The 57,671-nt window shown below is 66.5% G+C and carries 55 protein-coding genes (2 of these 55 running past the window's edge); 46 read left to right on the top strand and 9 right to left on the bottom strand.

What is annotated here, in order from left to right; genetic code table 11:
* Both M878_RS94695 and M878_RS73790 read right to left on the bottom strand, forming a co-directional pair.
* Window positions 1-150, bottom strand: the 5' portion of a protein-coding gene (locus M878_RS94695) for a GNAT family N-acetyltransferase (protein WP_158692758.1). 846 nt of this gene lie to the left of the window's left edge; 150 of the gene's 996 nt are visible here — the first part of the coding sequence; the start codon lies at window positions 148-150; its stop codon lies off the left edge, out of view.
* Between the two features lie 356 nt (window positions 151-506).
* A complete protein-coding gene (locus M878_RS73790) occupies window positions 507-1,235 on the bottom strand; it encodes an HAD family hydrolase (RefSeq protein WP_023549736.1) in 729 nt (242 codons plus the stop codon).
* A gap of 541 nt (window positions 1,236-1,776) precedes the next feature.
* Between M878_RS73790 and M878_RS73785 the strand changes: the two genes are divergently transcribed.
* The 16 genes from M878_RS73785 (at window position 1,777) to M878_RS000000101455 (ending at window position 17,336) form a co-directional block, all read left to right on the top strand.
* Complete coding sequence (locus M878_RS73785; protein WP_425347907.1) at window positions 1,777-1,935, top strand: hypothetical protein; 159 nt, start codon at window positions 1,777-1,779, stop codon at window positions 1,933-1,935.
* A gap of 735 nt (window positions 1,936-2,670) precedes the next feature.
* Complete coding sequence (locus M878_RS000000100130) at window positions 2,671-3,171, top strand: hypothetical protein (RefSeq protein ID WP_245238187.1); 501 nt, start codon at window positions 2,671-2,673, stop codon at window positions 3,169-3,171.
* A 77-nt stretch (window positions 3,172-3,248) separates the two neighbouring features.
* The gene (locus tag M878_RS73775; RefSeq protein ID WP_023549732.1) at window positions 3,249-4,775 is read left to right on the top strand and encodes an amino acid permease; all 1,527 of its coding nucleotides are present in this window, start codon (window positions 3,249-3,251) and stop codon (window positions 4,773-4,775) included.
* Window positions 4,776-4,834: 59 nt separating this feature from the next.
* The gene (locus tag M878_RS73770) at window positions 4,835-5,074 is read left to right on the top strand and encodes a hypothetical protein (protein ID WP_158692757.1); all 240 of its coding nucleotides are present in this window, start codon (window positions 4,835-4,837) and stop codon (window positions 5,072-5,074) included.
* The gene (locus M878_RS73765; protein ID WP_023549730.1) at window positions 5,065-6,117 is read left to right on the top strand and encodes a phosphotransferase enzyme family protein; all 1,053 of its coding nucleotides are present in this window, start codon (window positions 5,065-5,067) and stop codon (window positions 6,115-6,117) included. The genes M878_RS73770 and M878_RS73765 overlap by 10 nt, the downstream gene beginning before the upstream one ends.
* A 178-nt stretch (window positions 6,118-6,295) precedes the next feature.
* Window positions 6,296-8,248, top strand: coding sequence for an ABC transporter ATP-binding protein (locus M878_RS73760; RefSeq protein WP_023549729.1), 1,953 nt, complete (start codon window positions 6,296-6,298; stop codon window positions 8,246-8,248).
* A 128-nt stretch (window positions 8,249-8,376) separates the two neighbouring features.
* Window positions 8,377-9,192 carry a hypothetical protein gene (locus M878_RS73750; protein ID WP_158692756.1) on the top strand — a complete coding sequence of 272 codons (816 nt, stop codon included), beginning with the start codon at window positions 8,377-8,379 and terminating at the stop codon, window positions 9,190-9,192.
* Window positions 9,193-9,353: 161 nt separating this feature from the next.
* Complete coding sequence (locus M878_RS73745; protein WP_023549726.1) at window positions 9,354-9,863, top strand: DUF6082 family protein; 510 nt, start codon at window positions 9,354-9,356, stop codon at window positions 9,861-9,863.
* A 99-nt stretch (window positions 9,864-9,962) separates the two neighbouring features.
* Complete coding sequence (locus tag M878_RS73740) at window positions 9,963-10,796, top strand: endonuclease/exonuclease/phosphatase family protein (protein WP_158692755.1); 834 nt, start codon at window positions 9,963-9,965, stop codon at window positions 10,794-10,796.
* Between the two features lie 145 nt (window positions 10,797-10,941).
* A complete protein-coding gene (locus M878_RS73735) occupies window positions 10,942-11,766 on the top strand; it encodes a tetratricopeptide repeat protein (RefSeq protein WP_023549724.1) in 825 nt (274 codons plus the stop codon).
* On the top strand, window positions 11,763-12,512 hold the full coding sequence (locus tag M878_RS73730) for a 7-carboxy-7-deazaguanine synthase QueE (RefSeq protein ID WP_023549723.1): 750 nt from the start codon (window positions 11,763-11,765) through the stop codon (window positions 12,510-12,512). Before M878_RS73735 ends, M878_RS73730 begins: the two co-directional genes overlap by 4 nt.
* Before the next feature lie 125 nt (window positions 12,513-12,637).
* Window positions 12,638-13,306, top strand: a complete 669-nt coding sequence (locus M878_RS73725) for a 2'-5' RNA ligase family protein (RefSeq protein ID WP_023549722.1) — start codon at window positions 12,638-12,640, stop codon at window positions 13,304-13,306.
* 144 nt (window positions 13,307-13,450) lie between these two features.
* On the top strand, window positions 13,451-14,029 hold the full coding sequence (locus M878_RS73720; RefSeq protein ID WP_023549721.1) for a hypothetical protein: 579 nt from the start codon (window positions 13,451-13,453) through the stop codon (window positions 14,027-14,029).
* A gap of 298 nt (window positions 14,030-14,327) precedes the next feature.
* A complete protein-coding gene (locus tag M878_RS73715) occupies window positions 14,328-14,765 on the top strand; it encodes a hypothetical protein (RefSeq protein WP_023549720.1) in 438 nt (145 codons plus the stop codon).
* A complete protein-coding gene (locus tag M878_RS73710) occupies window positions 14,762-17,128 on the top strand; it encodes a tetratricopeptide repeat protein (RefSeq protein WP_063750626.1) in 2,367 nt (788 codons plus the stop codon). Before M878_RS73715 ends, M878_RS73710 begins: the two co-directional genes overlap by 4 nt.
* Before the next feature lie 19 nt (window positions 17,129-17,147).
* Window positions 17,148-17,336 carry a DUF397 domain-containing protein gene (locus M878_RS000000101455; protein WP_342452726.1) on the top strand — a complete coding sequence of 63 codons (189 nt, stop codon included), beginning with the start codon at window positions 17,148-17,150 and terminating at the stop codon, window positions 17,334-17,336.
* Between the two features lie 18 nt (window positions 17,337-17,354).
* Here M878_RS000000101455 and M878_RS73705 read toward each other — a convergent pair whose 3' ends face one another.
* Window positions 17,355-19,037 carry a hypothetical protein gene (locus M878_RS73705; RefSeq protein ID WP_023549717.1) on the bottom strand — a complete coding sequence of 561 codons (1,683 nt, stop codon included), beginning with the start codon at window positions 19,035-19,037 and terminating at the stop codon, window positions 17,355-17,357.
* Between the two features lie 1,008 nt (window positions 19,038-20,045).
* On the opposite strand from M878_RS73705, the gene M878_RS73700 reads away from it, so the two are divergent.
* Complete coding sequence (locus M878_RS73700; protein WP_023549716.1) at window positions 20,046-20,267, top strand: hypothetical protein; 222 nt, start codon at window positions 20,046-20,048, stop codon at window positions 20,265-20,267.
* A 781-nt stretch (window positions 20,268-21,048) separates the two neighbouring features.
* On the opposite strand, the gene M878_RS73695 is transcribed toward M878_RS73700, so the two are convergent.
* Complete coding sequence (locus M878_RS73695) at window positions 21,049-21,717, bottom strand: hypothetical protein (protein ID WP_158692753.1); 669 nt, start codon at window positions 21,715-21,717, stop codon at window positions 21,049-21,051.
* Between the two features lie 155 nt (window positions 21,718-21,872).
* On the opposite strand from M878_RS73695, the gene M878_RS73690 reads away from it, so the two are divergent.
* Window positions 21,873-22,454: a hypothetical protein gene (locus M878_RS73690; RefSeq protein ID WP_023549713.1), complete on the top strand. Its 582-nt coding sequence runs from the start codon at window positions 21,873-21,875 to the stop codon at window positions 22,452-22,454.
* A gap of 119 nt (window positions 22,455-22,573) precedes the next feature.
* The gene (locus tag M878_RS73685; protein ID WP_023549712.1) at window positions 22,574-22,963 is read left to right on the top strand and encodes a TIR domain-containing protein; all 390 of its coding nucleotides are present in this window, start codon (window positions 22,574-22,576) and stop codon (window positions 22,961-22,963) included.
* Between the two features lie 115 nt (window positions 22,964-23,078).
* On the opposite strand, the gene M878_RS73680 is transcribed toward M878_RS73685, so the two are convergent.
* Window positions 23,079-23,771: a hypothetical protein gene (locus M878_RS73680; RefSeq protein WP_158692752.1), complete on the bottom strand. Its 693-nt coding sequence runs from the start codon at window positions 23,769-23,771 to the stop codon at window positions 23,079-23,081.
* A gap of 770 nt (window positions 23,772-24,541) precedes the next feature.
* On the opposite strand from M878_RS73680, the gene M878_RS73675 reads away from it, so the two are divergent.
* The 7 genes from M878_RS73675 (at window position 24,542) to M878_RS73650 (ending at window position 29,285) form a co-directional block, all read left to right on the top strand.
* Window positions 24,542-26,593, top strand: coding sequence for a PrsW family glutamic-type intramembrane protease (locus tag M878_RS73675; protein WP_245238411.1), 2,052 nt, complete (start codon window positions 24,542-24,544; stop codon window positions 26,591-26,593).
* A gap of 6 nt (window positions 26,594-26,599) precedes the next feature.
* Window positions 26,600-27,205 (top strand): hypothetical protein, encoded by a 606-nt coding sequence (locus M878_RS97675; RefSeq protein WP_158692751.1) that lies wholly within the window; start codon window positions 26,600-26,602, stop codon window positions 27,203-27,205.
* 231 nt (window positions 27,206-27,436) lie between these two features.
* A complete protein-coding gene (locus M878_RS73670) occupies window positions 27,437-27,808 on the top strand; it encodes a hypothetical protein (protein ID WP_031225621.1) in 372 nt (123 codons plus the stop codon).
* Window positions 27,801-28,223 (top strand): DUF6093 family protein, encoded by a 423-nt coding sequence (locus M878_RS73665; RefSeq protein WP_023549708.1) that lies wholly within the window; start codon window positions 27,801-27,803, stop codon window positions 28,221-28,223. Before M878_RS73670 ends, M878_RS73665 begins: the two co-directional genes overlap by 8 nt.
* Window positions 28,184-28,621, top strand: coding sequence for an HK97 gp10 family phage protein (locus tag M878_RS000000101920; protein WP_425347906.1), 438 nt, complete (start codon window positions 28,184-28,186; stop codon window positions 28,619-28,621). The genes M878_RS73665 and M878_RS000000101920 overlap by 40 nt, the downstream gene beginning before the upstream one ends.
* Window positions 28,618-28,857, top strand: coding sequence for a hypothetical protein (locus M878_RS73655; protein WP_023549706.1), 240 nt, complete (start codon window positions 28,618-28,620; stop codon window positions 28,855-28,857). Before M878_RS000000101920 ends, M878_RS73655 begins: the two co-directional genes overlap by 4 nt.
* Window positions 28,854-29,285, top strand: coding sequence for a hypothetical protein (locus M878_RS73650; protein WP_023549705.1), 432 nt, complete (start codon window positions 28,854-28,856; stop codon window positions 29,283-29,285). Before M878_RS73655 ends, M878_RS73650 begins: the two co-directional genes overlap by 4 nt.
* Before the next feature lie 211 nt (window positions 29,286-29,496).
* Here M878_RS73650 and M878_RS73645 read toward each other — a convergent pair whose 3' ends face one another.
* Window positions 29,497-30,453: a S66 peptidase family protein gene (locus M878_RS73645; protein WP_031225620.1), complete on the bottom strand. Its 957-nt coding sequence runs from the start codon at window positions 30,451-30,453 to the stop codon at window positions 29,497-29,499.
* Window positions 30,454-30,657: 204 nt separating this feature from the next.
* On the opposite strand from M878_RS73645, the gene M878_RS48695 reads away from it, so the two are divergent.
* From M878_RS48695 to M878_RS73610, 9 genes are all read left to right on the top strand, one after another.
* Window positions 30,658-31,239 carry a phage tail tube protein gene (locus M878_RS48695; protein ID WP_483414717.1) on the top strand — a complete coding sequence of 194 codons (582 nt, stop codon included), beginning with the start codon at window positions 30,658-30,660 and terminating at the stop codon, window positions 31,237-31,239.
* A 155-nt stretch (window positions 31,240-31,394) separates the two neighbouring features.
* Window positions 31,395-31,982: a hypothetical protein gene (locus M878_RS73640; protein WP_023549701.1), complete on the top strand. Its 588-nt coding sequence runs from the start codon at window positions 31,395-31,397 to the stop codon at window positions 31,980-31,982.
* 107 nt (window positions 31,983-32,089) lie between these two features.
* Entirely contained in the window at window positions 32,090-32,308 is a 219-nt protein-coding gene (locus M878_RS000000100110; RefSeq protein WP_023549700.1) for a hypothetical protein, read from the top strand.
* Between the two features lie 67 nt (window positions 32,309-32,375).
* Window positions 32,376-37,367 (top strand): phage tail tape measure protein, encoded by a 4,992-nt coding sequence (locus M878_RS73635; RefSeq protein ID WP_023549699.1) that lies wholly within the window; start codon window positions 32,376-32,378, stop codon window positions 37,365-37,367.
* A complete protein-coding gene (locus tag M878_RS73630; protein WP_023549698.1) occupies window positions 37,364-38,251 on the top strand; it encodes a phage tail family protein in 888 nt (295 codons plus the stop codon). The genes M878_RS73635 and M878_RS73630 overlap by 4 nt, the downstream gene beginning before the upstream one ends.
* A 16-nt stretch (window positions 38,252-38,267) precedes the next feature.
* Window positions 38,268-39,200, top strand: a complete 933-nt coding sequence (locus tag M878_RS73625) for a hypothetical protein (protein ID WP_023549697.1) — start codon at window positions 38,268-38,270, stop codon at window positions 39,198-39,200.
* The gene (locus tag M878_RS73620; protein ID WP_023549696.1) at window positions 39,197-40,288 is read left to right on the top strand and encodes a hypothetical protein; all 1,092 of its coding nucleotides are present in this window, start codon (window positions 39,197-39,199) and stop codon (window positions 40,286-40,288) included. The genes M878_RS73625 and M878_RS73620 overlap by 4 nt, the downstream gene beginning before the upstream one ends.
* Window positions 40,289-40,308: 20 nt before the next feature.
* Window positions 40,309-42,594, top strand: coding sequence for a hypothetical protein (locus M878_RS73615; protein ID WP_158692748.1), 2,286 nt, complete (start codon window positions 40,309-40,311; stop codon window positions 42,592-42,594).
* A gap of 14 nt (window positions 42,595-42,608) precedes the next feature.
* Complete coding sequence (locus tag M878_RS73610) at window positions 42,609-43,940, top strand: glycoside hydrolase family 6 protein (RefSeq protein WP_023549694.1); 1,332 nt, start codon at window positions 42,609-42,611, stop codon at window positions 43,938-43,940.
* A gap of 230 nt (window positions 43,941-44,170) precedes the next feature.
* Here the strand turns inward: M878_RS73610 and M878_RS73605 are convergent, their stop codons facing one another.
* Entirely contained in the window at window positions 44,171-44,512 is a 342-nt protein-coding gene (locus M878_RS73605; protein ID WP_023549693.1) for a histone-like nucleoid-structuring protein Lsr2, read from the bottom strand.
* A 292-nt stretch (window positions 44,513-44,804) separates the two neighbouring features.
* On the opposite strand from M878_RS73605, the gene M878_RS73600 reads away from it, so the two are divergent.
* From M878_RS73600 to M878_RS73570, 8 genes are all read left to right on the top strand, one after another.
* On the top strand, window positions 44,805-45,164 hold the full coding sequence (locus M878_RS73600) for a hypothetical protein (protein ID WP_023549692.1): 360 nt from the start codon (window positions 44,805-44,807) through the stop codon (window positions 45,162-45,164).
* Between the two features lie 60 nt (window positions 45,165-45,224).
* A complete protein-coding gene (locus M878_RS94675) occupies window positions 45,225-46,277 on the top strand; it encodes an N-acetylmuramoyl-L-alanine amidase (RefSeq protein ID WP_078630360.1) in 1,053 nt (350 codons plus the stop codon).
* Window positions 46,278-46,282: 5 nt separating this feature from the next.
* Window positions 46,283-46,498: a hypothetical protein gene (locus tag M878_RS73590; protein ID WP_023549690.1), complete on the top strand. Its 216-nt coding sequence runs from the start codon at window positions 46,283-46,285 to the stop codon at window positions 46,496-46,498.
* Between the two features lie 338 nt (window positions 46,499-46,836).
* Window positions 46,837-47,280 carry a DUF6507 family protein gene (locus M878_RS73585; RefSeq protein WP_023549688.1) on the top strand — a complete coding sequence of 148 codons (444 nt, stop codon included), beginning with the start codon at window positions 46,837-46,839 and terminating at the stop codon, window positions 47,278-47,280.
* Complete coding sequence (locus M878_RS48680; RefSeq protein WP_023549687.1) at window positions 47,243-49,456, top strand: hypothetical protein; 2,214 nt, start codon at window positions 47,243-47,245, stop codon at window positions 49,454-49,456. The genes M878_RS73585 and M878_RS48680 overlap by 38 nt, the downstream gene beginning before the upstream one ends.
* Window positions 49,457-49,483: 27 nt before the next feature.
* The gene (locus M878_RS73580; RefSeq protein WP_031225611.1) at window positions 49,484-49,936 is read left to right on the top strand and encodes a hypothetical protein; all 453 of its coding nucleotides are present in this window, start codon (window positions 49,484-49,486) and stop codon (window positions 49,934-49,936) included.
* Window positions 49,937-50,141: 205 nt separating this feature from the next.
* Window positions 50,142-50,879 carry an immunity 49 family protein gene (locus M878_RS73575; RefSeq protein ID WP_023549685.1) on the top strand — a complete coding sequence of 246 codons (738 nt, stop codon included), beginning with the start codon at window positions 50,142-50,144 and terminating at the stop codon, window positions 50,877-50,879.
* 99 nt (window positions 50,880-50,978) lie between these two features.
* A complete protein-coding gene (locus M878_RS73570; RefSeq protein ID WP_031225609.1) occupies window positions 50,979-52,385 on the top strand; it encodes a DUF6177 family protein in 1,407 nt (468 codons plus the stop codon).
* Window positions 52,386-52,878: 493 nt separating this feature from the next.
* Here M878_RS73570 and M878_RS73565 read toward each other — a convergent pair whose 3' ends face one another.
* Window positions 52,879-53,421, bottom strand: a complete 543-nt coding sequence (locus M878_RS73565) for a DinB family protein (RefSeq protein ID WP_023549683.1) — start codon at window positions 53,419-53,421, stop codon at window positions 52,879-52,881.
* Between the two features lie 646 nt (window positions 53,422-54,067).
* On the opposite strand from M878_RS73565, the gene M878_RS000000101915 reads away from it, so the two are divergent.
* Both M878_RS000000101915 and M878_RS97670 read left to right on the top strand, forming a co-directional pair.
* Window positions 54,068-54,706 (top strand): ATP-binding protein, encoded by a 639-nt coding sequence (locus M878_RS000000101915; protein ID WP_106962749.1) that lies wholly within the window; start codon window positions 54,068-54,070, stop codon window positions 54,704-54,706.
* A 173-nt stretch (window positions 54,707-54,879) separates the two neighbouring features.
* Window positions 54,880-55,110, top strand: a complete 231-nt coding sequence (locus M878_RS97670; protein WP_158692747.1) for a tumor necrosis factor receptor family protein — start codon at window positions 54,880-54,882, stop codon at window positions 55,108-55,110.
* 366 nt (window positions 55,111-55,476) lie between these two features.
* Here M878_RS97670 and M878_RS73560 read toward each other — a convergent pair whose 3' ends face one another.
* The gene (locus tag M878_RS73560; RefSeq protein WP_245238185.1) at window positions 55,477-57,183 is read right to left on the bottom strand and encodes an IS1182 family transposase; all 1,707 of its coding nucleotides are present in this window, start codon (window positions 57,181-57,183) and stop codon (window positions 55,477-55,479) included.
* Between the two features lie 153 nt (window positions 57,184-57,336).
* Between M878_RS73560 and M878_RS73550 the strand changes: the two genes are divergently transcribed.
* Window positions 57,337-57,671 (top strand): IS5 family transposase gene (locus M878_RS73550; RefSeq protein WP_245238410.1); it runs 465 nt beyond the window's last position. Within the gene, window positions 57,337-57,671 belong to an annotated coding region that runs on past the window's edge; the region does not span the whole gene.

Genomic DNA, 57,671 nt, shown 5'->3' with positions numbered 1-57,671 from the left:
CCTCGCAATTCGGTTCTCGCGGTCACGCTTCTCCGTACCACGCCATTGCATCTCAGCCCCCAAAGCAATACCTGCCGAGCCGGCGGTCACAACACTGACCATGACCCAAGCGCCGAACACCTCTTTCAGGCGCGCTTGTCGCCCAGTCAAGTACCTGCTTTTCTTTCGAGCGTGCAATGCGCCAAAGAGGGTTGCCCGTTACAAGCTGCGGGTACACCCCGAAGGGGTGACGCGGACCACGGCTCCGTCAGCGGGTACGACGTACACCGTGGTGGCGTGATCGTGCAGATTGGTCAGTGACTCATCTGGCAGCCCGATATCTCGGCATGCCTGGCGGGCAGCAGACAGGCTCGACCGGCATCCGCAGTCAGCGCATACGCGAGCGTGCTTTCGCATTGCACCCCCGTTCCTCGTGTGCGTCCGACAGCGTAGGCGGGGTACGCATGTTCTGGTATCACGCAGGTGATACGCCCAGGTGAGGCATTTTATTTGGCTGGCAGCCCTGATCAGTCGGGGTCACGGGTCGTTGTGGCGACCGCTTCCAGGAGCCGCGGAATGTCTTCGAGACTGTCGAGGACCACGTCGGCTCCGGCCGATGCAAGCTCGTTGGCGGTGGTCTTGCCGGAGGCGATGCCAATCACGAGAGCACCGCCTTCAAGTCCAGTACGGACGTCTTCGAGAGAGTCGCCGATGATGACGGTGTTAGAGCGGGTGAACGGTGCACCGTACTTGGCGCTGGCGCGTTCTTGTGCGACAGCGACGAGGGCTGGTCGGTGGTCGTCGTCCGAGGAGTATCCGCCGATCTCTGTGTCGAGGAACCCGTCGAGGTGGAACGCTTCGAGCTTGAGCATCGCGTTGCGCTTGAGGTTCCCAGTGACGACCGTCGGCACGAGGTCCGTGCGTGTGTGGACCGCCTTCAGGGCCGAGACGGCGCCGGGCATAAGCACACCCTGCTCGTGGAGGTCCGCCGCATGGGCAGCGAGGAGGTGTGGCAGGAGTTCCACCATGCGGGGCACCAGGTCGTGGACGTCCGGCTCCGGGACGCCGTTGTTCACCAGCAGTGATCGGATCGCGAGGGGCATGGTGACGCCGGTTCCGCGCGCCGGCAGGTACTTGGCCGGGCGGCCGACGAGTTCGGCGAATGCCTCACGGTACACCTGACGGTCGATGTCTCCGACGTAGAGCAGCGTACGGTCGATGTCCCACAGGATGAGGGTCTGCTCGGCCTCGGTCACGTTCAGTTCCTCGCTCCCGTCACGGCGGCGGCACGGTCCAGAGCCCTCGAGCGTACGCGTCATTCACGACCACTGAGAGATCGCTGAGCATCGCCTCGATGCTCAGCGCCGTGGGGACTGCGAAAGCACCTTTCCTCCCGCGGCCCGCAGCGGCGTCCCCGCTGAGCACGGGCTATGAGCTCAACTGCCCCACGATGAACTGACATCACTCCAGTGATATCACCTGGGGAATGTGTGCACGGGGCGTGTTCCCGTCACTCTGGGACTCCCGCAGCGCGCGGTGTCGACGAACCATGACGAACCGTCTGGAAGCTGATCATTCCGGCTTACACCTGCCCTCCGTGCTGCGGGATACACAGTTGTCCCTCACCTCGTCTACCGGAGTCCAAGGTGTCCTCGGCCTTACGCATATGGCCCGTACTGCCCCTGCCACTGGTCCGGTCATGGGAGAAGGCGTGGCGGCCCCTCTCGTGCTGCGGAAAGGTCTCCTCTTCGGGGGTGCCCCTTGGTCATTAGCTTTTCCGCTGTTGTGCTCCTGGGCGTGATCGTCTTCCTCCTCGTGAAGAAGGCCGGCCTGAACGTGGCCCACGCCCTCGTGTGTGTGCTGTTCGGCTTCTTCCTGGCCGGGAGCTCCGCAGCGCCGAGTATCAGGGACGGCGTGCAGGGCGCGTTTCAGCTGATCGCAAAGATCCACTTCTAGACCGGCCGCCGGTGCGCAGACGAGGTTCTGGCTCACCTCGCTTTGCCCTTGAGCCCAGACGGTCTTTCCACTCCCGGACGTAACCCGAGGACTGTTGATGACGCCGATACCAACTTTGTCCCAGAGCCCGACTGAGGGTACGGCCACCATCGCTTCGCCCCTGCTCTACCTGCGCACCATGCGGGCCACGTCGCACGATGAGCGTCACCTGCTTCTGCCGGAACTCGCCCTGTGTGTGGGGCATCACGGCCTCTTCTCGTATGAGCCTGTCCGCCTGGGACGGGGGCAGCCGTGAAGCGTCGAGACTCAGCTCTGGACAGACATCCGGCTCGTGACGATGCCCGATTGCGGGTGGTAGTTGAGGACTCGGCGATGGGCCGCTGGGAAGGCGCCCGGGAGCTCCTGGCTTCGACGGGGACGGACTGGGACCGGCGTGTCTTCCGTCTTCAGGTTCTCGCCCGAATTGGGGTGCGGCTCACGTTCGCGGACACTTGGGCGCAGGCCGAGCCGCGGTCTCCGCATGCTCTTGCGCTTTTGGCACACGTGCTGGCTCTGCGCTCGATGGCAGACGGTCGGGGGCGAGGCCGCAGTGAGGCGATGGAGCATGCCTGGGGGGCCTGTGTCGACGCTGCTGAAGCAATGCCCAGCGACCCATCCCCGCACATTGTCATGCTCGCGTTAATTCGTTTCCACTCGCCTCATCGTGATCGCGAGTGGCGTGCGACGGTGCGGCACGTGTGGGGGCAGGTATTGCAGCGCGACCCATGGAATCGGGAGGCGCACCACGAACTCCTCACCTATATGTTCCCCTCCTGGCACGGCACGGGCGGTGAAATGTTCCACTGGGCGCAGGAACGGTGCGCTCACGCTCCTCGTGGCCTGTCGATACACGTCCTGCCCCTGGTCGCCCTCGCCGAGATGCACCGGCAGCGGATGGAAGTGGAGGGGCATCGGTACGGACTGACCGTTCACCCCTGGACGGACAATCCGTCGACCGGGCAGGCCTGGGACAACTGGTGGGCTTACCGGGCCCCGAGCCGACCACACGCCGCCTTCCACGACGACGCCAACTACCTGGCGCATGCCCTGTCGTTCGCGAACCGGCACCGGGAAGCAGGGGAAGTCTTCGACGCCATCGGTCCGTACGCCACCGACGTGCCTTGGAGCTACTGCGGCGCCGCCCAGACGCTGTTCACCCGCCACCGCGCCTGGGCCGTCAAAGCCTCCGCACCGTAGTCCCGCCACGAACCCGAAACGTCAACCCCCGTGGCTGGGCAGCCGTTTCTCTGGATCAAGACGAAGGAAGCAGATACATGCCCCTGGATATACCGAGCGTTACGCCTTCGGAAGAAGAGCGGCTCGCCGAACTCGGCATCACCCAGACCCTGGACCGCTCCATGTCCGGGCGCCAGAACTTCGCCGTCTCCTTCACCATCATCAGCATCCTGTCCGGCTGCCTGACCATGTACGGGTTCGGCATGAACACGGGTGGGCCGGCGTTGATCATGTGGGGCTGGCTCATCGTTGGCCTGATGACCCTATTCGTCGGGCTGGCCATGGCGGAGGTCTGCTCGAGCTACCCGACAAGCGCCGGCTTGTACTTCTGGGCCCACAAGCTGGCTCCCCGTGGATCAGCTCCCGCCTGGGCCTGGTTCACCGGCTGGTTCAACACGCTCGGCCAGATCGCCGTCACCGCGGGCATTGACTTCGGCGCCGCGTCGTTCCTGAACGCCTACTTGAACTTGCAGTTCGGCTACGCCGCCACCCCCGGGCACACCATTGCGCTCTTCGGCATCATCCTGGTGCTGCACGCCGTCGTGAACACCTTCCGCGTGCGCATCGTGGGCTTCTTCAACACGGTCTCTGTTTGGTGGCACCTGATCGGCGTGGTGGTGATCGTCGGTGCCCTCCTGCTCGTCCCCGACCACCACCAGTCCCCCAGGTACGTGTTCACCGAGTTCGTCAACAACACCGGCTGGGGTTCGGCCGTCTACGTCGGCTTGGTCGGCTTGCTGATGGCCCAGTACACCTTCACCGGATATGACGCGTCCGCCCACATGACCGAGGAGACGAAGAACGCCTCGGTGGAAGGGCCGAAGGGGATTGTCCGCTCCATACTCGTCTCCTGGGCGGCCGGTTTCGTCCTGCTGTTCGGCCTCACTTTCGCTATCCAGTCCTACACCGGCGCCCTTGCGTCGAAGACCGGGGTGCCACCGGCGCAGATCTTCATGGACGCCCTCGGCGAGAGCACCGGCAAGGTGATGCTCCTCATCGTGATCGGTGCCCAACTGTTCTGCGGCATGGCTTCGGTGACAGCCAACTCGCGGATGATCTACGCGTTCTCCCGCGACGGCGCTCTCCCCTTCTCCAGGGTGTGGCACAAGTTGCATCCGGGGACTCGCACGCCGACCAACGCAGTCTGGCTCGCCGCCGGCGGTGCATTCGTCCTCGGCCTGCCGTACCTCTTCAACAGCACCGCGTACGCGGCCGTCACGTCCATCGCGACGATCGGCCTCTATATCGCTTACATCATTCCGACGCTGCTGCGGCTGCGCCAGGGCGATGCCTTCCAGCGCGGCCCGTGGCACCTTGGCCGCTGGTCCAAGCCCGTCGGGGTGCTGGCGGTTGCCTGGGTTGTGGTGATCACCCTGCTGTTCATGCTGCCCCAGGCCGCCCCGGTGACCATCGAGACATTCAACTATGCACCCATCGCAGTCGGCGTGGTGCTCGCTTTCTCGGGAACCTGGTGGGTTGGCTCAGCCCGGAAGTGGTTCCTCAACCCGGCCCACCCAAGGAACAGCACATCGCCGCTCCCCGTCTCACAGGGAGCGTCGCGGTAGCTGGCACGTGAGCTCACTCACACGCGGTCCGCCGAGCGGCGTACCGACGCCGCCCGGCCGTGACCAGCGTGGTCGCTCCTGTGCGCCGCGCATGGACGATCACTCAGGTCACCAGCTACCTGTACTCGACCTCGTTCGCGGCACCGCACCTGTTCGGCAACGACCGCCGCGCATTCGAGACGCGCCTCACCGAGGCCCTCGCCCCGCTCACGGACGACGGGCACCTCACGGAGGACAACGCCTTCACCGTGCTCACCGCACGTCGCCCTTCACCTTCCGAGGACTGGTCATGGACTTGAACGATTCCGACCGCAGCGCGGCGCTGGTGGTTGATGTGCTGGAGGACCGGTACGGACTCGTTGTCGATGTGGTCGAGCCGGTGCACATGGGCACGGACACGACCAACCGGCGGGTCCTGACCGAGGATGGGCTGCGGCTGTACGTCAAGGAGTACCGGCCCATCGCGGATGTGGCTGCGGCACGGAGCGCCTGGGACATGTCGGAATACTGCCGCGCCGCCAGGATCCCCGTCCCACGCGTATGGCCGGACGTAGACGGTGACCTCGTCACGATCGCTGAGGGCTGTGCCTGGGCGGTAACCGACGAGGTGCCCGGGCGAGTGACCAGTGCAGCGATGACAGTTGCCCTGGCTGAACACATCGGCACTGTGATGGGGCGCATGCACCGGGCGCTCGCCGCCTACCCGATGCCGCAGAAGGTGCAACAGTCCCGCTGGCGGACGGGCAGCGTTGAAGACGCCGCGACGAGGTGCGGCAGCGTGCTGGTCACGGCTCTCGGCCAGGAACACGATCACTTTGACCAACTTCGGCTGGACCTGGACCAGCGTCGAGAGGATCTGCACCAGCATGTGCACCAGTTGAGGGAGCAGCTGCCGGACGAGTTGGTGGAACAGGCCCTGCACGCGGACCTCTCCCGAACCAACATGATCGTCCTCGCCGATGCCGTCACCGGCGTCATCGACTTCCGCGGCGCACGCGCCATGCCGGCCTGGGAATTGGGCAGGGCCGCTTTCGACCCACGCACCGTCGCCAACAGTCCGGACTGGATCGCATGCGCGCTGGCGATGGTCGGCGCGTATCACGCCGAGAACCCGAGCCTCCCCGTCGGGGAGGCGCAGGCCTGTGTACGGATCGCCCTGCTCTACATGTTGTTCAGCTTCTACGGTGCCACGACCGCCGAATACGGACTTCCGCCGGCCGCCGAGGCTGATCTGAAGCAGCACTGGCGGGAGCGGCAAACGACGATCCGCCTGCTGCTGAACCACCTCGACGAACTCGAAGACGCTCTTGCCGACCTCTCAGCAGGCGGAGGCGACTCATGACGAACTCCCTCACCTCAGCCGCGTCAGCGTGCCCGTCGAAAGTCGCCTCAGCCCTACCTCGCTCTCAGGGAGACGCCTTGGATCACGCAGTGACCGGTCCACGCTTATTGCTCGCAGCAATCGGCGTGCCCGTCATGCCCATGCCCCGGAGCCCCGCGGTTCAGGAGGCACGGCGCTGATGACACAGTCGAAGAAGGGCGTGCCGTCTGCGACGCAGCCGGATGAGCACTTGAAGTTCTTCGCTCAAGGGGACCGTCGCCTCGAGGTCGCCAACGCGATCACGACACGTGCCATGGCACGCCGCATGCCACAACTGATGCGGCGAGCCTTGGGACTCGGCTGGCAGGTGGGTCGCAACTCCGTGATCGCCTTGCTTCTCTGTGAGGTGGCATCTGGGGTCCTGGAAGCCTTCGGACTGCTCGCCACTACTGGCGTGATCAAGCCTGTGATCACGTCCGGGCACCTGTCTGCGGACCAGCTTCTGGCTGCGGCTCCCTCCCTCGCAGTGGTGGTCGGAGCCATCGGGCTGCGTGCTCTGCTTGGCATCGCGAGCACGGCGTTCTCGGCACGGCTCGCCCCCAGGATCTCCCGCGAAGCCGAGCTGAAATTGCTGGACGCCGCAACGCATGCGGAACTGTCCGCGTACGACAACCCGGGCTACAACGATCGCTGGGACGCCGCTGACCGTGGTGTAGAGGTCTCTCGTGATCTGCTCACGCAGTGCCAGTACATCCTCGGAGCGGCTGCCTCGCTGATCGCGGCCTTCTGCGCCCTGACGGCTGTGCATCCGATCTTGCTGCCGTTGCTCATCCTCGCGGCGCTCCCCAAGGGCTTGGCGAGTGTGCGGGCGGCACGCGTCACGTACATCGCCTCGCGTACCACCGCGAAGGACCGCCGACTGCTGGGGATGCTGCGCTGGTATCTCGTCGACAAGCAGACTGCGGACCAGATCCGGTCCGGGACGATGGCCGATTTCCTGATCGGCAGATACCGCGCCACCGGACAAGAGATCGACAAGACCACGGACGAGGCCGCTCTGCGCAGCGCCAAGATTTCGCTGCTTGGCGGCGCCGCGGGCGGCTTCGCCAGCGCGGTGGTCTGGGCGGCCCTGGGCCTGCTCGTGCTCACTGGTCACATCTCCGTGGCCGCCCTGGGCACCGCGTTCCTCGCTTTGAGCCGCGTCAGCGCCAGCCTCGACGGGATCATCGGCTACGGCGCGCAACTCTTCCGCACCGGCATGTACCTGGACGATTGGGCGGACTTCATCGACGAAGCCGGCGGCCACCGCATCACCCGTGGCACCGAGACCCCCACCGGGCCCACGGTCGTACGCGCTGAGAACATCACCTTCCGGTACCCGGACACCGACCGGCCCGCCCTCGACGGAGTGTCCCTGGAAGTCCGGCGCGGCGAGATCCTGGCGCTGGTGGGCGAGAACGGATCAGGCAAGACCACCCTCAGCAAACTCCTGTCCGCGCTCTACCTTCCCGATCAGGGAATGATCGACTGGGACGGAGCCGATACCCGGACCATTGACGCACACGCCGCCTGGTCACGGGTTGCCGTAGTGCCGCAGAACTTCGCATGTTGGCCCCTCTCAGCACGAGAGAACATCACCCTCGGCCAGCCCACGATCGACGGAGACGACGCCGTCCTTGATGCCGCTCGGGCGGCAGGCGCCGACGAAGTGATTGATGATCTCCGCAGCGGCCTGAACACACTGCTCGCCAGAGAATGGTGGGGCGGGCAGGAACTATCCGGCGGGCAATGGCAACGCATCGCAATCGCCCGAGCCTTCCACCGCCCCGCTGGCCTACTCGTCCTGGATGAGCCGACCGCTGCACTGGATCCGAGAGCCGAGCACCGCATCTTCTCTGGCCTACGCCGTCACGCCGCCGACCGCGCTGTCGTCCTCGTCACCCATCGCCTGACCAACGTGGCTATCGCTGACCGCATCGTGGTCCTCAGCATGGGCCGAGTTGTCCAGCACGGCACGTTCGCTGAACTCCTGGCGAACCGCAGCGGCCTATTCCGGGAGTTGTGGGACCTGCAGAACGAGCGGTCGGGACAGATCCCTGCCCCTACGTCTCCGGAACACGACGTGGCACCCAACCAGCATGCCCTGTTTTGACCTTCTGGAAGAGTGAGATGACACCGACCGCCATACCGGCCGAGGCCGCTGACTGGGCCCGAGGCCACGTAGGAAGGCAGGCCGCTTGGGCGCTGCCGGCCGATCTCAGTTGCGCTCGGGCGTGGCGCATGTCCTCACCCCAAGGACTCATCGACCTCCGTATCACGCGCAACGATGACGACTTCCGCCGCGAGATCTACGCCCACCGCAACGCCATCCGTCATCTCAGCCCCAGCCACGGCCCGCGATTGCTTGCCAGCGAGCCGAGACTCCGGAGCCTGCTGACGGTCCAACCCAGGGGATGGCGCGTCGACAACGCAAATCTCCAGCTGCTGCTCCGAGTTCACGAGGAGGCCGGTCGCCTGCTACGAGTGCTGCACGACAGTGCTGGGCGCAATGACGAATCGCGGACACAAGCGACTCGGGCCACCGCTCTGTACGTGCAACGCATCCGGGCGCTCGTCCGCCAGGTCGGCGCACTAATGCCCATGACGCAGCAGGACGCCGTTGAGCGATCCGCTGCCATCGTGCTGGAGCACATACGAGATTTACCGGCCGCCTTCTGCCATGGCACGTTCGGCCCCGCAACTTGGGAATGGCAGAGCCAGTCTCAGGCCCTGTCCCTCACGGGGTTCGGCCGGTCCCAAATCATGGCTGCCGTCATTGACCTCGCGCGGCCAGCTCTGTTGTGGGCCAAGCAGCCGAGCCTGCGTGATTGGTTCTTCAAGGGCTTCGGCCGCGCACTCTCGGAATCCGAACTGCTCGTTCTGAAGCACATGTCGGTTCTGGCCACTGCCGAAGACTTGCTCCACGCGATCCATCTGCGCGACCGCGAGTCGATCTCAGCAGCAGCTGCTCTCCTCCGTGGGGCGATCGCCAGGCCCGGGAGCACGCTCGACAGCGGCTCGACGACCCCGGTTACCGCGAAGCAGACGAGATCGTGATGGGGCCCTTCTAGCCGTCGAGCACCCGACCGGGTGTGTCACCGCTGCTCTGCGTTCCACCGACTAAGCGGGATGCACTCACTAGTCCAGAAGCCCACAAATGCCTGCCCTCTGCCTGCTCTCGCACCATTGCGACGAACTGTTGGAAGAAGGAATCTCTCATGCGTAGCAACCATGTGACCGCTGCCGCGCTGCTCGCCCTCGCCGGGACCGGCATCGTCCATGTCGTTCTCAGTGAGCGCCGGCACCGTGATCGGACTCTTCTGGAGACGGCACGCATGCATCAGCAGCTACTCGCGGCTCAGGTGGAGCGTCCCAGTCTCCGCGCAATATGGGGAAGCCTGGCGCCGCTCGACTCGGCGGAACGGCGCCTGCACCTGCACCGCAACGCCTGGGTCGCTGCGTGGGAGGTGATGTACCGGGTCGGAGCCCTAAACCCTGCCGGGGTGGACGGTGCCGCCCGTGCTCTCTTCGCCACGCCCGAAGGCATGCAGTGGTGGACCCGTGTCCGTGAAGGGCGGGCCCGGGCTGCCGTCGACGAACGCGCCCGCCAGTTCCACTCCCTCATGGACACCGCCTTTCAGGACGAGACCGGAAAAGTCCTGCCGTCCATTCCCACGGCCACCGATCCCGGCGGCCTGGAGCACCCGCAGACTTCGCGTTCGCGCTGATGACGCGGTGTCGCCTCAGATCGACGACAGCGCGGCGCCGCCCTTGGGACGGACAACGCTCCCCGAGCTAACCATCCGACAGGCAAGGAGCAACTTCACGTGATATTGACAGTAATGAGCCAGAACGCCCAGATCGGCGCCCACCAGGATGGGCGATGGGAGGGGCTGGTAGGCGCCATCCGTGACGTGGACCCGGACCTGCTTCTGCTGCAGGAGGTCGAATGGCTCGCCGGGCCCGAACAGGCTAAGGCCGCTCGTGAGGAGCTCGGCATGAACCTTGTCGTCGCGCCATCCCGCCAGATGAACCCCGCGGTGGCCTGGAAACCCAGGGCTCTGGAATGGCTGGACACCGACACCAGGTACAGCGCCACGGACATGCACCACGGTTACTGCTCCCTCCAGCTTCGACCACTGGGCCTCGCGAAGGAGTGGCCGGTCCCGCTCGTAGCGATCAGTACTCATCTGACCCCCTACTCCGTGGAAGCCGCCGGCCAGGAGGCCCAGCTGCTCATCGCCCGCGCCTACCGATTCGGCGGCATCGGCCTCGTCGGCGGCGACATCAACCACATGCCGTTGGGGGACGAGGAGCCGGACTGGTCACTCATCCCTCCCTACAACCGGTCCTCCCGGTGCCATCGACGCAAGAGCTCTACCGACCCGTGGCGGGGCAACCGCCTCGTGGGCGAGGTCTTCCGCGACGGCGACATGACCGACGTCGCCGCCCACCTCGCCGACTCCCGCCCCGATCCCTCACTGCGTGCCCTGACTGGCAAGGGCGGACAGTTGCGCGTGGACCAGTTCCACGTCACCCCGGCACTCGTGCCCGCGATCGTGGACTACCGGCGGGTTAACACCAACGCCGATCACTACGGCATCGTTGCCACTTTCGACCTGGACCGGGTCGCCCTCCCTGCCGCCGGCGAATACGTCTGAAATCGCCTCGCTGCAGGTGCCTCCATAGCCGCAGAGACAGCCGGTAACGCTCCCCGTGTCCCACGTCCCCATTAGCCCCACGCGGCCCGCCCGGGCAGAGCAGCACACACCCATCTCATCACCGATCACGAAAGGGCCCCTAGAAATGACGACACGGTCCTTCAGCAACGCCCTGCAGAAAGCCGAAACTGCTTTCCAGCAAGGCGACTTCACCGAAGCCGTGAGCCTGTGCCAAGAGGTCCTGCCACACCTCGACGCAGAGTTCGGCCTCGACCACGACGTCCCGTGGCGGGCCCGCCTCACTCTCGGCCTGTCCCTGTACGGCCTGGGCCGCTTCTCCGAGGCGGAGCTGTATCACCGTCGTGCGGTTGAGGGCCGGTCTCGCATCCTCGGCCCGGACCATCCAGACACGCTCCAAGCTCGCGCCTGGCTGGCCGATGCAGTCGGAGAACAGGGCCGGATGGAAGAGGCCGAGGCGATCGCACGGGAAACGATCAAGCTCGGTGAGGTCAAGGCACTCCAGTCGCACGACGGAGTACTGATGGCTCGCCTGACCGTAGCGTGGATCAGATTCCACCAGGAACGATGGGGAGAAGCTACACAACTGGCTACCGCGGTCTGTGCCGACCTCGAGCGTTGCCTCGGCACTGAGCACCGGCTCACGTTCTCCGCGGGGAACCTACTGGCCAAGTGCCTGCAGGGCTTCGGGGATCTAGAGAGCGCCGCATCGCAGGCAAGGCAGGTGTACCAGGGGCGCATGGCGGTGCTGGGACCGGAACATCCGCACACGATCGCCGTCGTCCACGACCTGGCCGACATTCTGGTTTCAGCAGGCAGGGTGCAGGAGGCGGCTTCGCTGGCTGAGCAGGCCCTACCTGCAGCGGACAAGGTGCTGGGTGACGCACACCACCGGACGGCGGGGCTTCGTGAGATTGCCGGAATGACTCTCTTCGGACTGGAGGGGGCATGACTCACACCGCTTTGCCGCTGCCGGCAGCCGATGGCCGCAACCGGGAGACGCACCTGCCGATCAATGAGGTCTTCTGGGATGTGGTGCAGGGTGAAGGGCCCTACATGGGGCGCTCCTGCGGCTTCATTCGCCTGGGGTGGTGCAATCTGCACTGTCCTCCCTGCGACACGGCCCAGACCTGGGACACCTCGCGCTACGACTTGGCCGTCACCTGCCCGGAGACGGCAGTTGCGGCTGCGGTGGACCGGCTGCCCGCACGGGTTCGTATGGTGGTGCTCTCGGGCGGTGAACCTCTGCTGTGGCAGAGCGCACCGGCGTTCATCACCATGCTGGACCTGTTGGGACGCCGGGGCATTGAGGTGCATGTGGAGACGAATGGCACTATCGCGCCGCCCCCATCTATCAACCCCTTTATTGGGCACTACACCGTGTCGCCGAAGTTGACGGTCATGGGCGGCGGTGACCCGCTCAAGCGCCGGATCAAACCCGATGCGATCGCGGCGTTCGCTCGGCTTGCAGCGGCAGAACGAGCGGCGTTCAAGTTCGTCGTGGCCGACCAGGCCCATATCCGGGAAGTAGCGGACTTTGCGGCGGAGCACGATCTGGAGCCGTCGTGGGTCTGGGTGATGCCGGAAGCGCCCGACACGGCCACGCTGCTGGACCGCCAACCGGTCATCACGGCCGGCGCGGCCGCGTACGGATACAACGTCAGCACCCGCCTGCACATGATCGCGCAATGCCGGTGATCACGAGCCCGCGATAGCGGTCCGTGTCCCTCCAGGCCATGCGACCAGATGTCGTTGGCCAACATCTGGATGCACAGCCCTGCCCCAAGCAACCCCGTTTACGTGCAAAGGAAAGGAGATCGACTGTGCGGGACTTCTTTTCCACGGTTATCCACCGCTGGCCGGAAGGCCGCCGGGACTACCACTGGCATCTGCTCGCCTCGCCCGAGTGGGCGGAGGAGACTCTGTTCGAGCCCTACCGGGAGCTGACTCACCGACCGGGCCTCGCCCCTGTGCGACCGGAGAACTTTCACGTCACCGTCTTGCACGGGCCTCCCGTGGAGGAGATGTCCGAGCGGGAGATCGCTGACATGGTCGATGAGGTGCGGGCGGGTTGCGCCTGGATCGCGCCGTTGGAGCTCACTTTGGGTCGGGCCACTGTGGGCAGTGTCGCCATCGAGTGTGCGGGGCGGCCAGGGGCGGCATCGCGCCCGTTGTGGGAGCTGACCGTCGCTGCCACCGCGAAAGCGACTGGTGGCCGCTACGAGGCCCTGCCCGCAGCCCACTACCCTCACGCCAGCCTGGCCTACGGTGTGGGGGATGTCGAGCGGCTTCCGATGAAGGTATGGCTGAGCGACCACGGACCCCGCCCCGTCACGATGCGCGTGGAACAGATCAGTTTGGTCTCCCAGTGGCACGACCGGCGCGAGATCATGTTCGAGCGGATCCTCGACGTGCCGCTTGGCGGATCCCACTGGCCGCGCCTGCAGACTGCCCAGCACTGGTCGAGGACGCTGCAAACCCGCCAGCCGTGAAGGAGTTCACCACATGAACCAGGTCATCGGCGTCAAGAGCTGCCTGCCCGCAGCTCCTACTTGAACCATTGGTGGTCTTCACCAGACCGCCCGCTGACCTATTCGTCGAGCACAGCCGCTGTGGCGGCCGAAAGGGAGCGAACCATGAAGTCCGTACAGATCATTCCCGGCCTGGCGGTGGACGAGGAGATGTTCAACGCCGCCGTCACAGGTCTGGCAGAGCATCTTCCGGACGAGCACCTGACCTGGGACAGGTTTACGTCCGAAAGCAACTGGACGCTGATCCCTGACCTGGACGGGGTCGGATACAAGGCCGAGCTTCTTCTGCGGCGTGAGGCAGAATGCACCGCCAAGATCAATCTTTGGCTCGGTCCGGACCTTCGCGACGGTGCGGCGCCGAAGCCGCACAACCATCCGTGGGAGTTCACCGCGTTCATCCTGCTCGGCGGATATACCGAGCAGCGGTATGAAGTGGTGGACGGCCAGGTCACCAGCACGACCCAGGTTCACCAAGCAGGCGGGCAGAACCACTTGCCCCTCACGACCTTCCATGAGGTCACCGCAATCGCTGAGCCGGGGCGGACGTTGACCCTGATGGTCTGCGGTGCTGGCCGGAAGGGCGAATGGGGTTATATCGACCCGGAAAGCGGCGAGTTCGAGGCCAATCAGCCTGATCCAGGGTTCCGAGCTCGCCTCGTGGCGATAAACCCTCGCCTTCGGTGAGCTAGCCCGAGTTCAGCGGCCGGCAGGATAGGCTGGTCGGCCACGACGGGAACGAGATTCGGCTCGTCCCACAGCCAGGCACATAGGTTGATCACTCGACAGATGAACGTGATGGCCCCAGATCCCAGGCCGAGGCGCGCTGCCGACTAGGCACGAGCTCTGACCGACGAGTTCGGGGCTGAGCTGAGCGGTGGCACCCAGTGCGTTTCGGCCAAGATTCGTGCGCTGGCCGCACTGGTGGCAGGAATGTTGAGGGCCGTGGTGGCCGCCCCGTCTACTATCACCCGGAAGGAGCTGGGTGAGTCTGCTCTGGCAGGGGGCGCGCGTGGATGTTGTCGAGACGGCCGGTGCCACGCTGGTGGCGTTGATGGCCACGGATGCTTGGCAGCAGGCACGTGACGGTGTCGTGATGCTGTGGCGCCGCTTCCGGCCTATCCAAGCCGAGGAGATCACCCTGGCTCTGGACGAGACCCGCGAAGAGGTTCTCGCGGCCCGCCAGGACCAGAATGAGCAGGACGAGGCGGATCTGGTACGTGACTGGGACCGTCGGCTGCGCCGAATCCTGGAGCAGGATCCGGCCGTGGCCGAACAGTTGCAGCACGTCCTCGACGAAGTACGCGGCTCGCTGCCCCGCGATCAGCAACCCACCGTGCCGGCTCCCGTCTTCCACACGCACGTGTCCGGCAACGGGCGCGTCTACAACGCGGGCCGCGACCAGCACATCCACGAGCGATGAGCCACCCTGGGCGCGGCGACGCGGGGGCTGTGGGACCTCGCGTGTCGGTTGCCGATCACGGTCGGCTGTTCAACGCCGACCGGGACCAGGTCAACATCGAGATCGGGAGCTACACCGCCCAGTACTCGCCGGGCGGAGCGGCGGCTCGGCGAGAGCATGTGGGCCCGGACTCGGTGCGGGTCCCCTTGGCTGCGGCATCCCTGACACCGATCCACGACCGGCACGATCTGCGTCGCCTTTTGCTGCGCGCCGCGTGTCACCCTGACGCCTCGGACAGTCCCGTAGTGGTGCACGGCATGGGGGGCTGTGGGAAGACGGCCATCGTACGCGTGGTCTTCGACGAGGCGGTGGGTCAGCACGGAGTCATCGGGTTGTGGGTGAACGCGTCGACTGCGCCGACCTTCCGGGAGGGCATGCTCGCCGTTGCCCAGGACCGGGGCGCCTCGCAGGATGAGGTCGATGCTGCGCGCGACCGTCGCCGGGCCGCCGCCGATCTGGCCTGGTACCAGTTGGAACGCTCGTCCCAGCCTTGGCTGCTCGTACTCGACAACGCGGATGATCCCTCGGTGCTGGGCGACGAGGTGTGGTTGCGACCCACACGCCGTGGCACCATCCTCGTCACCACCCGCTTCGGCACGGCGGCAGCGTGGCGGCGCGCGGAACGCCATCATCTGGACGTTCTCGGCCTGGACGACGCCGTGGATGTCCTGATCGATCTCGAAGTCCCCTCCGACACGGCCGAGCTGGAAGAGCTGGCCCGCGCCTTGGGGTGCCATCCTCTGGCGTTGGTCCTCGCCGGTTCCTACCTGGGCCGCCGATTCCTGGATCCGGTGACTGTGGACGAATTCCTTGAGCGTCTCCGCAATGATCCGAACGCTACGCTGGACGAGGCCGCCGATCCTGATGAGCGTGACCTTCGTCGGCTGATCAGCAGTACGTGGCAGATCTCCCTCGACGCCCTCGCCGATCGTGGTCTTCCCGAGGCGATCACCCTGATCCGGCTGTTGTCCTGCTTCGCGTCCGATCCACTGCCGACCGGTGTTCTCCACCCCGATAGGCTGCGGCATACCGGCCTCGACCGGGCCGAACCACCGCTACCCGGCCAGCGCGCGGAGGCCGCCCTGCGGGGCCTGATGTCGCACTCCATGGTGTCCGTCGACGACGTGCCCGGAGACGTAGGCCGCCCGGGTGTTCCTTGTGTGCAGACCCATGCCCTGCTACTGGACACCGTCGCCGCGCGCATCCCCCTGGACCAGCGCGAGATCATTCTTGCCGCGGCAGCCACTCTGCTGGAGGACCTGCTCACCAGGGAAGCCGGCGAAGGGCTGCTGATCGACGCCCAGAGCCTGCGGTTGTTCACCCCACATGTGGTGGCCCTTCTGGAACGTGTTGTCCGAGCCCGCTCGGCCATCGCCCACCGTGCACTGGCCCTTGCACGCTACCTGCGTGCCCAGAGTTACGACCGCGGCGACTTCGCCACCGCTCATGCCGTGGCGAAGGCCGTCGTGGACGCCGACGGCTCCCTCGACGCTCCTGACACGGCGGAGAGCCTGGCAGATCGCTACGAACTCGGTCGCATACTGAGCGCCTTGGGCCGCTATGAGCAGGCCAAGGACCTCCTTGAGGAGGTCCTGGTCGCCCACGAGGCGGAGATGGGCCCCGACCACTTGGCAACGCTCGCTTGCGCCCACGAACTCGCCCTCGTCTTCTATGGGCTGGGCGCCTGGAGCCAGGATGAGCACCACATGCGGCGCGCAGTCGACGGCCGCAGCAGTGCCCTGGGCCTCGAAGCCCCGGACACCATCGTCAGCACGGCCTGCCTCGCTGAGGCCGTCGGCGAGCAGCAACGCTGGCAAGAGGCGGTCGGCATCGCCCGGCCCAACGCCGAACGCGCCGCGCGGGCTCTGGGCGACGAGGACCCCGTCACCCTGACCGCCTGCCACACCCTGGCTTGGATACTGTTCAAGAGCGGCCAGATAGACGAAGCCCGGGCGTTGGTCGAACGCATCCTTGCCGTTCGAGGCCGCCTCCTGGGTGCGGAGCATCCGCGGACCCTCACGACCAGGGCATTGCTTGCCAACATCCTGCGCTCTCAGCAACAGTGGGAGCTCGCAGCGCAGGAAGCTCTCTCGGTCCTGGAGGTACGCGAACGTATCCTCGGCGCCGAGCACCCGCACACTCTGGGCCTGCGGAACGTCCTGATCCGCATCCGCCTCGGTGCCGGCGACCTCGACGCCGCCGTGGCCCTGGCCGAGGCGAACCTGGAAGCCTGCCACCGCGTGCTCGGCGACGACCACCCTGACACCGCCTCCTGCCGACAGGCGCTCCAAGAGGCCCACACCGCAAAGGAATCTCAGCGTTGACCGACCTCGTGATCCGGACGTGGTGCAAGAGCAGCTACAGCGGCCAGGAGAACACCTGCCTCGAATTGCTCACCCCCCCCCGCTAGGACAGGCCCCCGTTCGTGACTCGAAGCGCCCTGGGAGCACGGTGATCACATTCCGCGCCAGTTCCTGGACGTCGTTCATACGTGCCATAGCGGAGGACGATGTTCCCTCCCCGCCGTGCTGATACACGAACGCGGGGCGGCTACGCCGTGGTGCGGTTTCCGAGCAGCCACAGTTGCATTTCGTCGAGCAGTCCCGGTTCGGGCGGCCAGGGTGCCTCCGGCTTCCGGCCGACCAGCACGCCTGCCTCCGCCACGGGTGCTTCTGGGGCGCAGACTGCCGTCAACGGACGGATGAAGCGGGACAGAAGGTCCGCGTGCTCGGCGTAGAGGGTCTCGTCAGTCGGGGCCGGGGCCTGGCCGATGGCGATGGCCGCCTGGTCGTAGTACTGCTGCGTGGCTCGGACCGCGTCGGTCAGGGTCTCTCCTGTGAGTAGCAGCGTGAACTTGGTCAGCTCGCGGAAGGAGCAGCCGGGTACGCCCTCGTCGGAGACGAGCACCAGCTCTGGACACTTTTCGTTGTTCTCGTGGTGGTCCACGAAAGCGAGAATGAGCCGGGTGCTGTCGGGTCCTTGGATGATCAGCCCCATGCCCGGTGTTGGCATGCGCTCGGGTAGATCCCTCGGCACCGGGCTCTGGGCTCCCGAGGTGGGCTGGTTGTCGGCGGGAAGAAGGGCATGCCGGCCCCCACTGCGCCAGGCACCGACCGCTGCGATGCGCACCCCGTCCCACATCGCTTGCCGCGCAGGAACTCCGTAGAAACTCACGAGCCAGGCCGCCACCTCGGCACTCGGCATCCAGCACCAGGAAGGCCAGCGGCCGTACTCGCGCACTCGCATCTCCTCCAAGTGCTGGAAGATCCCCGGATACGTCTGGGTGATCTCCAGCTCAAGGCGGTGCCAGTGCTCGGCCGCATGCCGGTACCAACTCGCTACGCGTCGCCCTGTGACATCGAGTTGGTAGTCGAGTTCGGGGGCGAACACGCCGTGCGAGACGGTGGCTGGCGTGGTCGCCACGTCCCGGAAGCCTCCGACTGCACCAGCCTCGCGTAGTGACGCGGCGTGTGTCGCAGCGCGGGCTATCAGGGCTTCGCGGACAACTTCGGCTGACTCGGTGGTGGCGACGTGGACGCTACGGTTTTTTGCCTTCTGAGCCGCCAGAGCCCGTCCGACGGATGGCTCGGGCCGCCTCTCATCGATCTGCACCCCGTGCGTGGTCAAGGCGTACCAAGCGGCTACGACGGTGCGCAGCGGCAGGTGGGAGTACAGCAGCCCAGAGGGCACCTCGGCCTGCCAGAGGCGGCTATCCACCAGCGGTGCGTACGGCAGATGAAGGTCGAAATCCGGCACCAACGTCGGGCCGCCCTCTCGAACATCCGACTCCTGACTGTGGTGGACAGCCCACCAGGTCAGATGTACACCCGGCCCGAAACCTTCCATGGGCGTCCCCCAGGTCACGGCCACCATCGACGCCTGCCCGAGATCGCACAGTGGCTCGGGGGCTGTGAACAATCCTGACGGGGCGGGCAGGACGTCCTCGATGAACGGCAGTTCCTGTTCCCGCTGCTCGGCCACGGCCCGGGCAACGCTCAGCAGTGGCGTGTCCAGTCCGAAGGTACGGCCGTTGGCCACGCGTCGCGCCTCGGCCGCGAGGACCTTCTCGATCCGCTGATCCGGCGGGAGTGCACCCCATGTTGCGGGCATGGTGAACGTCTGCCCGTGCTGCAACACGTACGCGTAGTACTGGCGGCTCAGAGGTGAGCGTAGGTAGGCGAGCAGCCGGGACCGCAGATGGGCAGCCGTATCGGCCAGCGGGGCAGCAGTCATAGGTGGAGCCTAGTCGTGCCACCGACGGCTGTTGACGGCACCGAAGATTTCTCTTGCGGGGCCGATCACTTGCCCGCTCCGTGACTACTTTCTGCAGTCTCACTGGCGGGCTGGTGGGTGGCTCGCGCTCGTCCGCTGGCCGGAGAGCTCGTCTCGTAGCGAGACGCCATCACTCACCCGTGGTTGTCTAGGGTGGCCGCCATGAGTAGCGATGGAGCGCCTGCGCACCGCGTTCATCCTGACGACCCGCGGGCGATACCACCGTCCTGGCGGCTGGCCATGGATCACGCCCGGATCTTCTACCAGTGGCACCAGGACTGGCGCCTTGGCCGGCACACACTCTCACGGGAAGAGCAGTATCGCATTGAGGAAGCAGAGGGCTACCGGCCCGATTACGAGGTAACCATCCTGGGTGTCGCCTTGTGGAGCGCGGCCCGAGACCGTGCGTGCCGTCTCGGCGACGTCACATTGCGCGGGGCAGCCGACGTCTGTCGCCGAATTGCAAAGGCAGGCCGACTGTCTGCGAACCTGCCGCATATTCGCCCTGGGCACGGCCTGCTACCTCCGCCGAACGAACTCCCCTCCGTAGCACGGGTGGTTGAGGCTACACTCACGACCCACGCGGAGACGCCCATCCTGGCTGGCGGGCCGGTTGCCCCCGATCGCCTCAGGTACCGGATACTCGAACTGCGCGCATTCCCAGAACATTTCGGGGTTGGGCACGGGGGATGGGTGAGCAACGGCCGATGGGCCGAGGAGCAGCGATCAAGGAAACAACACGCATTGCAGACGGGCGTATGGACGGTCAGTGAGGCAGACCGAGTAGCTGCTCGCGCCACCGGGCTATGCAACTCCCCCACCGCTGCCTCCGACTACCCAGCCTCACCCAAGCCTGCGGAGGCGGGACCATCCTGGCTCCAGCGTGCCCGCCGTCTCGTCCATCTCGGGACTTCCCTCGGAACGGCTGCCGATTACGCGCCTCGCCGACCGGACGGAATGCACGGCAACATGCACGCGCTGGCGATTACCCACGGGGGTCTGTGTGCGGACCTCGAACCCGCAGTAACCCACCTTGAGCCGCTGTGGGCGGAGGAAGCCGCATTGGACGTGGCCCAGTGGGAGCAGCAGCACGTTCCCCCGCTCCTCGCACAGCAGACCGCAGCTGCCGAACACGCCGTTGAGGAACTCGCCAAGCTCCTCGACCAAGTGGTGCACGACACCCGAGAATGAGACGACTCAAGGGCGCACGTCGTGCGACCGGTGATGGACGGCAGAGGTCCTGGCGGGCTGCCTCGCCACCACGGCCGGTGACACACTGACCGCGGCGACTGGTTCGAAGGGGGCTCGGCATGACGGATGCGACTGCGGCTGATGCGGTTGTGGCAGCAAGTTGCGTGGAGACCGAGGTAGAGAAGGTAGAAGGAGACTCCGAAGGCAGCGTTCGAGTCCGCGTGACCTGCCACGATCGGTGGCAAGTGGAAGATGATGGACGGGCACTGCATCTAGTTGCGCCGACGAGCATGCACCCGGCAAGGGAGAACGCCTCCGTCGTTGTCACCGATGCCCGGTCAGCCCCGATCCCTCACGTGGTTCTCGAAAGGGCGGTGCACGCGTATCCGGGGGCAGCGGTCGTGGGGGCGGTGACGAGCGATCGTGAAGCACTGGTCTGGGTCTGCGTCCAGCCGCCGGCAGTCTTGGGGCGGGTCGGCTACACGGTCCGGGTTCGCAGCGAGGAGCCGGGGCAGCCCGGACTGTATCCCTCTGCGGTTTATGGGTGGGCCCGCTGGTGGTGCGAACAGCACACCGACATTCCGTCCGGCTATCCCCGCCGTGCCCTGCTTCCCCTTCCGCCCGAGCGGATCGACGCCACGACGTCCACGGCCACGTACCGTCTCCGCGCCACCCGAGCCGACCACTGGACCATTCGGGACTGAGAGGATCTGGCTGGGGCGGCTGACGCGTGCCCTGAACGGCACGCCTCACGCCTTCCTTCCAGTGAGGACGTGCACCGTTAGGTGCTCGGGCGCACAAGCTCCGCGGGGATCAAGACCGACTGGTACTCATACGAGACCTTGTAGGAAGCAGGCGTGGTCACGGCGCGGGCGTCATCGTCGCGACCCCAGACAGGCCCGTACACCCGGCCGCAGGCCCCGTCGTACACGCCGCCTGTGATCTCCACGGTGGACATTCGAGCGATTCCTCCGCACTCTGCGAGCAGCGGCTTGTCGACGGTGCTGCTCAGGACGTCGACGGACCGGTGGTAGAAGCTCTCCATGTGTGCGTCGGCGTACTCGATGGGTCGGTGGCTGGCGGGAATCCAGCGGGGGTACGTCTCCGGTCCTTGCGCATTGGCCATCGCCCAGGCTCGCCGCTGCTGCACGGGTACTGATGCCGTGCGGTCCTGGGGCCACTTCGGCGCGGTGAAGTACCAGTCCGTATCCGCTGGATCGGGCTGGGGCGGGCAGTGATCGTTGAGGGTCTGGTGCAGGACAGCGGGATCGTCGAGTTCGTATCGGATCTTCGCCAGTGGAACCTCATTGACCGCGACGCTGTCCCGCTCGGCGATCACAGTCAGGATGAGAGCGAGCAATCCGCCAGGCGGCGTATACGGGGGGAAGTACTCCTCTGCCCGGGAGATCGCCGCCGGCCAAGTCTCCGTCGTCTTTGTCATGTCGGCCACGCTTCTACGCTAGAGGCCGGACTGTGGCCACGGAAGCCGATCACCAACAGTCCGCTCACGGGGCCTGGCGGCCTCGTCCGTGTGAGGGGCTTGTTCCTGGCCGGCGCGTGCAGCGAGGTGGGTGCCCGGTGGCCCGTCCTGGCTAGGCTGGCGCCATGACGAAGGCCGCCGACGAGCAGCAACTCGACAGGATCGCGCGATCGCTGAACCGTTACGAGTGGCATCCCACGCAGGAGGAAATCGCCGTCGGAGTTGCTTTCCTCAGGGAGTTGCAGAAGGACGAGGAGGCAAGCCGGCCGTTCCCCCGTGGACCACAGGAGTGGGACAGGCTGCGTACCGAGGGGATCGCGGGTCTCGTCGCGAAGGTCGCCAGGATCGACAAGGAACTGCTGCCGTTGTGGCGGGAGCGACTGCCCAGCGATTCGCCCGTGATCGCTCTTGTTGAGATCTACGTCCGCAGTGCGCAGTCCATCCTGCATCATGCGGATGACGTCCTCGCGGCCTGGCGAGGAGCCGTCTGGCAGGAGCCCACCCAGGAGGAGATCGCGCACGAGGCGCATCGACTGCAGGTGTCGCCCGAGGATGCAAGGGCTATCTGGCGCTTCGAGGAGGCCCGCCATTGGGAGTCTCAACCGCCGCGGAGTGCCCTGTGGGAGGAACTGCTGCCGAAGTGGTCGTACCTGACGTCAGTGGCCTCGGTCGTGGCAGCCGTAGTAACCGGAGACGTCGAGTATTGATGCGGCCGCTGTAGCTATCCGAACTGAGACGGGCGTGTCCGCCGTCCACACGCCGGAATGCCCGTCCCTCGTTCTCGTCTCCGCAGGCACCCCTTGGACCACACCACCAGGAGGAACCAGTGTCACACCCGCAACTGCTCACCCCCGAGGAGAAACTCGCCGACGCGAAGAAGCTGTTGAACCTCCCGCGTATCGTCGTGATCTGCGGCTCCACCCGCTTCATGACCGAGATGACCGAGGCCGATCTGCGGGAGACCAAAGCCGGAAAGATTGTCGTCAAACCGGCCTTTGACATGAAGTCGCCGCACGAACTTTGGTCCGATCCTGTCGAGGCCGAGGCGCTGAAGGTTCGACTCGGCGATCTGCACCGGGCGAAGATCCGGCTCGCTGATGAGGTACTCGTAGTCGGCGACTACATCGGAGACAGCACCCGAGCCGAAATCGCCTACGCCCGGTCACTGGGCAAGCCCGTGCGGTTCACGCACCCCGAAGTCGACCCTGACGCCTGACCGCCCGCTGCGACCTCGACAACCACGGCCGGCAGCCCGCCGCCTGACCGTCTCGCGGTGGCTTCGGCCGCCGCCCACCCCACACCCTCCGCAGGCATCCCTTGGAATTGATCATCTAGAAGTAGGGCGTGTCTCCAAAGTACAGGTCGCCGCGGTCTCTTTGAGGCGCGTCCGGCCAGGAGGTGAGTTCGAAGTCTTCCAGACGCACGACGAAGCGTCGGCCGTCTTCGACCAGGTCCAGCCGCTCCGGCGGCAACGGCACCTTCCAGTTCGGGGCGGGCTGGCGTTGCTGCATTTCCTTGGCCCGTTCCAACCACTGGGCGAGTTGGACGGCAAAGGCGTCCGCGTTGGCTGTGCGCTCGGGCGGCGAAGGCATCTCCGGGCGATCACTGAGAGCCTCGACTTGTTTGCGCCACCACCACATCCAGCAGTGAAGGAGGGCCGGGAACAGCTCGACTGGGGCGGGCGTCTCGCTTCTCATGGTGAGCAGCACGCCGTGCTCGTTGTCCAATCGCTCGAACGTCGATCGGAGCCCTACACGGCAGGTGCGATCGTCAATCAGAGCGCCTGCCGCATCCACCACAACAAGTTGCGACATGAGCCTATCCACGACCAGCTCTGGGGCCTCGTCCTTCCGCACCCAAGCGGCCACGGCCGGGGATGTCTTCGAAGCACGGCTGAACGCCGCTGCGCTGGCGGCGTCTCCGTGCGGCCCCGCGTCTACTGCGGTGAGGAACGAACTCAGCAGTTGCGCACCCGGATTGGCACCCGCCGCAGGATCGTGTCGGCTCAGGTGGATGGTCAGCACAGAGCCTGGTGTAGTGCCGCCGTCAGCACGAGCATCGATGCGGGCGACACCCGCCCATGGTCGGCCAATTTGATGTGCTGACTGCATCCGGCATCCTCCTCTGCCCTTCTGGTAGCTCACCACCGTACGGCGTACCCGTTGGCGGTTGGTGCCATGTGCCGGGCTGTGGTTCTTTGCCTGCTTCCCTTCCCTAGCCGTTCTGTCCTCCATAGGCTTCGGCAGATCAACGGGCAGAGAAGGCAACTCACAACTCAGGAAAGGCGCCGTCCGCATTCCTCGTGCAGGCAGAGTCATGCCGACCCAACTGGCCGAGGGCTCGGCGCCACGAAGAGCGATCGTGTCGGTGCTCCGCCCCTCGCAGGTGCGGGGGGCGGAGCGATGTCGAGCAATGCAGCCAGCTGCTCGGATAGGACTCGCTTCACGGTACGGCAGTGAAGGCCAGCCGCACGGGAGGGAGTGCCCGTGAGCCAGCGGCACGGTGTCCCGGGTGCGTTGCGGTTCTGCAGCCGGTCTACCTTTCAGCTGCTGCCGGACCTGCTGGGATGTGATCAGCGCAGGAGGCAACAGGCAAGGCATTGGCGAACTGGGTGCCGACGTCGAGGTGATATCCCAGTTGCCCTGCGCAGAGGAAAGGATTTGCATCCTCCTTGTGGTCGCCTTATCGAGTCTCTCAACTCGCTTGCTGCACAAGTAGTTGAGCGCATAGCATCGCGTTCACGGTCGCGAATCGATGGTTGTTCCGGTGCATCGGGGGGCCTGGTGTGACGTTGATGATGGCGGTGGCGGCCGTCTGGGGTGTGCTGCAACTGTTCGCCGCTTCCTGGCCGACTCGTTCGGTGCGCTTGTCGACCGTGCTGTTGGCATTCGCGGTGGGGATGTACGGGTGCGGCGTGGCCACGGCGTTGGTGGAGCTCGCCTACACCCGCCTCTACGCGCACCAGTCGGGGCAGTCGCTGGTCACGGTGGTGGACACCACCAGTTACACGGTGGCGCCGTGGGTGGAGGAACTGATCAAGGTTTCCCCGCTCCTGCTGGCCGGGGTGAGTTTGAAGGTGCGGCGCCAGTGGGGGCTGACCGACTTCACGGTACTGGGTGCGGCGCTGGGGGGCGGGTTCGGGCTGCTGGAGGCGGTCCTGCGGTACGGCTTGGACGCGCACCGGGCGATCGCCCGCGGTGGGGGCTGGATCATCCCGGACAGCTTGTCCCCGCCTTACGTGCCGGGTCTCGGGCAGGTGTTGACGGCGTGGCTCCCTGCGCCGTTCAGTCAGTTGGACATGCTCGGCCCGCCGGCGACCGAAACCTTCTCCCACCTGGTGTGGACGGCTATGGCCGGCTTCGGGGTCGGGCTGCTGTGGCGTGCACGAGGTTGGCTACGCCTGCTCTCTGTGGTCCCGCTTGCGGCCGCTGCCGCGTATCACACGGTGAACAATTACGCGGTCCAGGAACCCGTCGGCCAGGCTGCGCACTGGCTTGAGTCTCTGAACGGGAAGGCGTGGGCGGCGCCGCTCGTGTGCCTGGTCATCGCGATGCTCGCCGACCTGCGGCAGATCCATCGCGGACGGCACACCGTGCCAGGCGTCGTGCTTGCTTCGGAACGGGTCGATGGTGACAGCTTGGGAGCCCTGCTGCGCTATGCGTCCTGGCGGTTGCCGTGGAGCCTGCTGATCGTCCTGCGCTACGTCCGGATACGGCGGTCGCTGCTGTACGCCACGGCGTCGGCGTCGCCCGACACCGCGCAGGACCTGCGCTGGATGGTCGCCGGCATCACTGCTCGGATGGAGGCATCCAACAACCCGCACGCCTGGCAGAGGCTGAACGTCCGCGACCTGCTGAAGGCAACCCGGACCGCAAGGCGTTCTCGGCAACGGTGGCTCCTGCTGATCCCGTGCGTCCTCGCGATGCCCTCGTTACTGTTCCTGGGAGTCGGCTCCTTCACGTCGGCTGCCGGCCTTCAGAAGTTCTTCAGTACCGGTTCGGGACCGAAGATCCTCATGGGCTTCGGCATTGCCGCCCTGGCCTGGATCGTCTACCAGCTCACCACCCTGTTGCGCACCTGGCGGACAGCATCGGTCCAGCCCATGGCGGAACTGCTGGCCGTCCACCGCTTCCGTGTCGGGACCGCGCTGGGGGCGGCCACCACCGGCGCACTCCTGCTGTGGCGCGGGTTCGGAAGCGCCGGGCCCAGTGGCAGGGCGATCCACACTTTCCACCTGCTCGACGCGCTGAACACCTTCCTGGTCTACCTCGGCTTCGCCCTCCTGCTGCTGTCCCTGCTCGCTCTCTTCCCTCCCGGAGGCCTTGCCCTCGCTGGAGGCGGAGCAGTCGGCGCCCTTACCGCCGAAGCCGCCGTCAACGCCTCGCTTCTCGGTACCGCAGGGATCGTTCTGATGGCCGTAGGGGCAGAGGGCGCCGGTTCTGGCGGAGAAGGTTCATCATCAGCCAACGAGTCGACGAGTCGCTCCACCGACCCCGCGACCGCAGAGCGCGTCGGTGCTGCGCGCGAGCAGAAAGTGGCAGAGTTGACGAACGGTACGGTGCCGTCGGGTGCGCCGGGTAAGCCGGGACTGAAGGTGACCAAACCGGGTGCCGGCACCACGGACGTCGACGTGATCGGCGGAGATGGCTCATACATCGCTGTCGGTGGCCCGGCGAAGGCCAGGAACCTTGCCAAGTTTGGGGAGAAATGCCACATCTTGAAATATGCGGCTGAGCAGCAGGGCGTCCGGGCCCAGGTGTACCTCGAAGAAGGGACGCCGGAGTCAGCGTTGAACCTCGCCAGGAAGATCCTCGGCGAAGGCAATGTTCACACATTCACGAGATGAGTTGCAGTGAGTGACGGATTCTTCCATTGGTACCGCTCAGGCTGGGTCCCGGCAGATGCCGAGCGAGTCGTACAGGATCTCGATGCGCAAGGCCTGAGGCTCAACAATCCCACCACGGGCCGGATTACGCAGATCACCAGCGGGCCCGAATCCTGGGGCGAGCAGGTGCCAGTTTCGCGTGATCAGCTCATGTCGAACGCAGCTCTGACGAATGCCGGAGAGGTCAACTTTCAACTGTGGCTGAGCGGTGACACGGACATTTTCACACGTATTCGTCGCCTGAACGGCGGCGTGACGGTTTTCGAATTCGGCCTCGACGGACTCTCACTTGAAGAGCAGGAACATGCCATTCGTGCAATCTCGAGACAGATTTGCGCGGATCTCACACGGTGCATCGGCTTTGTACTGGACCGGCAAGGCGTAACAGAGGATGTCGATTGGGATGACGTCATCATGCATGGCGCCAATCACTTGGACAGCTGGCCCGATACGCTTGCTGTACGTCCTGACATTTCTATAAGGCACCCGCAACTGGCGGCTGCGAAGCGAATGGAAATGCCGCCCCTCATCCTGGTCGGCGAAATGCTCCCGGGCAATGGGCCAGAGCTGTGACGCCTGATGGGATAGGCTGACTCGCCATGGCCTGGACCGACTGCCAGGGGTGGAACGAGCTCGTCGAGCGTCCTATGCGGCCTTTGACCGCTGAGGAGGCCAGAGTTCGTCATGCCAACAGCGAGCTGTACACCGGCGTCCCATCCAACGACTGCAAGCTGTCGCCGGAGTCGCGTGAAGGGATCCGCCGGGAGACTGAGGTCTCGTCTTCGCGCACCTAGTGTCGTGGCTATGAGCAGCACCCATGGCGAGCACCGGCGTGTGCGTATTACGGCAGCTCCGAACGATGGGGCGGTCATCGAGATTGATGGTCATGATGTCGCCTCGTCTGTCGAGGCCTACCGGATCACGCAGACCGTCGACGAGGGCCCCGAGGTCACGCTGTACGTGCAGCAGGGTTGGCGTGGCCTGGAGTTCGACGGGTTGGCCGAAGTCGTGGTGGAGCCTTCCGACGTTCGGCAGGTGGTGATCGGGTTCCTGGATGCCGTCGACTGGCGGAGACTCGACGAGGCCGTGCTGGATCGAGACGACCTCGACGGCCAGCCAGGGGAGCTGACCCGCGGCATGCTCGCGCAGCTGAGGGAGTGGGCTGCGAGTGCTTGACCAGTCGGCGATCGCCCGGTTCGCAGAGCGTCATCTGATGTCGGACCGAGTTCAGATCAGGCGTGGCAACGGCGAGGACATGCTGGACCCGGAGACCGGTGATCTGGTGCCGGCCCGGCCGTTGATCGTCTACGACGACAAGGGCGGTTTGTACGCACATCAGGAGCGGATCCGCGGCACAGGCTCGGGGCAGGACGGGGCGTGGGTGGAGGAAGTGCGTGCCGGCTACCGGCTGCTGCTGCCTCTCGATGCCCCGGAGGTGTGCGAGGACGACACGGTGCTGGTCATGGAGGCCCGCGATAGCCAGGCCGTTGGCCGCACGTACCGGGTGACCGCGCAGGGTGAAGTGTCGTCATTTCCTGTGCTGCGCACGGTGTGGCTGGAGGAGCACAACCGGAGGCCAGGCGCGCAGTGAGTGGCGGCAGCTTCCAGCACCCGTCCCAGTTGGCGGCGGCTTTGGAACGGAGCGGGAAGGCGGCGGTGGCCACGGCAGAGACAGCGATGCGGCACGGAGCGAAGGCTTTGGTGGTTCAGGTGCAGCACAATGCGTCAGGGCGTCCTGGGCCACGAGTGATCACCGGCCGGTATCGGGCGTCGTGGGAGTCCGATGTACGCCGGGCCGGGCCGGTGATCGTTGCCGAGGTCGGTACGCGTGCGCCGCAGGGCCGCCGGTTGGAGTTCGGGTTCGTGGGTGTTGATTCCCTGGGCCGTCACTATGCCCAGCGGCCGTTCCCTCATCTGGGACCCGCGGTCGCCGCCTTCGGTCCGCTGTTGGTGCGGGAGCTCGGGCGAGCGGTCTCGGAGGAGCTGTGACCGACATGAACACTGCGCTCGAGGACGCGTTGGCCGGTGTGCTCGCTGAGCACGAGCGTGGACTGCTCGCCCGGGCTGTCGTCGTGGCCGAGGTGCTGGATGAGGACGGTGAGCGCAGTTTGTCGATCCTGACCACGCCGAGGGTGATGGAGTGGGATGCGCTCGGCCTGTGCCGGTACGGGGTGCTCAGTATCGAAGGCCCGGCGGCAGCCTATTTCGCAGGCGGAGACCTGTGATCGAGCGGGCCCGGGTGACCGCCTCAGTTCAGATGATGCTGGCCACGGCGACGGGTAAGCCGTGTGGCCTTGGCCGTCTGCCGCTGGTGGAGGGTCGGCCCGCACCGCTGCCGTACATGGTGCTCTACCCCCAGGGCGGGCCTGTTGGTGGAGCGCCGTTGGCGGACCAGTCGGAGGACGGGCGTCTCGTCTACCAGGTCACGATCGTGGCTGCTCGTACGGATCAGGCCGAGTGGCTCGCGGATCGGGCACTGCAGGCGCTCCTGGGACGGACAGCCGCCGGCCGGTGGCAGCACGCGATCCAGATTCCGGACGTGGATGTGTGGGGGCGGGAACTGTTGGTCGACGACGGTGTGGATCTGTCCGATGCGGACGCTGGCGTCGTGACGGCAGTGCAGAGGTACACGCTGTCCGTGACGGCCTACTGATCGTCGTAGCCGAGGGTGAGCTGGTACCGGTCCTGCAGGTGTGTGCTGATCAAGGCGTCGAGCCTGTCGGCGAAGCGCGTGAACCAGCGGGGCCAATCGAAGCTGGCGGATCCTGGAGCCCATAGGCTCCCGGCGGCCACACGCGCTGATCGACTGGGTGGTCAATCACCGTGCTGCATGACCTTGCAGTCCGGGCAAGGCAGTTCGGCGGTCAGACGACGGCCGACTGAACCGTCAGGGTTCCTTCGGCAGTGTCGATCGCGGCCTGAGTGCCGAGCGGGAGGGTCGGAGGGTGCAGGCCATGCCCGGCGGGGAGTCCACCGAGAACAGGAACACCCAGGCGACTCAGCCTGTCGCGCAGGACGTCGGCAATGCCCCATCCCCCCAGGGTCGGATCACCGGCATCCTGGTCGAAGCCGAGGAACTGGCCAAGGGCGACACCGCACAGCCCGTTCAGGGCCCCGGTACGGGTCAGCTGGGTCAGTGCACGGTCGACCTCCCCCAGCCCTGTGCCTCTTTGGTGTTCGAGGAAGAGGATCGCCCCCTTGAGGTTCGGCAGGCCGGCTCCGGCCTGGGTGCGGATCGCGTCGAGGTTGCCGCCGACCAAGACGCCGGTCGCGGTGCCTTCCGCGGTGACGGCTGCAGTGGCCTGGCTGGTGTCCCGGTGGATGATGACGGGGTCGGTGGTCATCAGCGCGCGGCGGAGGGCGTCGGCTGATGCGCGTCCGGACCATTCGTCGCTCCAGTTGGCGAAGGGGCCGTGCAGGCAGGCCAGGCGGCATCGGGCCCATAGGGCGAGGTGGAGGTGGGTGATCTCGCTGAAGCCGACCACGGGTTTCGGGTCGCGGCGCAGCGAGTCGGTATCGAGGTCGTCGACGATGCGGTAGGCGCCTTTGCCGCCCCGGGTGGCAATCACGGCGCGCACCCCCGGGTCGCCGAACGCGGAATTCAGGTCGGAGACGCGGTCCTCGTCCCGACCAGCCATATAGCCCCATTGGTCAAAGACGTGCTCACCCAACTCGACCCGGAGCCCCCATGACGTCAGTAGCTCGACGCCGCGGGCGACTCCCTCGCGGCTGGGGGGACTGGCCGGAGAGACGATCCGTACCCGATCCCCGGGCCGTAACCGCGGCGACCGCACGGGCTGGAGACTGTCGAAGGTATCCATGCCGCGATGTTCCTACACACGCCGAGCCGAAGCTGGGCCCTTGCCGCAGCGCCTCCCGTGATCTTTGTACGACCCTCGGCGTCCGGGACGGCGACGTCGACGGCAGTATGGTGATCTACGTGCAGACCCTGCAGCTCACTGTTACTGGCTGAGCTGGGATCTGCGTCCTCACCGCGGAGGCCCGCGCGGACGCCCAACCACCCTGTGGTGTGGGCCGGTTCCCCGACACATCGTCGAGGGACGGGGCCTCCCGAGTTGTGTGGCTGCCGTCCCGGAATCGGACAGCAGACCTTGCAGGTAAAGAAGTTTTCCCGGCGCGGTGTGACCCGCGTCCTGTGGCTCAAGAGCGTCGCGGACGCGGGCCACGTCCCCACCCGTGCCGAGCTGACCGCCGGCACAGATCTGACTGACGCGATCGCGGCGATCGACGGCTGGACGCTGCAGAACCAGGCCATCGAAACCCCGGACCTGGGGTCGACGTTCGAGTCGAAGATCCCCGGCACAGACCAGGCCGACGATTCGTCGCTCGGCTTCTACGAGGACCGGGTGTCGGACGAAATCGAGCAGTTGCTGACGAAGGACGCCACTGGTTGGGTCGTCTTCCTGCGCAAGGGCGATGTCCCCGGCAGCCGCAGCATGGATGTCTTCCCCGTGCGGATCGGCTCGCGCTCGCCGAACTTCTCGACGGACAACGAGGCCGCAAAGTTCACGGTGAACTTCTCGATCACCGAAAAGCCGACGCAGGACGCCGTAATCCCGCCGGCTGCGACGAAGGCCGACAAGTAGCCCTGGTTCGGCCTCTTTGACTGCCCGGCCAGGTGCTAACGGGCAACGAGCGTTCCTCCCTTTCCTCTGTTCCGGCACTCGTGCTGCTGCCCTGGCCGGGCCCCTCCTCGTTCCCCCCTTTCCCTGCTCTTCTATTCGTGCTGTTGGAGTTGTGAGTGCCCACCGATACCCGCCCCGTTTCCGAACCTCCGGCCAAGGCTGTTGCGCGTGACGCCCACTGGGCGGCCAAGCTGGCTCGGCTGCGTGCCCGCCAGCTGCCCGAGTACACGCTGGTGATCTGCGACGACCAGGAGGCGAAGCGGCGCCTGGACAAGGCCGTGCTGGAGTTCGCGCGCTGCCAGATGGCCGATGCGGAGAACGGCCGCGAGCACAGTGAGGAGACACAGCGCGCCGAGGAGGACGTCGAAGATGCTCAGGCTGACTTCGACGCCGTTTCGCTGGAGCTCACGTTCAAGGCGCTGCCCCGCCCGATCCTGGACGGGCTGATCAAGCGGTTCCCCCCGACCGAGGCCCAGGCCGAGGACGGCGACGCGTGGAACCCCGAGACGTTCCCTGCGGCGCTGATCGCCGCCGCGCACATCGAGCGCGACGACGAGGGCAACATCGTGGACGGCATGAGCGAGCAGGACGCGCAGGACCTGCTCGACTCGTGGCCCGTGGCCGAGTCCAATGCGCTGTTCGCTGCAGCGTGGCAGGCCCAGCAGATCGTGCGTACCTCCACGGTGGAGCTGGGAAAAGACTGATCAGGGACGGGCAGCTTCGCGCCGAGCTGGAGCTGTGCGACCGCTGGGGCATCCCGCACTCTCAGTTCCTCGGCGCGGGTGACGGCCGCTGGAGCGAACTGGACCGGATGAAGGCTCTCGCCTTCGCGGCCCATCAGCGAACGGTCTGTGATCAGTGCGGCACCCGGGCCGCGGAGTGGGACGAAGCCGCCGGCGGGGACCGGTTCGCATATGTCACCACGACGGTGCGCTGCCCGGGCTGTGAGCTGATCGCACACGAGCAGGAGCAGGTGCCCGACGGGCCGGACGGGTACGGAGTGCGGATCGGTCTCGTTCCACGCGCCTAGAAGCGGTCCTGGGTCGTGGTGAGGGAGGGGATACGAGAAGGGGCGTGGGGAGTAAGGGCACCGGCAGGTGTCGTCCTACACGCTCAGCGTTCAGGCGCGAGCGGACTTCGCCCACCTCCTGTCGGAGATCCGGCAGGCCTCCCGCGCGATGCGCGGGCTCGGCCGCGACACCGCCGCCCTGAACTGGCAGCTCCACCAGATCGGCTCCGGAGCCCGCGGCTCCTCGTCCGGGCTTCGCGGTCTTGGCCGTGATGCTGACCGTGCTCGTGCGGGCTTGCGCCGTGTGGGTGCGGACGGGCACGCGTCGATGCGGCAGCTGCGCCACGGGCTGCTCGGCTCCCGCCAGGAAGCGCATCATCTGCGCAGCCTCCTGGTCGGCGGAGGCATCGTCGCCTCGCTTGCGGAGATCGCGAAGGAGGGCAACGAGTACCAGCGCGCCATCAACAAGTGGGGCGCGGTCACCGGCGCGTCCGGCGTCGAGATGGTGCAGGCCGCGGCGAAGGCTCGCGAGCTCGGCGCCGACCTCAAGATCCCCGGTACGTCTGCAGCGAAGGCCGCGGACGCGATGCTTGAGCTGGCCAAGGCGGGCCAGACCTCCACCTCGAGCATCGCGAACGCCCGCGCGGCGATGCAGTTGGCGGCGGCCGACAACCTCACGGCTGCCGACTCCGCCCGGTATCTGGGCGACGTGATGGACCAGTTCGGTCTGTCATCAAACAACGCCGGCCGGGCCGCCGATGTGCTCGCCGCGTCGGCGAACGCGGCCTCCGGTGGCCTGCGGGACATCTACTACGCGATGTCCTACACCGGGCCCGTCGCCGCCCAGTTGGGTATCTCGATCGAGGACACCTCGGCGGCGGTGGCGATGCTGGCTCGCTCCGGCATCCTCGGCTCCAAAGCAGGAACGTCCCTGCGTGGGATGCTGACGAACCTGTCGCGTCCCACCGCCCGGATGAAGCAGGGCCTGGCCGAGCTCGGCGTCGAAGCATGGGACACGCAGGGCGACTTCAAGGGCCTGCGCACGGTGATCGAGGGCTTCGAGCAGGCCCAGCACCGTATGTCCCAGAAGGACTTCCTCGGCTCCCTCGCTGACGTCGTCGGCAAGCCTGCCCTCGCCGGTGCGTCCGCGTTGGCGCATCAAGGCGTCGAGGCGTTCGACCAGATGCACACGGCGATCGCGCGCACCGGCGCGGCCCAGGAGATCGCCGCCTCTCAGACCAAGGGCCTGGCGGGTGCCGTCACCCAGCTCAAGACGCAGGCCTCCAACACCGGGCAGGCCCTCTACACCGCGGCGGCTCCCGGGTTGGAGAAGGTCACCCGGCTACTGACCGCCGGGATGGCGGCGGCCACCCCGGGAATGGCCGCGGCCCTGGACTATGTGCAGGACTTGTACACCCTGGCGGGGCCGTCGGTGTCGAAGGCCGTCTCGGCCGGTCTGGACGAGGTGGGTGATGCGCTCGGCGGGCTGGGCGGGCCGCTGCAAGATGTCGCCTTCGACACCGCCGCAGCAGGGATCAACGTCCTCGTCAACGGCGGCCGCGCCCTCATCGAGATCCTGCGCAACGTCGGCTCCGCCGCGTCCCCGGTCGCCGACGCCTTCGCGGATATGGCGGCCGAGGCCGATGCTGGTGGTACGGCGCTCGACATCGTCGTCACTGCGCTGAACCTGGCTTCTTCGGCGGCCGGGGCTGTTTCGACCACGCTGATCCCGGTCGGGCATGTGGTTGCCGGGCTGGTGCGCGGGTTCGCGATGCTGCCGGGTCCGGTGCAGACGGCGATCGTGGCAATGCTGCTCGCGCGCCGCGCCACCCCCGTCCTCATGAATCTGGCTCGCACGGTGGCGGGTCCGGTGGCGGGCGCTTACCGCTCGCTCGGCGATCAGATGCGCGTGCAGGAACGGCTCGCTGCCGCGAACGGCCAGTCGATCGGCCGCGTCGGCCAGGCCCTCGCCGTCCTGGAGACCCGGGTGCCGGTGGTGGGGCGGATGGCTGCCGCATTCAGGTCCGCCAGTGGTCCCGTGTCGGGCCTGACCCGTGCTATCGGCACGGGTCTGGGTGGAGCGGCGCGTGGGCTGATGGGTGCGCTCGGCGGCCCGTGGGGTGTCGCGATTGCCGCCGCGGGTGTGGGGCTGTCGATGCTCGCGGACCATCAGCAGAAGGCGGCGCAGGCGGCGGCCGAGCACCAGTCGCGGATCAGCACGCTCACGCAGGCGCTTCGCGACTCCAACGGTGCGGTCAACGACAGTGTCCGGGCTGCGGCCGCGCAGTCGATCATGGACACGAAGGTCTTCGACGGGAAGAACCGGCTCGTCGACGTCATGTCCAAGGCTGGCGTCTCCGTCCGGCAACTCACCGACGCCTACCTCGGGCAGGACGGCGGACTGAACGCCCTGCAGAAGCGGCTGAACGAGACAGCCGAGGCGAACGTTGAGTGGATCGCCAACCAGGGTGGGGCGGCGAAGGCCTACAACGATCAAGGCTTGGCCGCCGCACGGGCGGCGGATGCGCTCGGCGCGGTCAAGGGCGAAATGTCGCAGGCCGTCAAGGACGCCAAGGACCTAGCCGACGCCACCGGCTCCGGCGGACGCACGGCTGCGGATGCGGTCGGCCCGTTTGGGAAGTTCTCCGACGCGATGCGCCGGCTGTCCGACTCCACGGCGGACGCCGACTCCCGTGCGCGGGCGCTGCACGACGCGCTGAACATCCTCGCGGGTGGCTCGGTCAATCTGTCCGCGGCCGAGGCCCGCCTGAACCGGTCGGTGTCGGATGCGGCCGAGTCGTTGAAGAGCGGCGTCGACCAGACGCAGGGCTATGGCAAGTCACTGCTGAACATGGATGGTTCGCTGTCCACGGTCACTCGCAACGGTCAGAAGCTGTACGACCTGCTCCAGGGCCTGTCGACGAACTCCGCAGACGCCGCGCTCGCCGCCTACCAGTACGCGGAGGCGAACGGGAAGAGTGTGCCGGAGGCGTTGAAGGCCGCGCAGGCGCAGATGGTCACCGCGCGAGAGTCGGCGATTGCGACCGCCGAGGGGTACGGGCTCACTGCCGAGCAGGCAGCCAAGCTCGCCGATGCGGCCGGGCTGGTGCCGGAGCAGGTGTCGATCCTGTTGCAGACGGCTGGCATGGACGAGGCGATGGCTGAACTCATCGCGGTTCAGCAGGCGTTGAAGGCAACCCCGGACGACAAGACCGTGACCATCGCCACTCTCTCCAACGAGGCCCGCGAGGACCTGGAGAAGCTCGGCTTCCAGATCAAGGACCTGAAGGACCGGCGGGTGCAGGTCACCGCGCCCACAGATATGGCCCGGACGGAGTTGAATGCGCTGATCGCGAAGATCGCGCAGACCCCCGGCAGCAAGCACGTCGACGTCACCTCCGCCACGCAAGCGACGATCGCCAGCCTGGAGGCAGTCAAGCAGAGGATCGCCGGGGTTCCCGCGGGCAAGACGATCACGGTCGCGGCGCCGACGGCTGGGGCTCGCGCCCAACTCGAAGCCCTAGGCTTCAAGATCACCGAGGTCCCTGGCAGCAAGAACGTTCACATCTACGCGCCGACCGGCACGCAGCGAGCAGGCGTTGACGCTCTGGCCCAGGCCATCAATAACCTGCGCTCCAAGTCGGTGACCATCACCACTCACCACGTGAGCGTGCTGTCCAACATTGGCCCGTCGCCTTCCGGAATTGCTGACGCTCTACGAAGGCAGGCCGACAACCTGCGCAAGCACGCCGACGGCGGCGTCGTCGACTACTTCGCCGAGGGTGGCTTGCGCGGTGAACAGCATGTCGCGCAGATTGCGCCCGCTGGGGGCTGGAGGGTCTGGGCCGAGCCGGAGACTGGTGGGGAGAGCTACATTCCGCTCGCTGCGAGCAAGCGCACCCGGTCCAGGCGGATTGCCGAGGAAACGGTCCGTCGGCTGGGCGGCGGGCCGATCACCTGGTACGCGGACGGCGGCGTGTCGAACTGGTCGTACCAGCCGCTCGGCTCCTCCACCTTCACGGTGTCGGATGTCGTCTCGGAGTCGCAGCGCAAGAGCAGGGGCGGCAAGGAGCACTTCGACCTGCGTCTGTTCGAGAAGAACCTTCGCAAGTCCGTGAAGGCGGCCCAGGGCTGGCGTGGTGATCTGGCCATCGTGGCTCAGCGCGCCGGAACCGATGTCGCCAAGGCACTGGAAGAGATGGGCGAGGACGGTGTCGCCCTGACCAGGAAGATGGCACACGGCTCCAGCAGGTACGTGAAGGACATGGCCGCGCAGCTCGCCAAGCTTGCCGGCACCGCCCGCGCCTCCCTCGGTGACTACATTGCCCAGTTGCAGAACGCGGTGAAGGACAACACCGCCTTCCAAAACAACCTGGTCAAGCTCGCTTCCAGCGGCTTCGGCGACCTCGCCGCGCGCCTGGCCGAGCAGAACGACGCGGACGCCGAGGCGCTCGCGGTACAGGCGGTGAAGGACAAGAAGAAAGCGAAGAAGGCCAACACCGCGGCGAAGAGCGTGTCCAAGGCCCTGGACGGGGAGCAGCTCACCGACCTGGTGCAGATCATCGGGGCGCTCGCGAAGACCAAGGGCATCCACGACGTGGCCGATGCGACCGGTCTCGACGAGGACCGGATCATCGAGATCGCCAGCCGGGCCAAGCAGCAGATCAAGAGGACCGGGCGTGGCGACCGGTTCCTGGCCGATCTGGTGAAGGCGAACGCCGGCAAGGCGTATGCGAACGGCGGGATCTGGGAGCCCGGGGTCTACTCCTCCGAGGGCGGGCTGATCAAGTTCGCGGAGAAGGAGACACGGGGCGAGTCGTACATCCCGCACGCCCCGGCGAAGCGCGGCCGCGCCACCGCCGTCCTCTCGGAGACGGCCGACCGGTTCGGCTACACGCTCACGCCCAGGCGTCTCGTCGACGCGCATGCGAGCCGCGCGCAGGTGGTCGTGGTGCATCAGGCGCCGGCGATCGGCCAGCAGACCATTCATGTCACCCGGGCCGGGGCGGGCGCGGACGACATCGCCTCCGCCGTCTCGTATCAGGTGCGCCGGGCCCACCGTGGGGGTGTTCTGCGGTGAGTAGCGAGCTCAAGGACTTCCAGTTGGAGTTCGGCGGTGTGCGGCTCGGCCACGGCACGCAGGTTCCGATCGCTGAGATCGAGGGTCTGGCCCGCCCTGGGGTGCGTGGGGAGATGGTCGAGCAGCCCGGCGCGGATGGAGCCTGGCCGGCACCCGACTGGTATGCGGCTCGCACCCTGCGCATCGACTGCGCCATCAAAACGCCGGGCGATCCTGCCGCCGCCCGCCAACTCCTGGCCGCCCTGCAGGAGGCGGCCGACGATCGGCGGGTGCGCACCGTGGGCAGCGCGGTGATGCCGCTGCGCATCAAATGGCCGGGCTCCCCGGCCCGTGTCCTGTTCGGCCGTCTGGTAAAGCTGGAGGCGTCCTGGGAGAAGGCCGCGTTCGGCTGGGTCCCGCTCGACCTGGAGTTCGCGGCCCCGGATCCGCGCTACTACGCCGATGTTCAGCAGCACGAGGAGTTGCGGCTGGGCTGGCTGTCGGGCGGTGGTTTCACCGCGCCCGTCCAGGCGCCGATCCGGGTCACCAGCGGCAACCCGACGGGGCAGAACCGGCCGGGCTGGATCACCAACAACGGCACCGCCGACGCGCACCCCGTGCTCACGGTGTACGGGCCATGCGCCAACCCTGTGATCACGCATGCCGACACCGGCCGCCAGATCGAACTGGCTGTGACGCTGGCCGCTGGCCAATGGGCACGCGTCGACACCCGGCTCGGCCGCCTGACCGCCCTGCGGGACAACGGCGGCCCCGTGGCCACCACGTCCCGACTGGACACCTTCGTCCTGCCGCCAGGCCGCAGCGAGATCCGCTGGACCGCGACTGATCCGACCGCCACCGCCCGCCTCACGGTGGCGTGGCGCGACGCCTACATAGCCCTCTAAGGAGACCCGACCCGTTATGACCCTCGCGCAAGCACCGCTGCTCGTGGACGGCGCCCGCCACTCGGCGCAGACCTTCCGCATGATGATCAAGGACCTGTCCCGAGGTGCTGAAGGCGTCACCGAGGCCGCCGACCTGAAAGTCACGCCGCTGCCTGTTCCCGGAGGTGGAGTCCAGGTCGCCGACGGCTCAGCGGTGATCCGCGGGAAGGCGAACGCCTGGCAGGGCTCATACACCGCCTACAACATCGGCTCCGCCACCGTGCCAATCGCACCCACCGGGGCGACACCACGGTCGGATCTGATCGTGCTGCGTGTCTCCGACCCGGAGTTCGAGGGCGGCCTCGATCCGACGAAGGACGCGATCAACTACTTCGACGTCATTCCCAACGTCTCCCCCACGACGACCAGCGTCCCCAAGGGCGTGACGGGCATCGCGATCGCCCGCGTGGATCTGCCAGCGAACACCGGCACCGTCACCTCCGGGATGATCCGTGACCTTCGCCGAGTCGCCAACCCTCGTCGGGAGCGGACGCTGTACACGGCCTATCCGACCAAGCTGTCGAAGGCATTCAGGGATGACGACCAGTGGCATGATTGGCCGCCCGAGGCCCGCTGGACGATCCCGGTGCCGGACTGGGCCACGAAGCTGATCGTCACCGTCACCATCGCCGGCCTGCGCATGGACTACGACAGCCTCTTGGGCAAGCTTCGGCTCATTTTCGGCACCGTCCAGGGCCAGCACACGATGGTCGACGACAACCAAGGCAAGGTTGTCCGCCGCTCCACCGCCATCGTTGCCGACACCCTCACTCTCCCCGCCGACTACCGGGGTACCAGCCAGGTCCTGTACTTGCAGGCCAACATGTCGAAGAACTGGAAGGGCGACCTCGGTACCGACGCAGGCACGTCGATCATCGCCGATGTCGAGTTCACCGAAGGACCGGTGTGACGTACCGGTACCTCACCCAGGACGCGCTGACTGGCGAATGGCTCTCCCCGCACCTGCCGTTGAAGGGGGTCGAGTTCGGGCCCGAACTCAATGGGCCTGGCGAGCTTCGCGGTTCCCTGTCGCCCCGCCTGGCATGGTCGCATCCCGAACTCACTGATCCCGGGACCACGCTGATCTACGCGGAGCGGGACGGGATACTGCGGTGGGGCGGCATCATCTGGCAGACCGAACCCGACGGCAACACCATGACCGTGGAGGCCGCGGGCTGGTCCTCGTACTTCCACCGCCGGCACGACCTCGACGGTGAACTCAGAGGCCGCGCACCCTATGTGCGTGCCGACCCGTGCCGGATCTTCCGCGACGTCGTCGCATACGCGCAGTCGATCCCGGACGGTGACCTTGGCATCACCGTCGACGACACCACCTCCAAGGCGACCGTCGGCACGCCGGCCGAGCCGTGGCACTCCCGCTGGTGGGAGACCCCCGTGCTCGGCGACATGCTCGATGACCTGGTGAAGCCGGCCGACTCACCTGACTACACCTGCACAACTTGGTGGGGCACCGAACGACGCCCCATACGCCGCATCCGGCTTGGGTACCCGCGCCTGGGCAGCCGCCGCAGGGACATCGCGTTCTCCACCGGCGTCAACATCATCGGCTCCACCCCGGTGACCTACAGCGCGGACGAGTACGCCCAGGTCGTCGTCGCCACCGGCACCGGGGAAGGACGCGCCCAGCACCGCGCCATTGACGCCGTCCGGAACGAGCGGCTGCGTCTGGAGTACGTCCTCAACGTGCCCGATGTCCGCGGCGCGGACGTCCTCGCGCAGCGGGCGAAGCGGGAACGCGCGTGGCGTCAGAGCCTCGGCCACGTCGAGGAGATCACCGTACGCAACCACCCCGCGGCCCCGATCGGCTCCTGGCAGGTCGGCGACGACGTGCGGGTGGCGGTGCGGGATCAGTGGACGAATTGGTCCGGCTGGTGCCGCATCACCGGCTACACCATCCGACCCGACACCGACGACGGTGAGACTGCCACGCTCCAGCTCGAACCGGCGGGCGCCCACCAGTACGCCACCGTTGTCTGACCTGACCGAAGGAACCTTTCTTGCCCTCCGACATAGGTACTCGTCTCGCCCGCCTGGAACAACTCGTCCGCCGCTCGCTGCGTGCCCCGAAACTCGCCAACGCCAGCCTTGAGAATGGCTCGGTCGACGTGTACGACGAGAACGGCTCCCTGCGCGCAATCATTGGCCGGCAGCCCGACGGCACGAGCGGCGTGACCGCAGTGAATGGGCCGAGACCTCCCGTCCCGTCGCTGCCGGAGGTAGAGCCTGTTCTGGGCGGGTTGCGCGTCACCTGGGACGGTCGCTTTGCAGACAGTGAGACCGTGCCCTTGGACCTGTCGCGGGTGCAGGTGCATGTCCTGACATCAGCGGGCATGCAGCCGAACGCGAGGTGGCCGTCCGCGACGATCGAGGCTGCCTCGGGAGCGTCGGTGACGATCGCGGTGAACAACTATGCGCCGGTGTGGGTGCGGCTGGTCGCGGTGAACTCCTCCGGCCTCCCCGGCCTCCCCTCGGAGGCGGTACGAGCCACCGCCCGTCGCGCCGTGTCCGGAGACCTCGCCAACAGTGCCATCCAGCAAGGACACATTGCCGCCGGAGCGATCGCCACCCCTCACCTGGCAGTGGGTGCCGTCACTCCCGACCAGATCGCGGTCGGCCAGGGCACGAACCTGATCCCCGACCCGGGGTTCGAGGGCGTGGCCAGCGCGAACACGGTTGCCGCGGGCGGTACGGCGTGGTCGTTCGCACCCGGCAACCGCACTGGCGTAGGGATCCACCTCGACTGCACCGCTGACACGGCGACGCACTGGACGCTCCCGCTGGCCACCGTGCCAGTGCTGGCCGCATCTCAGTTGTTCCTCGGCATCGACATGCTGGTGTCCGACGGCCTGAAGGCTCAGGGCGTCAAGATCCTCGCTCGTTGGGAAACCAGCACTGGGGAGGTCCTCGGCTACGGCGTCGCTGAAACCGCCAGCCCTGAGCCGGGCCTGTGGCACCGGATCACAGGTCAGGTGTCGGCGCCGCAAGGCACCACCCGGGCGGTCCTCTGTCTGGAGGCCTCCGACGCCACGGCCGGGTGGGTGGTATTCGATAATGCTCAGGCCCACACCATCTTCGGAGACGTCACCGGCGGCGCCCGCGCCGAACTCGGTCCACAAGGGCTTCGTCTCTATGACGAAGACGGCGAAGAGGTCGTCTCCCTCGTGTCTGGGCAAGCCAACTATCTGACGCTCCGCGACGGCACAGCTCGGGTCGCCGCGATCGGTTCCACCGGAGACGCGTCGTTCCAGAACCTGAACGTGGCCGGCCGTGTGACCATCGGCGGTGACGATCTCGCTGATCTCTACGACGGCCCGCGTGGTCTGATCGCCCTGGACTGGATGGCCACCCCGGTCAAGACGACCACGGGCACGGAGATGGGCTACGTCGAGCTCGCCTTCGACGCGGAGGACGGCCGTATGTACCGGGTCGTCTACGAGGGGACCGCGGAGTGCTCGGCAACCGGAGGCTCGCTCGTTCTGCGGCTGCGCACCGGCTACACGGCCGCACCGCTGATCTCGTCCACCCAGCTGCAGGAGGTCCGGCATCCCCTGGCCGCCAGCCGCCGCTCGGCACGCCTGGAGTTCGTGGCCTCGTGCACGCCCTCCGGTCTGATCCGGCCAGGTCGTAACCGGCTGCTTGTGACGTTCACCAGCGACAGCGGCGCACCGAGCGGGCAACACGTGACTCTGACAGGGGCCAAGGGACGTCTGGGACACATGACGGTCGAGGACATCGGCGAACGCGTCCCGGAGACGGGCGTGTTCAACACCGGCGGCGCCGCCGTCCCCGACCCGCCGGTCAAGGTCACTCGCACGTACAAGGCCGCCTGGTCCGGCAGCTACGCGAACCGCTCCGGCTACAACGCCTACTACAAGAACGAGATGGTCAGCGGCTATTACTCGGCCAACAACGGAACCCAGGCTGCCCTGGCCGGCTTCGGTGGCAGCCTTGCCGCTGACCTGGCCGGTGCCAAGCTCCTCAAGGTCGAGGTGTACCTGTACGCCAGCCACTGGTTCTACGCCTCCGGCGGCACCGCCATCATCAAGACCCACGGGCACGGCTCCAGGCCCAGCAAGTTCTCTGCGGACCAGAGCGGCTCGAAGACTGTCACTGGCTGGGCCCGGGCGAGCGGCCGCTGGGTCGACATCACCTCGATCTTCGACTCCGCCAAGTGCCGGGGCATCGCGATCGACCCGAAAACCACTGACAAGACCGCGTACGGAAAGTTCGACGGCGTGGGCTCCGCGCACCCGCCGCAGCTGCGCGTCACCTTTATCAAGTAACCCAAGGAGTACCTGTGGCTGCCCTGTACGGGGACCTCGTCACCAACGGATCTTTCACGGACGGCGTCAGCGGCTGGTGGGCCGGTGATCCCGCGATGCTCGCACTCAACGCGCCCGGCGCTGGCCTGCAAGCGACCGCCACCACGGAGGCCGTGAACCTGTGGGACGCGCCGTTCGGGCAGGACAAGATCACCCTCCGCGCCGGCTGCACCTACACGCTGAGCTTCACAGCCCGGGCTAGCCAGCCCGGAACCCAACTGCGCGCGCAGGTCGGCCTCGGCACTGATCCGTGGACCGCGGCCCTAGACCGGACGGTGACACTGCCTGCGGTCGACACCCACTTCGTTCTGCGGTTCACGTCCGCTCTCGACACTACGGCGGGCCAGGTGAGTTTCCAGTTCGGGCAGGGCACCACGGTCACGATCTACCTCACGGAGGTACGGCTCACCTGCTCCACCGTCCGCGAGGGTTTCTACGCGGATCTCGAGTCGAACGCGGCGAAGTGGGTCGCGGCCAACCCTGACGATCCGCGCGCCCGGAAGATCGCTCACGGTCTGGTGCGCAGGCCGGCCGCAAGGTGGTTCGGGAACTGGAACAAGGACATCAAAGCGGACGTTGACGCCTATGTGGCAGCAGCCGCTGCGGTCGGCAGGCTGCCGATTCTCGCCGCGTACAACGTGCACAACCGGGACGCTGGCGGCCAGTCCAGTGGCGGAGCTTTTTCGCCCGAGGAGTACCGGGCCTGGATCGACGCCTTCGCGGAAGGCATTGGCGACCGCCCGGCCCTCGTCATCGTCGAACCTGACTCTCTGGCTCAGCTGGGCAACCTGTCCACGGACGCGGCACGCGCCGAACGCACCAGCCTCATCGCCCACGCTGCCGAAGTCCTCGCCGCCCTCCCTCTCGTGCACGCATATCTCGATGGGGGCAACGCCACCTGGATCAGGCCCGGTGACATGGCTGAACGACTCGCGGCCGCAGGAGTGGCCAAGGTAAGGGGCTTTGCTGTCGGCGTCGCCAACTTCGATGCCACCGACATCTCTTGTACTTACGGTCAACAGGTCAGTACCGCGCTGTCCGGTCTCGGTGTGCACGGCGCCCGGTTCGTGATCGACACATCCCGTAACGGCAACGGCGCCCTGGATGGGAACGGGCAGCACGCCGGCTACTGCAACCCGGCAGGACGGCGGCTCGGCGTCCCCTCCTCCATGGGGATCGGCGGTGCCGAGTACCTGCTGTGGATCAAGGCGCCGGGAGATTCCGACGGCCTGGGCGGCACTGCGCCCACCACGGCCGCCGGTACGTTCTCCCCGTTCCTCGCAGAGCACCTGATTGATGGACGGTGACTGCCATCGTCGCGGCATGTCAGCAGCCGCCGATCAGTGATCCGGTCCGAGCTGAATGAGCCATACCTTCAGTAGGTTCTCGTGCGAGCCCGCTGGAGGAGATTCCTCAAGCCCTTACAACTCCAGCCCCTGAACACGCCCATGCACCGTAAGTGAATTCAGCACGGGTGTGGCACCTGATACGAGACGGCAGTGCCCCTCGCCCGGCGGCAGGGGGCTCTGACAGCCTGCTACTGGGCCTTCTCGTATGCCTCGCGAACTGAGGCCGGTACTCGGCCGCGGTCGTTTACCTCGAAGCCGTTGTCCTTCGCCCAGGCCCGAATGGCCGACGAGTCGTTCTGGGCGCCTGCGGCGCCTTTCGGCTTCCCCTTGCCCTTGGCAGTTCCGCGGACCCTGCGGGCGCCCTCGGCGTGAAGGTAGGGGTTGAGCAGTTCGAGGAGCTTCTCGTAGTTGTCGTCCGTGAGGTCGATTTCGACCCCCGCTCCATCGACGAGAATGCTGTGCGTGGAGATGTCCGACGACGCTTCGCCGGTCAAGTCATCCACGTATGTCGTGATCACCTTCTGAGCCATAGGGACGACTATAAGCCCGTTTGAGCTTCTCCCTTATACATGATCGCTTCCGGTCGGGAACCTGGACGGGATCCATCCCGCTCGGGGTGGCGGTCGGGTGCCGAGGCAGCCAGTCTGAGAGTGCGGTGATCGCTGCCTCGGAGCGGAGTTGCGGATGATCTTCAGTCTCTGCTGCGGGATGGGATATTCGCAATCCAGAAATCACTCCGGGCGCAGGTCATCGGCCGCGAGCGCGTCCTCCTCTCGCACCCGTAGGATCGTGTCAGGGCACGGGGCCGCCGGGAGTGTTCAGGTGTCCGTGCCGCCGAGTGCTGAGCCCACGCTGTGGGAGCTGCACCGCGCCGTGTCCCAACTACGCGAGGACCTACGCGGCGATCTCGCCCGGCTTGCCGCACGCCTGGATCACGTGGTCACCGAGGATGTGTACCGGGCCGACCAGCGTGCATTCGATCAGCGCATCAGCCAGATCGAGGCCGGCCTTGCCGGGCTGCGCGACGAACATGATCAGGCGACGGAGCGTGCCGAGCAGCAGCGCCGTGAGGACCAGGCGCAGGCCGCGGCGACGCGGCGGCTCGTGCTCAGTTCATTCGTGTCGCCGCTGCTGTTGATGACGCTGCAGCTGTGGCTCGCGTCGCGCGGCGCAGCCCCGTAGCCGGGTTATGGGGGCAGTTGAGTTTCAGTTCGGGCGCGGGGAGAACAGTGAGCGCCGAACGTGGCGACACCTATCAGTGCCGACCGTCTCGTGACCGCGCTGCGCGCCGAGGGCGTGCGTGTGGTGGAGCGGCCGGGGTGGCGAACCCACAACAGGAATCACAAGGGGCCTTGGGGTCCGGTGAACGGGGTGATGATCCACCACACCGTGACCTCGGGCACGGCCAACACGGTCAGCATCTGCGAGCGCGGCTACGAAGGTCTGCCGGGGCCGCTGTGCCACGGTGTGATCGCGAAGGACGGCACCGTGTACTTGGTCGGGTACGGCCGCGCCAACCACGCCGGCCGTGGTGACGGCGACGTGTTGCGTGCCGTTGTCGCGGAGCGCGCGCTGCCGAAGGCGAGCGAAGCCGATACGGATGGCAACACTCACTTCTACGGCTTCGAGTGCGAGAACCTCGGCAACGGCAGCGACCCGTGGCCGCCCGCCCAGCTCGATGCGATCGAGCGTGCTACCGCGGCGCTGTGCCGTGCGCACGGTTGGAGTGCGGCCAGCGTGATCGGGCACCTGGAGTGGCAGCCCGGGAAGATTGATCCAAAGGGCTTCACCATGGGCTGGCTGCGCGAGCTTGTCGCCACGCGCCTGAAGTCCAAGCCCTCCGACGGCAGTTCGGACGGTGACTGGAAGGGCGGCGGCTCGACGTACGTCGTCAAGAACGGTGACACACTCGCGGGCATCGGGAGGATGTTCAGCGTCAGCTGGGAGCGGATCGCTCAGGCCAACAAGCTCAAGGCCCCGTACGTGATCAAACCCGGGCAGAAGCTCACCGTCCCCTCGAAGGTGAGCGGAGGCGGCTACACCCCGCCTCCGTTTCCGGACGGTCTTGCTCCGGGCCGCTCGTCACCGTCTGCGAAGGGCCTTCAGCAGGGGCTGAAGGACACCGGCTGGCTCGACCCGTCGGTACCGCTCGCCGACAACTACGGCCCCCAGACCCAGCAGGCCGTGGCCGCCTTCAACCGCAAGCACAACCTGTTTACCGCCGGCCGCCCCAACGACCCGGTGATCGGCCGCCGCGGCTGGGATCTCCTGCACCGACTCGCTTACGGGAACTGACCACTTTGATCGACTTCATTTACGCCCACAGCACTCGCCTGTACGCGATCGCCGCCGCAGCACTGTCACTGATCGCCTACTACATTCAGGACCTGCCGACCGGACTCATCCTCGCCCTGGTCGCCGCGGTCCTCGGCACCGGCGAGGCCGTCCAGCGTGTGGAAGACCGCAAGACCGCCAAGGCCCTTCGCCAGGAACCGCCTCTGTCGACGCGGCTCTGAACCGAGACGCTGGGGTTGTCTGAGAAGCCCCCGGCCTCCTCCCGACGGTGAGGTGATCGACGCCGTCCGGAGGAGGCCTTGCCGTGCACGCCGTAGTTCGTTTTCGGACGGCGCCACCACCACCCTCGGGGCCATGGCGCTCACCGTGCAGGAGCAGGCGGTGATGGACGTGGAGCCGGTTTGGTGACCGTGCTGGGCGGGCAGTTCGGACGCCTTTGGCTTGAAGTGCGTCATCGCTAGAACCGGCGGCCTGAGATGAAGATCCTGTTGTCAGTGTCGTGTGTGATGCTGGCCCTAGCCGAAGAAGCGTACAGCCGGGGTAGAACGTGGGGGTTGGCATGACGGGCTGGGACATCACTCCCAGCGGGGTGGAGTCCATTCTGTCGTTGGTGGGTCTTGCCGCCGATGATCTGGGAAAGGACGTCAAGGGCTACGGGACGAGTGTGCAGGAAGCGGCCTGGTCCGCGGGCACGATCAGCGGTCCGTACTGCGGGACGGCCCCCGAGGGGCCGGTGAGTGCGGCAGTGGCGAACTTCGTGTCCAACACCGAGGGCCAGATCACGTTCATCGCGGCCCGCATCAAGAAGACCATGGACGGGACGGTCAAGGCCACCACCGAGTACGTAGAGGGTGACCTGACTATGGCCGCGCGGGCTCAGCGGGAGGCGTCGAAGGCACCCACCCCGGCTGAGCTGCATGCCGTGGAGCAGCCGGCGGACCACAACGGGGGGGGAAGTAGCCGGCGTGATCGATCCGGGCGGTATACCGCAGTACACAGGTGACTTCACCAAACTGGACAAGGCTGTCTCCGATCTGCGCAAGCGCGCTGTCGGCATCCGTGACGCGGGGCAGAACGTGCATTCCCGCTTCCAGGCCACAGCCGCGTACTACAAGGCCCCGGAGGCCGAGCAGCTTCTGTCCTCCACGCAGCCGGTGATGGACACGGCCGACGACTTGGCCGCTGACATCGAGTCCCTCGCCAATGCCCTGGACACCTTCGCTTTCGAGGCCAAGCCGCACGCCGACAAGCTGAAACAGCTGGCCCTGGACGCCATCGCCTTCGTCAACAGCGTCCAGGGCAACGACGACTGGACCCAGGACCAGGACAAGGTCGACAAGCACCAGGCGCTGATGGACGGCGTCGCGGCGGCGGTCGAAGGCTTCCAGGAAGCCGAACGCAACGCCGCCACCAAGATCGACGCGATCGGCTCGGCGGTGTGCCGGCCCGCGTGGGTCGTGGACGACGGCAGCCACGGGGCCCACATGTACGGCGTGAGCGCCTCCATGCTCAAGAACGCGAAGGACCTGCCGTGGGGCAGCCCGGAAGGGCGCACCTACGAACGCTGGAGCCTGGACTGGTGGGGCCACGGCATCAAGAGCTGGGCCTGGGACGGCATCGTCAAGGACAGCATCTGGGGCGGGTTCGTCGGCCTGGGCGTCTTCGAGGACAACATCCTGGGCATCAACGGCTCCGAAGCACAGCACCAGACGTGGGACGGTCTCAGGCGGACCTTCGTCGGCGCGTACGCCTACGGCATGGACGCCCTCGGCCAGGGCGATCACCTCTCGGACTGGCAGCGCGGCAGCGAGGCGTACGCCAAGGAGTTCGGCAAGCAGTTCATCGCCTACGACATGTGGGACGAGGACCCGGCCCGCGCCCACGCCGTCACCACCTTCAACCTCCTCACCGTGATCGGGGGTGCCGGCGGGGTACTCGGCAAGCTCGGCAAACTCAGCAAGGCGGGCAGGTTGGCGGAGACCGCCAGCACTGTGGCCAAGGTCGGTAACGTCCTGGACCCGATCTCCGGCGCCGCGAGGGCGGCGAGAGCCGTCTCTGATCTGCCGAAGGTTTCGGAGGTGCTGGCCAACGTCAGCGACCGTCTTCGGCTACCTTCGGCGAAGTTCCCGGAGGCGATACTCGACCTCAATGATCGCTACCGGGTGGGCAAGGATGGCCAGCTCATCCCTGTCAACGCCGACGGCACGCCAAACCTTGCTGAGGCCCCGCACGAGCCTGCCGCTGCCGACCGTGGCCATGGCGGGGCGTCGCAGAGCCACTTGCCCTCAGATTCATCACGCGGCGCAACGGATGCTTCCGCCCACTCGAACCGATCGCACGAGTTGGTCGGGACCGGGGCCCGGGCGGAGCATGCCGCCGGCTCCGCCCATACAAGTGGGCAGCCATCGGAGCAGACACGCGGACACTCCAGCGGTCACTCGGCATCACGCGAAGGCTCATCTAGCGGGTCTGCCGCTACAGAATCGTTGGGACGGTCTGGAGCCGGTGGCGGAAATGGCGGGCACGGCTTCCCGGGGACTGGGCACGGCTCTCACGGTTCCGAACCCGATCATGGCTCGGCCGACCACGATGCCGCGGATGCGCAGGAGACGCATGATTCATCCGCCGATGTGGGCAGCCACTCGTCCGAAGCGCACCATCACGGCGGCTCCGACGGCGAACCCGATTACACGCGCCGTGCGCTCCCGCCGGGTACCGCTGACAGAACTCTGCGTGAGATGCGGAGCATGCGCCACAGTCGGGAACGGTACAAGGGCGCTGAGGACTACGTTCGCAAGGTTGCGGGCGGTGCACCGGAGCGGCACTATCGCGTACCCACCCACGACCACCCTTACTACCCTGTGGAGGCGCCTGGTGGCCGCAATGTGGATGTCCCGGTGGATATGCCGGGCGGCCGTACTCTGGCTGTGGAGGTAAAGCATTATCTTGGATGGAGAACGATTAAACTTAAGGATGGCAGCACCCGCCCGGTGAGGGGCGAAGTTCCCCTGAATGAGGGCATCATTGAGCAAATCAACAAGGACCTGACACTAAGACGCCTGAACCCCAGATTCGATCCACGCTGGCTCTTCCTGCATGCGCCTCCGTCACAGGCGCTGAGGGACTACCTCATACAGGCTCGTATCATCTTCATCGAGTACGGCCCGGCCCCCAAGTAGCTCTGAATCCCACGAAAGGAACACAGCGTGGTAAACGCAAATGAACCCGACCTCCAAGGCTGGAGTGAGGAGAGGCGCCGGAACGCCATTGAAGTTGCGGATATGCTCGGGGTGCCGCCCGAAATGTATACCAGCGACCCCATGAGTGTCATTCCGGCCTTGGATGATTACGTGTCCCGCGCCCCTCTGAGCGAATTCGAGGAATCCGACTGGATCACTCTACACTTGGACCTTGCGTCCTACGTCGCAGACTTCCTCATCCAGAAATATGGAGCGCACTGGACCGTTGTGGACGATCCCGCGGGGGCCGCCGGGTTCCGCTATGTCATCGAGGTAGTCGGACTCGACGGGCAGACTCGTCGGGTCGACCCCATCGATGTCGTGGCGAAGGAATTCGCCAACCGCCCGATCGAAATTGTGCGGATGCTGGCCAGCGCAGAACTCACCTTGAACCTGTCATCACAGGCCGACGAGGAATGAGCACGGCCCAGAAATCTGCAGGACGGCTGAAGGAGCCGGACCAAATCCTAGTTAGCTTCAGCATCGGCAACGGGACATAGAGGTGGCGGTTTACGTACCGCGGCACGTATTCCCTGTCGAGGGCGCCGAAAACCGTGCGGAGAAGCTCGACAGGAGCGCCTGTCGGAGGATCGACGGCCTTGAGCGGTCCCCGGACGGTTTCAACATGGCGCTGGGTACGTCGCTGCTCGCGGCGCACACCCACTGTGCCGCCGATCCCAGGGCCGCTCAGCTGCCGACCTGGGAGGCGTGGGTCGCGGCCATGCAGGTGGGTTCGGCCCTGTTCATCGCGGCCACCGCCACCGGGGAGACGGTGCCGTGCCGGATTGCCGACAAGCTGCGCACCATCCAGGCCACCGGTCCACAGCACTACACCGACGCGGGGAACTGGCTCACCGCGTTCTGGCTCGCGGTCATCTGCCGCGAACAGGAACGTATGACCCAGCTCATCCACGTGTCCCTGTCCCTGTTGCGAGCCTCGGGTGCGGTGTTCGACGACTACGTCTACGCCTGGGTCGAAGCCCTGCAGGTGGCGTGGCGGCAGGGCGGCGACCTCGGTGAGCTGCTGACCGCAGCGATGGACGGTACAGCTCCGGACTCCCTGCGCGTGCCCGACCAGGAACTCCTGCTACAGGTGCTGTATCCGCCGATCAACCTCTTCCATCGATATGTCGCCCGACAGCACGAGGAGTTCAACGAGGCGCTGTCCGATGCCCTGCACTGGCACAAGGAGTACTGGAGCGAGAACGAGGAACGCAGCGGCAGCAGCTCCGGGCTCGTCGCTCTCGGCCCCCTGGCCGTCGCCTGCCTCGCCCGTGACGCGGGTTTCCCGATCGAGGTCGAATCGGAGTATCTGCCCAAGCACCTGTTGACGGGCAGCTGGCTCAACGAGTTCGAGACGTGAGCCGATTGGACACCGCCGTGTGACACTGCCCGCCTCCCCCTGTGGCTGACGCTTCGACTCGGACAAGCCATGCGTTTCCAGTGCCTCAGAAAGCAGCTCATGACCCGCGATGCCATCGCCCTCACCCCACAAATGCCGGACGTCAAAACCCTCCTGGCCGCTCTGCACGCCGGCGGCCCCAACCTGCGCGTGAGTTCGGCCAGTGGCGGAGCCGTCGCGCAACTGTGCACGGACGAGGGGCAGGTCCTGGTGTCGGTCGAGGCCCCCCGATACCTCCAGGTGCCGGGTGAGACGGAGCGACTGCTCGGACCGGCCGCCCGGACAGACGGACCGGTGTGGTGGACGGAGACAAGGGCGACCACCGGGATCGCAGAGGCCGGACGCCTGGCCGGATCTGTCGCCGGCCGACTGGCGACCGTGCTCGGCGGCACCACCTGGCCGCGAGAGGCCGCTCACACCAGCGTCGTGACCATCCCCCCGTCCGGTACGACAGCCGCCGACCCCTCGGGCGTCGACGTGTTCACGGACAAGGCTGCGGTCGTCATTCAGGACCGCCCGTTCGTTGCTGCCACGACGTGGCTGACCGATGTCGTACGCACGACCCTGCAAACCGGACGCGACCTGCACATCATCACCCCACCCGGCTCCCGGCTCACCTTGCCCGCCCGAACCGTGCTGGACGGCATGCCCGCACGCTGGGTCGTACGCGATCCCGAAGCTGGCTACTACGACGGCCTCACCGGAGCCGTACTGCACTGGCACGACGGACACTTCACCCCCGCCGGCGACAACGCCCCTCAGATCGCAGACGCCTTCCGACCACCGCCCAACCCCAGTGGCGAACAGCAGCTGTTGCTGTCCTTCCGCACCATCCATCCCGCGGACGAGCGCCTCGTCCTCGGCGGCGCGCTGGAACACACCTGGCAGGTCCTCACTGGGGCACCACCCACCGGTTGGTCCACCGCCGAGCCGGTCAACGTGCCCTGGTCGCCAAGGCAGCTGACCGACCTGGCCAGAACGCGCGCCCGCCAGTCCCAGCCCACCTGGCTGATCGCCGTCGGCGCCCCCGACCACGCAGCGATCGCCACCATGCGCATGCTCCACACCCCCGCCGGCGTCGAAGAGCACATCACCCTCGCCCTCGGCTACACCGTAGGCGAGGACCCACCGACGAGCTCGCTGCCCGAGCTGGCCGAGTCGCTCGCGACCGAACACCGCCTGGCCACCATGGTCACCCAGCTACGAGCAGCGAGAGCCGACCTGACCGTGCCCGCACACCACGAACCGCCGCCGATTCCGCTCTCCCTCACGCTCGGCCCCGACGCCGTCGCAGAACTGGGACTCGACCACGCCAGCAGCGCCCTGCCCAGTGCCGCACCTCTCCAACTCGGCCCGGCCCGCCGCCCCGCCGTCCACTACACGATCGGCGACGGCACCGACCCAGCAGCGTGGCAGCGCCTGACAGAGATCAACAACTATCTGAAGAACAGCACCGGAGGTGACTGAGTCTCAACTGAGCCTTTTAACCGGGCTACTGATCTGGTGATGGTGAGGATGTCCGCAAAGCTCGGGCCCCGTGCCGATGTTGACCGCTACTCCACGGTGCGCCGAAAGTGCTCGATCGCGACGCCGAGCCAAGGAGCGGGCGGATCGGCGAGCAGCAGCGGGACACACGCGCTGCACGAGGGCACGAATTCGGGGCGCCCCAGCCTGACCCCGTGAGAGCGTGGTCGAACGGCAGCCAGGTCTTGGGTTCGTTGGAGAACCTCAGTCGCAGCCCAACGGAGGTCACGACGATCAGTACAGGGGTGTGGATCGTGTCCCTTGCCGCGATGTAGCCGATCACTGAAGCTTCGCCATCTTCGAACAAGCAGGTAGAAGGGCGATTAAAGATCGTGAGGCCTCTCGGCGGCAGCAGTCACGGAGCGTCATGGAGTCCACGTAAGCTACCGAAGCTCGATCGCCGGTTACCGAAAAGTCATATTCGGTGCGGTACGGCTCAGTCCTGCCAGCGGTAGAGGTCGCGCAGCAGGGAAATCTCGGCGCCGTGATGGATCAGCTCCCTGTTGACGTGCAGGACGATGCCCTCCAGGGGAAACCGCTCGGGACCCACCGTGGGCGGATTCTCCAGGTCAGCGTCCGAGAGCTCGCGGACCCCCGCGTTCCATCTCCCATACATCTCATCGAGCTGTTTTAGTGCCTCGTCAGCGGTCCCCGCGTAGGCGAATGTCTGGGAGTCGACGTCTTGGCCGCCGAAGTGCCATCCGACCCGATAGCCCAGGCACGAGACGATGATGTGCGCCAGCCGCCAGGCAATGGTGGTCACCGGCGCCGGCACCGGGGCAGGGGACGCGGAGTCCATCGTCCATTCCCCCGAACCTGCCGACATCGGTGCGGCCGACGTGCCACGTGGGCGGATGCTCCAGCAGCCGCGCACCGGCTCCCAGAGGTACTCGTCGTCGGTAAGACCGTCCAGCCGTGGCCGCAGGTTCTTGCGCCAGTGCCAGTCCAACTGCTCCGCGAGCCGCTCGCTTCTTGTCATTTCCGCACACTACATACAACGGGGACCTGGCTGCGACCCTCGCGGACGCCGTCGCTGGCCGTGGGCCGCGAGAGCGTACCGCACCGGGAGATGACGCTGGGGGCTGATGTGCCCTTCGGGCCGTGCCGCCGCGAGCGGTTGCTTGAAATTAACAACCCGGCTGGCTGGGTTGGGTTCAATGACCCAAATGTAACTGTCTCGACCGATGACATGACGGATGATCAAGATCGCCGACTCCCGCCCGTGATCAGCATGAGTACCCCGAGCGAGCGCCACGCCAGAGTCTCCGACCTGCATGTTCGAAGATGGCGAAGATTCAACGAGCCTCCTCCAACTTCGAACCCACATGCCATCGGGTCTGGTGGAAGGCCGGCAGCAGCGTAGTCGCGTAACAGGCCGACACCCGTAGTCTGGTGATGGAGCGCCAGACACTCTTCAGCGAGTAGACAAGAAGTTCAGTCTCGGCCGTGATATCACCGCAGCGATAGGGACTAGGGCGACGCATGGTCCATGGTGGTCATCCGCCGCTGCCGGGACAGATGTACTGGTTCCTCTGCGGGGCTGCCAGGTGAAGTCGGCCTGCGATCCGTTCACCTACCGGAGATCGCGTTTACGCCGTAGCCCCTGACCGTCGAGAGGTCTAGCCATGTCGCGCCGGCTCGAAGAATCGCCCTACGCGTTCACCGTCCCGCCGCTGGAGGAAGCGGTACCCGTCGCACGAAGCAGCGTTGCGCACCGCGCTCGAGAGCTCGGGTTTCCCTTGGATTCTCCCTTGTTTGACGACCTGAAGTTGCTGACGACGGAAGTGGTGACGAACTCGATCACGCACACGCAGGCCTCGTGTGTGGTGTGCGTGCGCTGGACCGGCGAGAGGCTGCGCGTGGAAGTCACCGATGTCGAGACCACGTTGGTGAGCCCGTCCTGTGCCGAGCTCAGGGATGAGAGCGGGCGCGGTTTGCTCCTCGTGGACGCGTTGGCGACAGCGTGGGGGAGCCAGCCCTGTCCCGGGGGAAGACGACATGGTTCGAGTTGGTGGTGCCCGCCGTCGCGGAGGCGTCCGCAAGTATGGGACTCTCGCGCGCGCTCTGGAGGGGAGACCGCCGTACGACAAGTTGCTCTGGCAACAGAGCTCCTGCGTCTGCTAAGCCCGGGGTCATCGTGCACGCGTCCGCGAGACTGGAGCACCAAGCTGCTTGAGTTCGCTGACCCTTTGTGTTCGCCTCATCGTTGCCGGGTTCTGCTGTCGAAATGGGCACAGGATGCAACATTCAACAGAGAGCGGTAGATCGAGCATCCTCCAGCACGCCAGTCTGGTGCTCCGGCTCGCCGTGGTCGCCCCCCGATGGTGTCCCACTGAGTGGTGTAGCCCGGTCCGCCTCAAATCCCGCAAGGCGGTCCTGGGTCACGGTTGAGTCTCCTTGATCGCTGACAGCCCGAGTGGCGTTTAGAGTGCGGGGCATGTCTCGAAGATGGTGGATACGGCAGGTTCTCGTTGTGGTCGGCTTTGCTGCTTTTGCGGCAATCACGAACATTGCCCAGCATCGCAGTTGGCCAGTGGTGATCGGTTGGGCACTCGGCGTCGTGCTGCTGAGCGGCTTGGCGGCGCTAAATGTGTTGTGGCATCAGCGGTACCGGCCGGAGAAGTTCGAGAAGTTCCGGGCCAAGGCTGAGGCTCGGTATCAGCGGTAGTCCAGGCGAGAGCCGCCCAATGGAATATGCACTCCGGGCGCCAAGTGCTGCCGGAACGGATCATTCTAGCGACGTGCGACGCCGCGAAACCTGCCGGGTTACACCACTCGGCGGAATGCCACTCTATTCCCCACCCGGCGGGCAGACGGCCCGCCATAGACGGTTCGGATGATGCGAGATCGGTCCCTGCCCCGGAGCCCTCCGGCTCGCGCCCGACGTCACCATTACACATCCGCCTCCAGCGCCAGGCCATTGACCTCCGCGGCCATGCTGTGCTCGACCTGCCGGAGCCGACCACGCAGCCCGATGACGGCGACGACCCGTCGCCTTAGCTTGACTCTGTCGGGGATCTTGTAGTCGTCGAGGTCAACTACCCAGGGTGCGCCAGGACTTCAGTCGAGGAATCTCGCGTTGGTCGAGGTAGTTCTGGAAGGCAGTAGGCTGGCGGGGCGTGGGTGCTTCCACGGCTGGTGGCAGTCCGCTGAGGCGCTCGATGTTGACGGCGATGGCGGTCAGGACGTGCTGGACGTGGGCCTTTCCCTGTCCTCGGTAACGGCAGCGTCGCATGCCGTGTCCGTGGGCGAACTCGTTGACCGTGCCCTCCACCCCGGAGCGGACCGCGTAGCGGGCCTTCCACTCTGGCGTCTGTTGCTCGGCGCGGACGCGGAGTTGCATGTCGCGGAGCTCTCGTGGGGGAAAGCCCACGGTGCGGTGGCTTTCGCGGGAGGTGGTGCATTGAGCGCGAGCCGGGCAGGGCTGGCACTGGCTCTTGGTGAACCGGGCCACGATCAGCGGGGCCGCGGTGGGCGAGGAGGTCGGGTAGGGGCCGTGCCAGCCCTGGCTGGCCTGTCCCTGGGGACAGGTGACCTGCTGACGATCGAAGTTGATGTGGAAGTCGTCCCGGGCGAAGCCCTCGCCTCGGCGGTGCTGGCGGGTGGGGTTGCTCTTCAGCGGCCCGGAGACGGTGACCTGATGTTCACGGGCGGCGTGTTCCAGGTGGGGCAGGGAGGTGTAGCCGGCGTCGACCAGGTGCTCGGCGGGCAGCAGTCCGCGACGGGACAGGCGGGTGTGGATGCCGGGCAGGACCTGGCTGTCGTGTGTGGTAGCCGCGGTGGTGGCGACATCCGTGATCACGTTGGGGCCCTCGGGAGCGCAGGTCTCGGTCAGGTGAGCGGTGAACCCCTTCCAGCTGATGATGTGCCCGTGCCGTGCGTAGCGGGCCGAGGTGTCGTAGGGCGAGACGATCGCCCTCGACGACGGCGGCAGACCCGCCCCGCCTTCCTTCTCGGCGGTGCGCCAGCGCAGGTGCCCAGCAGCATCACGGTGGTAGTTCTGCACCATGATCTGCCGCAGAGCCTGGACACGAGGACCGGACATGAGATTCACTCCGCGCCGGTGGAGGTGATCCAGGAGCCGGACGGCGTCGCTTCCGGTGGCAAGAATCCTGGTCATGGGCTTGGTGGGGTTCTTCCCCAGGCGGACCGGCCGACCGTAGCGCAGCCCCCAGTCCTCATCGACCAGCTCGTCCAGCAGGTGCGGGGAGATGCCGGCGACCTCTTCGAGAGCGGCGCGAACCGCCTCGGTGACCAGCTCCAGGCGGGTCAGGTCACGCACCGCGGCCAGGACGTGCGTGGAATCGGTGCGCTGTGTGGTGCGTTCACGCACGAGCCCGGCGTCCTTGAGCCGGACCAGCGCGAGGTCCAGGAGCCGGTCGGCACGGTCGCCCTCGGCGAGACGCTCGCGAAAGTCGGAGAGCACGCTGTGGTGGAAACCGGGGTCATCGAGCTCCAGCGCGAGGGCGTATTTAAAGTCGATGCGGCAGCGCACCGCCTCGGCAGCCTGCCGATCCGAGAGGCCGAGTAGGAACTGCAGCACGCAGACCGTGGCCAATTGAGCAGGTGAGAGGCCCGGACGACCGTCGCGCGGGTACCAGTCGGCGAAGTCCTCGTCGTTCCACAGTCCGTCGAGGCGGTCACGTACCCATATCGCCGTCGTACCGCCCGGGTTGCTCGCCCGCGTGATCTGCGCAGTCAGAGGCGGGACTTGCTCACCGGGACGGGGGCGCAGGGACAACGAGCACCTCGACAACTGCATCGGTCTTCGGAACAGTCCGAGCATGCCCGCTGATCACGCCGCCGCGCCGGGAAACTACAAGATCCCCGACAGAGTCAAGCTCAGACACCGTTTCTTTTGGTGTGATCGTTCGTTGAATCGTGCATTACGGATCTGGTTGAGCGGCTGGTGCCGGACGAGTTATGGGTGTTGTTCCGGCGGGTGGTGCCGCCGACGGAGGTGAGGCGTCCGCAGGGCGGGGGCCGACGTCGGGCGGGTGATCGCGAAACGCTTGCCGCGATCATCTTCGTGGCCACCTCGGGCTGTACCTGGCGGCAGTTGCCGCCGGTGTTCGGACCGGCCTGGCCCACGGTCTACCGGCGATTTGCCCAGTGGAGCCGGGACAGGGTCTGGGCCAGGCTCCACCGCGTCATCCTGGACGAACTCGGCAGCCGTGGCGAGTTGGACTGGTCACGGTGCGCGATCGACTCGGTCAGTGTCCGGGCCGC

Origin of the sequence: Streptomyces roseochromogenus subsp. oscitans DS 12.976, assembly GCF_000497445.1 — a bacterium.
Classification (GTDB): domain Bacteria; phylum Actinomycetota; class Actinomycetes; order Streptomycetales; family Streptomycetaceae; genus Streptomyces; species Streptomyces oscitans.
Note: the sequence above shows the minus strand (reverse complement) of the source record. Positions and strands in the feature narration are given on the sequence as shown.

What these genes read in the sequence shown, in the direction of transcription:
- M878_RS73625 (WP_023549697.1), top strand. Translation starts at nt 38,268, where the DNA reads ATGACCCTCGCGCAAGCACCGCTGCTCGTGGACGGCGCCCGCCACTCG.
- M878_RS73645 (WP_031225620.1), bottom strand. Translation starts at nt 30,453, where the DNA reads ATGGATACCTTCGACAGTCTCCAGCCCGTGCGGTCGCCGCGGTTACGG.
- M878_RS73745 (WP_023549726.1), top strand. Translation starts at nt 9,354, where the DNA reads ATGCGTAGCAACCATGTGACCGCTGCCGCGCTGCTCGCCCTCGCCGGG.
- M878_RS73765 (WP_023549730.1), top strand. Translation starts at nt 5,065, where the DNA reads ATGGACTTGAACGATTCCGACCGCAGCGCGGCGCTGGTGGTTGATGTG.
- M878_RS73605 (WP_023549693.1), bottom strand. Translation starts at nt 44,512, where the DNA reads ATGGCTCAGAAGGTGATCACGACATACGTGGATGACTTGACCGGCGAA.
- M878_RS73565 (WP_023549683.1), bottom strand. Translation starts at nt 53,421, where the DNA reads ATGACAAGAAGCGAGCGGCTCGCGGAGCAGTTGGACTGGCACTGGCGC.
- M878_RS73690 (WP_023549713.1), top strand. Translation starts at nt 21,873, where the DNA reads ATGACGAAGGCCGCCGACGAGCAGCAACTCGACAGGATCGCGCGATCG.
- M878_RS73575 (WP_023549685.1), top strand. Translation starts at nt 50,142, where the DNA reads ATGGCGCTGGGTACGTCGCTGCTCGCGGCGCACACCCACTGTGCCGCC.
- M878_RS73710 (WP_063750626.1), top strand. Translation starts at nt 14,762, where the DNA reads ATGAGCCACCCTGGGCGCGGCGACGCGGGGGCTGTGGGACCTCGCGTG.
- M878_RS000000101915 (WP_106962749.1), top strand. Translation starts at nt 54,068, where the DNA reads ATGTCGCGCCGGCTCGAAGAATCGCCCTACGCGTTCACCGTCCCGCCG.
- M878_RS97670 (WP_158692747.1), top strand. Translation starts at nt 54,880, where the DNA reads ATGTCTCGAAGATGGTGGATACGGCAGGTTCTCGTTGTGGTCGGCTTT.
- M878_RS73585 (WP_023549688.1), top strand. Translation starts at nt 46,837, where the DNA reads ATGACGGGCTGGGACATCACTCCCAGCGGGGTGGAGTCCATTCTGTCG.
- M878_RS73700 (WP_023549716.1), top strand. Translation starts at nt 20,046, where the DNA reads ATGCACGCGCTGGCGATTACCCACGGGGGTCTGTGTGCGGACCTCGAA.
- M878_RS73750 (WP_158692756.1), top strand. Translation starts at nt 8,377, where the DNA reads ATGTCCTCACCCCAAGGACTCATCGACCTCCGTATCACGCGCAACGAT.
- M878_RS000000100110 (WP_023549700.1), top strand. Translation starts at nt 32,090, where the DNA reads ATGAAGGCTCTCGCCTTCGCGGCCCATCAGCGAACGGTCTGTGATCAG.
- M878_RS73760 (WP_023549729.1), top strand. Translation starts at nt 6,296, where the DNA reads ATGACACAGTCGAAGAAGGGCGTGCCGTCTGCGACGCAGCCGGATGAG.
- M878_RS73705 (WP_023549717.1), bottom strand. Translation starts at nt 19,037, where the DNA reads ATGACTGCTGCCCCGCTGGCCGATACGGCTGCCCATCTGCGGTCCCGG.
- M878_RS73730 (WP_023549723.1), top strand. Translation starts at nt 11,763, where the DNA reads ATGACTCACACCGCTTTGCCGCTGCCGGCAGCCGATGGCCGCAACCGG.
- M878_RS73720 (WP_023549721.1), top strand. Translation starts at nt 13,451, where the DNA reads ATGAAGTCCGTACAGATCATTCCCGGCCTGGCGGTGGACGAGGAGATG.
- M878_RS73670 (WP_031225621.1), top strand. Translation starts at nt 27,437, where the DNA reads ATGAGCAGCACCCATGGCGAGCACCGGCGTGTGCGTATTACGGCAGCT.
- M878_RS73675 (WP_245238411.1), top strand. Translation starts at nt 24,542, where the DNA reads ATGATGGCGGTGGCGGCCGTCTGGGGTGTGCTGCAACTGTTCGCCGCT.
- M878_RS73735 (WP_023549724.1), top strand. Translation starts at nt 10,942, where the DNA reads ATGACGACACGGTCCTTCAGCAACGCCCTGCAGAAAGCCGAAACTGCT.
- M878_RS73570 (WP_031225609.1), top strand. Translation starts at nt 50,979, where the DNA reads ATGACCCGCGATGCCATCGCCCTCACCCCACAAATGCCGGACGTCAAA.
- M878_RS73775 (WP_023549732.1), top strand. Translation starts at nt 3,249, where the DNA reads ATGCCCCTGGATATACCGAGCGTTACGCCTTCGGAAGAAGAGCGGCTC.